At 65.6% G+C, this 48,345-nt stretch carries 31 protein-coding genes (1 of these 31 cut by a window edge); 13 read left to right on the top strand and 18 right to left on the bottom strand.

The window, feature by feature from the left end; translation table 11 throughout:
- The coding region (locus BLQ91_RS35290; protein ID WP_143022987.1) for a helix-turn-helix domain-containing protein at positions 1-221 on the bottom strand (221 nt) is incomplete at its 3' end.
- A 548-nt stretch (positions 222-769) separates the two neighbouring features.
- Positions 770-1,729 carry an alcohol dehydrogenase catalytic domain-containing protein gene (locus BLQ91_RS35285; RefSeq protein ID WP_218130526.1) on the bottom strand — a complete coding sequence of 320 codons (960 nt, stop codon included), beginning with the start codon at positions 1,727-1,729 and terminating at the stop codon, positions 770-772.
- Positions 1,730-1,931: 202 nt separating this feature from the next.
- On the opposite strand from BLQ91_RS35285, the gene BLQ91_RS43915 reads away from it, so the two are divergent.
- The 4 genes from BLQ91_RS43915 (at position 1,932) to BLQ91_RS35270 (ending at position 5,072) form a co-directional block, all read left to right on the top strand.
- Entirely contained in the window at positions 1,932-2,231 is a 300-nt protein-coding gene (locus BLQ91_RS43915) for a LysR family transcriptional regulator (RefSeq protein ID WP_218130525.1), read from the top strand.
- Positions 2,189-2,617 (top strand): LysR substrate-binding domain-containing protein, encoded by a 429-nt coding sequence (locus BLQ91_RS42290; RefSeq protein WP_342670687.1) that lies wholly within the window; start codon positions 2,189-2,191, stop codon positions 2,615-2,617. The genes BLQ91_RS43915 and BLQ91_RS42290 overlap by 43 nt, the downstream gene beginning before the upstream one ends.
- 752 nt (positions 2,618-3,369) lie before the next feature.
- Positions 3,370-4,416 carry a transposase gene (locus BLQ91_RS42285; RefSeq protein ID WP_218130523.1) on the top strand — a complete coding sequence of 349 codons (1,047 nt, stop codon included), beginning with the start codon at positions 3,370-3,372 and terminating at the stop codon, positions 4,414-4,416.
- Positions 4,350-5,072: an IS5 family transposase gene (locus tag BLQ91_RS35270; protein ID WP_245734128.1), complete on the top strand. Its 723-nt coding sequence runs from the start codon at positions 4,350-4,352 to the stop codon at positions 5,070-5,072. Before BLQ91_RS42285 ends, BLQ91_RS35270 begins: the two co-directional genes overlap by 67 nt.
- Before the next feature lie 60 nt (positions 5,073-5,132).
- Here the strand turns inward: BLQ91_RS35270 and BLQ91_RS35265 are convergent, their stop codons facing one another.
- A complete protein-coding gene (locus BLQ91_RS35265; protein ID WP_090104171.1) occupies positions 5,133-5,759 on the bottom strand; it encodes a hypothetical protein in 627 nt (208 codons plus the stop codon).
- Between the two features lie 425 nt (positions 5,760-6,184).
- Between BLQ91_RS35265 and BLQ91_RS35260 the strand changes: the two genes are divergently transcribed.
- Positions 6,185-6,697: a winged helix-turn-helix domain-containing protein gene (locus BLQ91_RS35260; RefSeq protein ID WP_245734123.1), complete on the top strand. Its 513-nt coding sequence runs from the start codon at positions 6,185-6,187 to the stop codon at positions 6,695-6,697.
- A gap of 75 nt (positions 6,698-6,772) precedes the next feature.
- On the opposite strand, the gene BLQ91_RS35255 is transcribed toward BLQ91_RS35260, so the two are convergent.
- The 4 genes from BLQ91_RS35255 to BLQ91_RS35240 form a co-directional block, all read right to left on the bottom strand.
- Positions 6,773-7,810 (bottom strand): class I SAM-dependent methyltransferase, encoded by a 1,038-nt coding sequence (locus tag BLQ91_RS35255; protein ID WP_245734121.1) that lies wholly within the window; start codon positions 7,808-7,810, stop codon positions 6,773-6,775.
- A gap of 1 nt (position 7,811) precedes the next feature.
- The gene (locus BLQ91_RS35250) at positions 7,812-17,129 is read right to left on the bottom strand and encodes a non-ribosomal peptide synthetase (RefSeq protein ID WP_090104167.1); all 9,318 of its coding nucleotides are present in this window, start codon (positions 17,127-17,129) and stop codon (positions 7,812-7,814) included.
- Positions 17,130-17,214: 85 nt separating this feature from the next.
- Positions 17,215-17,436 carry an MbtH family protein gene (locus BLQ91_RS35245; protein WP_090104165.1) on the bottom strand — a complete coding sequence of 74 codons (222 nt, stop codon included), beginning with the start codon at positions 17,434-17,436 and terminating at the stop codon, positions 17,215-17,217.
- A 143-nt stretch (positions 17,437-17,579) separates the two neighbouring features.
- Positions 17,580-18,299, bottom strand: coding sequence for a MerR family DNA-binding transcriptional regulator (locus BLQ91_RS35240; protein WP_090104163.1), 720 nt, complete (start codon positions 18,297-18,299; stop codon positions 17,580-17,582).
- A gap of 118 nt (positions 18,300-18,417) precedes the next feature.
- On the opposite strand from BLQ91_RS35240, the gene BLQ91_RS35235 reads away from it, so the two are divergent.
- Positions 18,418-20,733, top strand: a complete 2,316-nt coding sequence (locus BLQ91_RS35235) for an ATP-binding cassette domain-containing protein (RefSeq protein ID WP_245734119.1) — start codon at positions 18,418-18,420, stop codon at positions 20,731-20,733.
- Positions 20,730-21,119, top strand: a complete 390-nt coding sequence (locus BLQ91_RS35230; protein WP_090104161.1) for a hypothetical protein — start codon at positions 20,730-20,732, stop codon at positions 21,117-21,119. The genes BLQ91_RS35235 and BLQ91_RS35230 overlap by 4 nt, the downstream gene beginning before the upstream one ends.
- A 40-nt stretch (positions 21,120-21,159) precedes the next feature.
- Here the strand turns inward: BLQ91_RS35230 and BLQ91_RS35225 are convergent, their stop codons facing one another.
- Complete coding sequence (locus BLQ91_RS35225; protein ID WP_090104159.1) at positions 21,160-32,061, bottom strand: non-ribosomal peptide synthetase; 10,902 nt, start codon at positions 32,059-32,061, stop codon at positions 21,160-21,162.
- Between the two features lie 116 nt (positions 32,062-32,177).
- On the opposite strand from BLQ91_RS35225, the gene BLQ91_RS35220 reads away from it, so the two are divergent.
- Entirely contained in the window at positions 32,178-32,864 is a 687-nt protein-coding gene (locus tag BLQ91_RS35220) for a response regulator transcription factor (RefSeq protein ID WP_176960125.1), read from the top strand.
- An 8-nt stretch (positions 32,865-32,872) separates the two neighbouring features.
- On the opposite strand, the gene BLQ91_RS35215 is transcribed toward BLQ91_RS35220, so the two are convergent.
- The 3 genes from BLQ91_RS35215 to BLQ91_RS35205 all read right to left on the bottom strand — a co-directional run bounded on the left by BLQ91_RS35215 (position 32,873) and on the right by BLQ91_RS35205 (position 35,637).
- Positions 32,873-33,589 (bottom strand): tryptophan 2,3-dioxygenase family protein, encoded by a 717-nt coding sequence (locus tag BLQ91_RS35215; protein WP_176960124.1) that lies wholly within the window; start codon positions 33,587-33,589, stop codon positions 32,873-32,875.
- Positions 33,586-34,752, bottom strand: coding sequence for a pyridoxal phosphate-dependent aminotransferase (locus BLQ91_RS35210; RefSeq protein ID WP_218130522.1), 1,167 nt, complete (start codon positions 34,750-34,752; stop codon positions 33,586-33,588). The genes BLQ91_RS35215 and BLQ91_RS35210 overlap by 4 nt, the downstream gene beginning before the upstream one ends.
- A 120-nt stretch (positions 34,753-34,872) precedes the next feature.
- Positions 34,873-35,637 (bottom strand): SDR family NAD(P)-dependent oxidoreductase, encoded by a 765-nt coding sequence (locus tag BLQ91_RS35205; RefSeq protein ID WP_176960123.1) that lies wholly within the window; start codon positions 35,635-35,637, stop codon positions 34,873-34,875.
- A gap of 281 nt (positions 35,638-35,918) precedes the next feature.
- Here BLQ91_RS35205 and BLQ91_RS40750 point away from each other — a divergent pair, with 281 nt between their 5' ends.
- Positions 35,919-36,635: an LmbU family transcriptional regulator gene (locus tag BLQ91_RS40750; protein WP_143022986.1), complete on the top strand. Its 717-nt coding sequence runs from the start codon at positions 35,919-35,921 to the stop codon at positions 36,633-36,635.
- Between the two features lie 73 nt (positions 36,636-36,708).
- On the opposite strand, the gene BLQ91_RS35200 is transcribed toward BLQ91_RS40750, so the two are convergent.
- From BLQ91_RS35200 to BLQ91_RS35180, 5 genes are all read right to left on the bottom strand, one after another.
- Positions 36,709-36,957, bottom strand: a complete 249-nt coding sequence (locus tag BLQ91_RS35200) for a helix-turn-helix transcriptional regulator (protein ID WP_090104192.1) — start codon at positions 36,955-36,957, stop codon at positions 36,709-36,711.
- Positions 36,957-37,817, bottom strand: a complete 861-nt coding sequence (locus BLQ91_RS35195) for an ABC transporter permease (RefSeq protein WP_090104153.1) — start codon at positions 37,815-37,817, stop codon at positions 36,957-36,959. Before BLQ91_RS35195 ends, BLQ91_RS35200 begins: the two co-directional genes overlap by 1 nt.
- Positions 37,814-38,725 carry an ABC transporter ATP-binding protein gene (locus BLQ91_RS35190; RefSeq protein WP_090104151.1) on the bottom strand — a complete coding sequence of 304 codons (912 nt, stop codon included), beginning with the start codon at positions 38,723-38,725 and terminating at the stop codon, positions 37,814-37,816. The genes BLQ91_RS35195 and BLQ91_RS35190 overlap by 4 nt, the downstream gene beginning before the upstream one ends.
- Before the next feature lie 138 nt (positions 38,726-38,863).
- Positions 38,864-39,877 carry an ornithine cyclodeaminase family protein gene (locus tag BLQ91_RS35185; protein WP_245734126.1) on the bottom strand — a complete coding sequence of 338 codons (1,014 nt, stop codon included), beginning with the start codon at positions 39,875-39,877 and terminating at the stop codon, positions 38,864-38,866.
- A gap of 197 nt (positions 39,878-40,074) precedes the next feature.
- Complete coding sequence (locus BLQ91_RS35180; protein WP_218130520.1) at positions 40,075-41,727, bottom strand: (2,3-dihydroxybenzoyl)adenylate synthase; 1,653 nt, start codon at positions 41,725-41,727, stop codon at positions 40,075-40,077.
- Positions 41,728-41,868: 141 nt separating this feature from the next.
- Between BLQ91_RS35180 and BLQ91_RS35175 the strand changes: the two genes are divergently transcribed.
- The gene (locus tag BLQ91_RS35175; protein WP_090104186.1) at positions 41,869-43,056 is read left to right on the top strand and encodes a cytochrome P450; all 1,188 of its coding nucleotides are present in this window, start codon (positions 41,869-41,871) and stop codon (positions 43,054-43,056) included.
- A gap of 144 nt (positions 43,057-43,200) precedes the next feature.
- Here the strand turns inward: BLQ91_RS35175 and BLQ91_RS35170 are convergent, their stop codons facing one another.
- Together BLQ91_RS35170 and BLQ91_RS35165 are read right to left on the bottom strand one after the other, a co-directional pair.
- A complete protein-coding gene (locus tag BLQ91_RS35170; protein WP_090104149.1) occupies positions 43,201-44,301 on the bottom strand; it encodes a branched-chain amino acid aminotransferase in 1,101 nt (366 codons plus the stop codon).
- Positions 44,298-45,491 (bottom strand): cytochrome P450, encoded by a 1,194-nt coding sequence (locus BLQ91_RS35165; RefSeq protein ID WP_090104147.1) that lies wholly within the window; start codon positions 45,489-45,491, stop codon positions 44,298-44,300. The genes BLQ91_RS35170 and BLQ91_RS35165 overlap by 4 nt, the downstream gene beginning before the upstream one ends.
- 304 nt (positions 45,492-45,795) lie before the next feature.
- Here BLQ91_RS35165 and BLQ91_RS35160 point away from each other — a divergent pair, with 304 nt between their 5' ends.
- The 3 genes from BLQ91_RS35160 to BLQ91_RS35150 all read left to right on the top strand — a co-directional run.
- On the top strand, positions 45,796-46,986 hold the full coding sequence (locus BLQ91_RS35160; protein ID WP_090104183.1) for a cytochrome P450: 1,191 nt from the start codon (positions 45,796-45,798) through the stop codon (positions 46,984-46,986).
- Positions 46,987-47,072: 86 nt separating this feature from the next.
- Positions 47,073-48,170, top strand: coding sequence for an acyltransferase family protein (locus tag BLQ91_RS35155; RefSeq protein WP_090104145.1), 1,098 nt, complete (start codon positions 47,073-47,075; stop codon positions 48,168-48,170).
- Positions 48,151-48,345, top strand: partial view of an NB-ARC domain-containing protein gene (locus BLQ91_RS35150; RefSeq protein ID WP_143022985.1) — the start only. Its footprint extends 453 nt past the window's final position; the window shows 195 of its 648 coding nt (coding positions 1-195); it begins with the start codon at positions 48,151-48,153; the stop codon falls past the right edge of the window. Before BLQ91_RS35155 ends, BLQ91_RS35150 begins: the two co-directional genes overlap by 20 nt.

Genomic DNA, 48,345 nt, shown 5'->3' with positions numbered 1-48,345 from the left:
AACCCCCGCTCGTTGAACGCGTGGATCACATCACGCACGTAATCAGCGCTGACCTGCATCAACGACGTGATGTCAGGCACCGCCTGTCCCTGGGCGGACATCAACACCACGATCGCCCGACGCAACCGCACCGGATCCTTGGCAGTCCGCCCGATCCGGGCCAGCTTCCGGCCCTCTTCCATCGACAACGGCCGGACGAACACCTCCGGACGACGACCCATGACCACCTCCCGCTCGACATGGGAGGACCAGCCTGGACCGTCAACCCACAGGGCCGATTACCGGGTCGACGTTCTGAGATGCAGCACTAGGATTTTCTGGACTAGTAGGAGATCCCTCGGCTGAAGTCCTGACGGGCCGTCTGCAGCTGACCTCGACGCGAACAAGATCACCGACAGAGTCAAGCTAGTGTCCTGCGCCGGATATCCGTAGTAAAAGTCCAGCCACACTTCTTTTGGTACGCGCGGCACCTTCGCGCGGTCTGATAGTACGAAAGCGCCCCGCGTGCACTTCAGCACGGCGCGTCGCGGCTGGACACGCCGTGCAGAGACGAACGGCTTCGATCGCTAACTTCCGACGCGAGACACTAGATACTTTTATGATCAACCAGAGCGCCGTGCTCGTCCTATGTCCAACGGCGGACACGATTCGCCGGATCCTTGGGGAACCTCACTGCGATCGGAGGAAATAGATATCCTCCGATAGTGGGCTTGATCGGCTAGGGGTGCGGCGGGGCACCGAGACCTCTCCTCCGGCGCCCCGCTGCCGTTCAGTGAGCCGGAGTGAGGATCATGCGGAAGCGACCTTTCCCGGTTTGCTGCGTCTCGAGTGCCTCAGCCACTTGCTCCAGTGGGACAGTTTGGACATGCGGCCGGACGCCGCTCGTCAGGGCGAACCGCATAGCCTGCTCGATGTCGACTGGGCTACCGGTGACGTGACCAGAGACGCTCCGGGCGTGCATGACCAATTTGTCCAGCGGCAGTTCCAGCGGAGTGCCGTCGAAGCCGACGACAGTGAGACTGCCATGGGGTACCAAGCCGTCGACGAGTCCAGCGAGAGCCTTGCTGCTCGACGCAGTGAACAAGATCAGCCTACAGCCGCCGAGCTCGAGCAGCGCTTGTCCGGCATTCACCTGGGATGTGTCGACGTAGTGGTGGGCACCTAGGTCCTTCGCGATTTGCCGTTTGTCCCCGCCCCGGGAGATAGCGATGGTTTCGAAGCCCATAGCTGCGGCGAACTGGACCGCCAAGTGTCCGAGGCCACCAATGCCCAACACTGCAACCCGATCGCCTGGTTCTGCTCCGCTGTGTCGCAACGCGTTGAAGGTGGTCACGCCAGCGCAGCCGAATGGCGCGGCTTCCGCCATGGAAAGCCCGTCCGGGATGCGGACGAGGGCGTTGACGGGGACGGTGATAGTAGACGCCCAACCGCCTGGGTAGGACAGGCCGGGGGTTTGGCGTCGTGGGCAGTGAACGACGTCGCCGGAGCGGCATGCCATGCAGGTACCACAGCTACCGCCGAACCAGCCTACGGCTGCGTGCTCGCCGATCTCCCAGCCACGTACACCTTTTCCAAGCTCAGATATCACGCCAGCTATCTCGTGGCCGGGCGTGATGGGAAAACCGCCAGCGGGCGCGGGGGCAGCTGCCGTGCCGGCGTCAGCGCCGCAGATCCCTGACGCGAGCACGTCCAGACGCACCTCGCCTGGCCCAGGCGTGCGGATCTCCACAGGTGACACGAGTACTGGCCCGCCAGGCTCGGTCACTTGCGCGGCCTGAGGGGATTGAGGGGTGCCCTGGGGCATGAGACCACTCCCTAAGTAATGTCCACTTCACCGGTGAAGCCACTATAAGGTGAAATCGCTCGCGCATGATAGAAGTCAAATTCGAATTGCTGCCATAGCTCATAGTTATGACCAAGACAAGGTTCGCATGAACACCGAAATCCTGCGTTGCGTACAGGCTGTGTTTCAAAGGAAATCTTTCAGCGCTGCCGTCCGAGACTATGGCGTTACCCAGCCTGCGTTGTTGAATGGTGTGGCTAGATTGGAGCATATGCTCAGCATCAAGCTCTTCGACCGCTCACCCAGAGCTGTTGAGCCGACCGTTCACAGGGCCCGCATTCTGCCCATGATCGATCGGGCCTTAGCAACCCTGGACGCCGTCGCGTCCGAGGCGAGGAGGCTGACCTGCCCAGCCACCGCGACATTCGCCTGGGTATTTCACCCTTGATCGGCTCTGACCTGGTGGCTCGCGCGATCTCTGCCGCGCGTGATCTGTCCCGTGCGCGCAACCTGGTGCTGCGGGAGTCTGATCTGGGCGCGCTCCGCATGGCGCTGAAGGCTGGCCAGCAGGATCTCCTGTTGATGCCCGCGATCGAGGCCATGCTCACCTATCACCACCTCACGATTCTCCGCGAGCCTATGGTCGTCGTCGATCCAGCAGCTCCTATCGGCGCCGACCAGCCGTTGAAATTAGCCGCCGCCAAAATCGACTACATCCTTGTCTCCGATACCTGTGGACTGACAAGGTTCACCACGCGGCTCTTCTACGACAACCACATTGCACTGCGCACCTACCCAGGTGAGGCGGCCAACTATCGCGTACTCGACGAATAGGCCGAACTCGGAATCGGAGCCGCCCTCCTACCCCTCTCCAGAGTCTCCCGGCGGCACGCGAGCTGTCGTCCCCTGGTGCAGCACGGAGTCCCGATCGAGATCTCCTACGAGGCCATCTGGGCCCACGAGAACCTCCTCGCCGCTGATATTGAGGAGTTTGCACGGTCCCTCGCCCTCACCCAATCGCCCGAACGGGCGGTATGACTCGCATTGCTACGCAGCCAGGCGGTCGTTCCTCCTGTCAATCGTCCGACAGGAGGAACGACTGCGAAGATTATTGTTGCCTGTTGCATGATTCTCTCATTCTTGACTGGCTGGAGGTGGGCGGTAAGCTCGTTCGTTTGACCCGTCGGCCAGGTTCAGTGCTGCGACCTGCTCGCTTTCCGACCTTCCGCTGGCTTTCGGATAGTCGACCAGTACGTCCAGCGGGAGCGACCTGGTGTGCGATAGAGGAAGTACGCCAGTTCGCGCACCCACGTTGGATGAGGGCAGCGAGGGGCGGATCAGCAGGCGGTGGCGCTCGCCTGCGTCGAATCTTGTTCGGTTTCACATCGCATCGTCGGGCAGGCGTTGCAGGCCGTCAAAGGTGGCACAGTCTGCCTGCTCGGCGAGGGTTCAAGTTGTTCTTGCATCGGCCTAAGGCAGCTGGTCAGGCTCATCTTCGCCTGCTGCTGGTGTGGACTTACACGAACCGGCCCGTGAGCAGGGCGAACAGATCGTCGTACCCAGTGTGCTACGCGTTCAGACTCAAGATGCTGCTGGGACTGGTGCACGCGCTGCCCGATCCCGAGGCCGGGACGGTGGCAGTGCTCGGTGTTGACGACTTCGCGATCGCGCGTGGCCGTAAGTACGCGACGGTGCTGATCGACGCGGTCACCCATCGCCGCGTCGACGTGCTGCCGGACCGCAAGGCTGCCACTCTCGCGGCCTGGCTGCGTGAGCATCCCGGGGTGGAGGTGGTCTGCCGGGACGGCTCGGCCGCCTATGCCGAGGCGATCCGCCAGGCCGCCCCGCACGCGGTGCAGGCCAGTGACCGGTGGCATCTGTGGCACAACCTGGCCGCTGCGGTGGAGAAGACCGTCATCTCCCACTCCGCGTGCTGGAACACCACGTCCAGCCCAGCGGGCTCGGCGCTGGCCGCGCGCACGCGGGAGCGGTTCGCCGCCGTGCACGACCTGCTCGCCGAGGGGGCCGGGCTGCTGGAGTGCGCACGGCGGCTGGGCTGGGCGCTGAACACGGTCAAGCGCTACGCCCGCGCGAAGCGCGTGGAGGAGTTGTTGCGTCCGCCGCGCTACGGCGCCTGTCTGGTTGACTCGCACCGCGACCTGGTCCGGCAGCGGCTGGCGGAGAAGGTCCCGGTCACCCGGATCCTGGCCGAGATCCGCGAGCACGGCTACACCGGCAGCGCGAACCTGCTCGTGCGCTACATCAACCAGGGCCGGGCCGATCCCGAGCGCATCGTCCCCTCGCCACGCCGCCTGGTCTCCTGGCTGATGAGCCGTCCCGCGGACCTTCCCGACCACACCCGCCGCCACCTCGACGACCTGCTCTCCGCCTGCCCCGAGATGACCACTCTCGCCAGTCGGGCGCGCGAATTCGCCGCCATCCTCACCGGCCGCCGCGGCGAGGACCTGCCGCGGGTCCCGCGTGTTGCCGGTTGGCCGGCTCCCACCAACCTGTCCGACGGACGAGCCGCTATCCCACCGATGCCCAGTGGGCCGAGCTCGATGCGCTGCTGCCCGATCCGGCGTGTCTGGCCGATCGGAGCGGGCGGTGGGAGAAGCACTGCCGCCGGGTGATCGTGGACGCGATCCTCTACGTGGTCGACAACGGCATCAAGTGGCGGGCCCTGCCCGCGGACTTCCCGCCCTGGCCCACGGTCTACAAGCGCTTCACGGTTTGGGAACGTGCCGGGGCCACCCAGCGACTGCTGGACGCGCTGCGTGACCGTGCCCGGCTGGCATCCGGCCGAACTGCCGCGCCGTCGGCGGCGATCATCGACTCCCAGTCGGTGCGCGCGGCGCCCACCGTGGCCACCTCGACCCGCGGCTACGACGCGGGCAAGAAAGTGCAGGGACGCAAGCGCCACATCGCCGTGGACACCCTCGGACTGCTGGTCGCGGTACTGATGACCCCGGCATCCGCATCGGACAGGATCGCCGCCCGATCTCTGCTGCGGCGCCTGCGATCCGCCGCCGGGCGGCGAGTCGGGCTGGTCTGCGCCGACGGCGGCTACACAGGCACCCTGCTCGCCTGGGTACGTACGACCCTCGTACTGACCGTCGAGATAGTGAAACGCCCCGACCTGCCGCACTTCACCGTGCTCCCATGGCGGTGGGTGGTGGAACGGACCCTGGCATGGATCACCCACCACCGCCGCTGCGCCCGCGACTACGAACGACTACACCACCACCACGAAGCCATCGTGCGATCGTTGATCCGCATCACCGTCTGACGACCGGCACGACCTCAGTAGCTCGGAAACAGGCACTTACGAGTCATTGTTCCATTCAGCTCAACCCGATCGCTTCATGAGCTCTTCCATACCGTTCAAGTAAGGCATTCCTTCACGCTCAGATCGATACGTGACGGTTTTATAAGTGTGCACAGCGGTCACCAAGTCCACCGAACGCAACTCTTCGAGATCGCGGACCTGCTGCTGGAATTGCGTTGTCAACCGTTCCCACGCAGTCACCTCGCCCGCAGTTTCCTCGACCCACACCATGTCGACCTCCAAGGCGCATATCACGGCACGGAAGCGTTCGTCGACAGACGAGTTCTTCCATCCGTTCAGCACTGCGATCGCAGCATTGACGACCTCCACCGCTACAGTTTCCGGAAGATCAAAGATCACCCGACCATAAATAGTGGCGAAGTCGGCCTCAAGGTATTTCAGAGCCGTTTCGACGATCGTCCTAACCTTCGCGAAGTTCAGATCTAATTCTCCTCGGAATAATCGAGTTGTGGCAACCAGAGCATCGTACGTCGGGCCATATCCTCGGATAGTCTTGTTCGACTCACTGTATACCTGATACACGGGGAGAACGCGGCGCACCGCAGCCGACGAGAACGCAGTAAGCCCAGCTTCGTCGAGTTCGCCGCATCCCTTCCTGATGAGGTCGATCTCACCGGTCGAAAGCACGCGATCATCATCCTTCCACTCACGCTCGGCCAGAAGCGTTGTCAGCGCAGGCAGTGTTCATATGGCGCGAATGTGGTGCGATCGATCAGCCGCCGACGAGCGGCAACATCGGCGATTGACGGCAGCCAGTTGAAGTCCGTCCTGCGCCAACTGGTAGGACCGCGAAGAAGCCGCTGACCTCACCAGAGAGTGACGTCGCGCTTGACATCCCCATACGGGCCTCCACATCGCCGAATTCAGCCATGCAATCGACAGAATGTCCCGCCGACAGGACAATATGCTTGCAACCGGATAGAGTTAAGTGATCCGAATGTCGAGCCGGTCCGACCTTCGTCGATTCAACTTGCACACCCCTGAGAGGCACGGCTGCAATGTCGGGCGTTCACGTTGAGATTAGATTCGTGCGTTGGCCAAACGATGCATACTTGCGCGAAAAATGCCGAGAAGAAGGCGTCGCTCGCTTGCTTGTGGTCGAGCGTGGCGCACCTCCTCCCCTCTGCATCGACCCCATCGAAGACTGGGTCCGCGCCCCCGTGTCCAGGGTAGACATCGACGCGCGGAAAAACTCCCTCCGCGAACGCGCGCTGCGCTATCGCTCCCCCACTGTCGACGACGGAAGATCTCTTTACTACAACTCGTCCGTGATTACGGTGTCGGACGCTCAAGCGGCGCTCTTGCATCTTTTTGTCGACCACTTCACCGAAGTAGTCAGCCGGAAGGATCTGGAAGATCGGGTCGCGGAACGCGTTTCACGCCCCAGCCGCAACTCTCTCGACCTCCTGATCATGCGTCTGCGCAGGCGCGTGCCGGAGGTCGGATTGGCGATCCGAACTGTTCGAGGTCGAGGATACGTGCTGGAACCCACCACACGGCGACAACGGCATGACCTGCCGTCAAATTACAAAGACGATCAAACCAATCGCTCGCTCGATAATTGACACTCGGTCGGCCGATGCACGTTGACGCAAATAGAATGTCGGCCTATCCCAACTGGGACAGGCCGACACGCGATGTCATTTGCGAGCGATGAACAGCCTGCCCGTGGGGAACGCCAACTCGATTGAGTCGACTGAGGAGAACCCCGCAGTCGTCAGACGAGCCTTCCACTCCTCCACAGTCTGCAGTTTCCGCTTCATGAATTGGCGGTGAAAAAACGTGACCGCAGCGCTGAAGCGACGTTCCCGCGGATTGCGCACATACGGTACGGCTTCCGTGAGCGCGAGAAATCCGCCGGGTGCCAGGGCATCACGGCACTGCGCGATGACCTGATCGGCGACGTCTTCTTCCTCCGGGAACATGTCGTGGAATACGAAGCCGCCATGGATGATGTCCGCTCCCTGCAGCGGGCTGGGGTCGGTGGCCACGGACTGGATCGAGCGTTCGACGACCGTGAGCCGGTCGCCGACTCCCGCGTTGTCGCCCGCTTGCACCGCAGCGACGCACGAGTCGTGGTCGAGGTCGAGGCCCACGGCACGCGCCTGCGGCAGACGGGTCAGGATCTCGATCAGGAGCCTGCACGTACCCGATCCGAGGTCGACGACCGTGGACGGATTCGCGTCGAGGATGGCGGCCAGAGCGGCCGGGTAGAAGGCCTTGGAGCCCATCCACTGGGAGCTGACTGCGACCTCGCGACCTTCGCGCAGGTCGATGCCCGTGCCGCGGTCCGGGTCGTTGAAGAACTCGCGCGCATTCTCGATGAAGGGCCGGTTGGCGTTCATGGTCCAGGAGATGAAGCCGACCTGGTGCTGGATGACGTCGAAGTCGGCGACAGCGCGGAAAGTGGTTCCGTCGACGCCGGCGGGTTCGATGATGCCCGCCGATTCAAGTGCCTCGCAGTAGTTGGCGACGCCATCCTTGTCGAGCCCGGTGGCGGTCGCCAGGTCGGTGGTGGTGAACGCTCCGCCGGTCTCGATGATGGTCACCAGGCCGAGGCGGTCCCCCATCTCCAGCAGTGCGGCCGCGGCCGCGAGAGCCGGCGCGGATCCACCTGCGGCGCATTCGGCTGCGAAATCGTGCTCCAGTGCCGGCAGACTGCTTTCGTGCGTAGTCACGTCAACTCCCCATGGAACGGTGGTTGGACAGCAGTTCGTTGAGAACAGCGCTGATGGCTGCGGCGTTGCGCGGCCAATACATCTCCTGGTGGGTGCAGCTCACGTCGAATCGCCGCACACCTCCGGTGACGAGTGGTTTCCACATATCGGCGTACTCCTGCTCCAAGACCCGCTCGCGGCGGGTCTCCGGATCCAGCAGGGCGTTGAAGAACACGGCGTCGCCGCGAAACACTGGTTGGCTGTACCGCTGCATGTGCCGGGTGTGCTCGACGACGATCGACGACGCCGCGTCGATCAGGTGGGGAAATCCGTCGGCGTCGGTCAGATGGCCCATGTAGTTGTCGAGGAACGCGCGTATTCCGGCCTGGTCAGGGGTCTCGTACCTGGCGAACACGTCCCCGGGTACGCAGTCGATCAGCCCGAGCATCGCGACGTCCTTATTCCGCCGCTGCATTTCGACGGCGAGCGCGTGGGCGAGCGTTCCTCCCAGCGACCAACCGAACAGGTAATACGGGCCGTGAGGTTGGATGACGAGGATTTCGTCCGCGTAGTCGGACACCATCTCTTCGACGCTCGCTGGTGTGGGTTCGCCGGGAGTCAATCCTCGTGCCTGGATCCCGTACATCGGGTAGCTCTCGTCGACATAAGGGACGAAGCCCAAGTAGGGCCAGGCGAGGCCGCCTCCGGAGTGGATCCACCACAGAGGAGGTGCCGTCCCCTCCGGACGCAGCGGCAGCACGACGGCGAACGGGTCGTGGGCTGCCGGCTGCGAGATCGCCGACTGTGCGGCGAAGTCGGCGACCGCGTTGCCCGAGGGCAGGTGCTCGGCCAGCGTGGCTATCGTCGAGTGCTGGAACACGATGTGAATCGGGATCTCCACGCCGAGCTCTTCGCGGACGCGGTGGATGAGGCGAATGGCGCGTAGCGAGTGGCCACCTCGATCGAAGAAGTTGTCGTCGATACCGACCCTGTCCAGCCCGAGAACCTCAGCGAAGATCTGGGCAAGCACGTGTTCGGTCGCGGTACGCGGCTGGCGGTACGCCCCGTGTGCGGACGAGTCTGGTTCCGGCAGGGCGTTCCGATCGACCTTGCCGTTCGCGGTCAGCGGCAACCGTTCGACCACGACGACCGAAGTGGGGACCATGAACTCCGGGAGTGCATCGGCCAGCGCTCCCCTCACGGCTGAGGGCAGCTTGGCGACGTGACGGGACAACGCCGGGGTGTTGTGCGGGTGGTCGGTGTCGCCGGGGAGGTAGACGCCGTGCAGCACCGTGCCGGCGTGATGATCGAAGATCACCGCCTCGAAGTCGTCCGGTCCTGCGGGCGACCATGTGCAGCAGACCTGCCGCCCGTGCTCGGCAGCCCACCGGTGCAGGTCTTCCGGGTCCACCGCGTGGGTGATCGGAGCATCGGGCGGTGCTTCGCTGGCCAGCCTGGCGTTCGGGATCGCCCGGACTCGTACCGCGCCGTCGTGCAATCCGCGGGCGAGATCGTCGAGGCTGTGCAGATCGCGCCCCCAGGTCAGCGCGGTCGCGGTGGTGAGGTCCGTGACGTGCGTCGGCTGTTTGTGGAAGACCACCTCGTAGCGGTGTCGAGTGAGCTCGTTGTGAGCAGGTCCTCGCTTGAGCCTGATGTCGACGGCTCCGATGTCCTGATGCTGTTCCGCCCAGGTGGTGAAGAACACCGGGTCCAGCAGGAGTTCCTTCTCTCCGAGCACGGCCTGTTCGACCGCGGCCAGCCGCGAGGCGGGTGTGGCGTCCGGGTTCTGGGCGTGCTGCACGCCGGCGTGGAACCGGCGTAGCGTGGCGAAGTTCCGGACGTCACCGACGATGAGCCGGCCACCCGGTGCGAGCAGGTCGGCTGCGAGATCGAGCACTGCGCGCAGGTAATGGGCGTCCGGGAAGTACATGACCACCGAATTGAGGACGACGGTGTCGAACCGGCCGTGGGGCAGCCCGGTGTCGTCGATCGCTTCTTGGTGGCGCAAAGCCACTTTGGTAGCGTCCGCAGCTGCCGGCAGCGTCGCCTTCAGACGGTCGATGGCGGGAGCGGAGAAGTCCGTTGCCCAGTAGACGTCCGCCTTCTCGGCCAAGGCCCGCGCCAGAAGCCCCGAACCCACTCCGATCTCGAGCACCCGCCCCAGATGGCCCTCGGTGATGCGTTCGAGGGCGGACGCCCGCCACTGCACCATTTCCGGGCGGGGAATCGCATCTCCGGTGTAGGAGCTGTTCCATCCCGTGTAGTCGTCGTCCAGGGCTTGGTAGACCTCGTCGTAGACGTCTCGCCACTCGGTGAGCTGGTGTCCCGGAGCCTCTTCACCGCCGTCCTCGACGTGCTGCACGGCCGTGGTGTCAGGAACGATGTAAGCGGTGATCTGCCGTTCTCCCAGCCGGTCCTGACGCGCGAGAACCACGGCCTGTGCGACACCCTGTTGCCTGCGCAACGCGGCCTCGACTTCACCGAGTTCGACGCGGAACCCGCGCACCTTGACCTGGTTGTCGACCCTGGCAACGAACTCGAGCCGTCCTCTTCCGTCCCACCGCACGAGGTCGCCGGTGCGGTACATGCGTTCGCCGGGCTTGCCGAACGGGTTCGCCACGAACCGCTCGGAGGTCAGGGCCGGCCGGTTCATGTATCCGCGAACCACTCCTGCGCCGGCCACGTGCAGTTCACCGACGACGCCAGGAGGAACCAGACGCATGCGGTCGTCGAGGACAAGCAACGCACTGCCCTGTGTCGGTCGGCCGATGGGCACGGGGGTGCCGCCGAGGTCGGCGGGTTCCACGAGGTGGTGCGCGGAAAAGGCAGTGTTCTCGGTGGGACCGTAGCCGTTGACCAGACGCAGACTCGGGTTCGTGCTGAGGGCTCGATCCGCGGCCGCCGGAGGAAGTACCTCTCCCCCGACCCACATCTCCTCCACGCCGGCCAGGGCCTCCGGTCGGTCAGCCGCCAGCAGCGCGAACAATCCGGTGGCCATGCATATCCCGGTCACCTTCCCGTCGATGATCGTGTCGGCTAGCACGCCGGTGGCGAACCTGCCGACTGGTGCGACGACGGCCGCACCGCCCGAGAGCAGGGGAACCCAGAGTTCCCAGGTCGAGGCGTCGAACGTGTGCGGTGAGTGCAGGAGGACCCGTCGGTAGCCAGTCCCGAGACAAGCGTCCACAGCGAGGTCGACAACATTGCGGTGAGTCGCCTCGGCACCCTTCGGATGTCCCGTGGAGCCAGAGGTGTAGATGACGTACGCACTGTTGAGCGGGCTCATCGGGACGTCGGGGTTGTGGGTTGCGCGACCACTTCTCGAATCGACGAGCCAGTCGTCGTCGACGACAGCGGCGGGCATGGCGTCGGCGACGACGAACTCGACTCGTTCCTGTGGGTAGGCCGGATCGATCGGTACGTACGCCGCGCCAGCTTTGAGCGTGCCCAGCGTGGCGGCGATCAGCGCTGGAGAGCGATCGAGCATGATGGCAACGCGTTGCTCCGGTCCCGCACCTTGGTCGAGCAACCGGTGGGCGATGCGATTCGCCTCGTCGTTGAGCTGGGCGTAGCTCCACGTCAGTTCACCTGCGATGACCGCGGGGGCGTCGGGGGTCTTGCGGACGTGTTCCTCGAAGAGTTCCACGATCGTGCGAGCAGGCGGGTCTTCTCCCCGTTGACGAGCGCCCAGGGCGAGCAGTGCATCGCGCTCGCCGTCACTCACCAGGTCCGGCTCGGTGATCCTGGTGTCCAGGTCGTCGGTCAGAGCCGTCACCAGGTGAACCCAGCGGCTCAGGATCGTTCGCATGCTGGAGCGTTCGAACAGCTCGGTGGAGTACTCGGCGAATCCGCTGATGTCAGCGAGGTTGCCCGTGGTCGTGAACTGCTCGCTCAGGCTGATGGACAGGTCGAATCGAGCAGTCTCGGTCGACACCGGCTCGTAGCGGGCGCTCAGGCCGGGCAGCTCGAATCGGGGCTCGCTGTTGTTCTGCAGGACGAGAGCGACTTGGAAAAGCGGGTTTGCCGAGCTTGACCTGGCCGGGTTGAGCTCTTCGACGAGGCGGTCGAACGGGAGGTCCTGGTTGTCATAGGCGGCGATGCTCGTAGAGCGCACTCGAGCGATCAGTTCGCGGAAGGTCGGGTCGCCGGAGGTGTCCGTGCGCAACACCCAGGTGTTGACGAAGAACCCGACGAGATCCTCGAGGGCGGTGTCCGTCCGGCCGGCGATCGGTGATCCGATAGCGATGTCATGTCCGGCGCCGAGGCGCGTGAACAGGGCGGCAAGCGCCGCCTGAAGCACCATTGCGACCGTGGCGCCGGTCGCCGAGGCCACGCGAGCGACGCATTGGGCGAGTTCCGCCCCGAACGCGACGGGCAGCAACTCGCCGGCGTTCGTGACGGTGGGGGGTCGGTATCGGTCCATCGGCAGTTGCGTGATCTCGGGAAGGTCCGCGAGTTGTGTGCGCCAGTAGCGCAACTGCCGACTGTAGAGACTGGCCGGGTCTCCCGGGTCACCGAGAAGCTCCTGTTGCCAGAGGGAGTAGTCGGCGTACTGCACGGGTAGCGGCGTCCAGCGTGGAGCACGTCCGTCCCGGCGTTCTGCGTAGGCGGTCACCAGATCGCGGGCCAACGGTTCGAGTGACCAGCCGTCACCCGCGATGTGGTGCAGCAGCACAACGAGAACGTGCTCGTGCTCGCTCAGCCGGAACAGGAAAGCTCGAACCGGGATGTCCACCGCCAAGTCGAAGAGGCTGCGGGCCGCGGTGCGCAGCCGGGCGGGCAGGTCGTGCTCGGTGGTCACGACGAAGGACAGCGGGACGTGGCACGCATCCGGCGGGAGCACGCGCTGGAACGGCTGTCCGTCGACATCGGCGATGATGGTACGCAGCGATTCGTGGCGGGTGACGACGTCCTGCAGCGCGGCGGCGAGCGCCTCCGCGTCCAGCGCTCCGTGCAGCCGTAAACCCAGCGGCCAGTTGTAGGTAGCGGCAGGACCTTCCAGACGGTGCAGGAACCACAGCCGCCGCTGCGCGTACGAGGCGGGTACCAAAGCGGAACGAGGGCGCCCTGCGAGCAACGGACGCCGCTGCGTCGCGGTTGCCAGAGCGGCGGCTATTCCCGCGGGCGTCGGGGTGTCGAAGACGACGCGCAGCGGCAACGTGACACCCAGCCTGGCTTGTATCTGGGTGATCAGCTTGCCAGCCAACAGGGAGTGGCCGCCGATCTGAAAGAAGTTGTCGTCCGCTCCGATGTGGTCGGCAACGCCGAGCACATCGGCGAACATGCCGCAGAGCAGTCGCTCGTCGCTGGTCCTCGCAGCTCGGTGGTGTGCGGTGAGGTATGTCGGTTCCGGCAGTGCCGTGCGATCCACTTTGCCGTTGGGCGTTTTCGGCAGGTCGGCGATGGCCACCACCGTGGCGGGGACCATGTACTCGGGCAGATGGGCGCGGGCGTAGTCCCTCAACGCTGTGGTCAGGGCCTCGACGCCGCGTGCGGCGGTGGGATTGTTGCAGTGCGGCCGCGTGTCGACGTCAGCACGTACTGCGTTCCTCACGGCAACGTCAGGTCCCAGAACACTGGGGAAGAGGACGGCGTCGAAGCACTCCGCCGTGCCGGTGGTGCCGTCCGGACGCGAAGGGACGACGACGGCGCCCAGGCCGCGATCGTTCGCCCAGCAGAGGAGTTCCTGCGGGTCAACTGGTTGCGCGGTACGCGCCACCTCGAGGTATGCGGTGCGAGCAGCGTCGGCGTCTGCTGACAACCTGGCATCGGGGATCGCTTCGATGCGAAGCGGCCATCGATCGGCTCGGTCGCCGGAGGTCGGCGCAAGGTCGAGATCGGTGATGTCACGGCCCCATCGCAGCGAGGTGCGTGCGGAGGCGCTCACCGTTTCGGCCGGCGCCTTGTGCAGGGTCACCTCGTAGCGATGTGCCAGGAGCTCGTTGTGCTCGAAGCCCTCCTTGAGACGGATGTCGGCGACAGCGCCGTGTGCACTCGCCCAGGTGAGGAACCACTGCGGGTCCACGAGCAGTTCCTTCTCCAACATCACGGCGCGGTCGACCGCGGCGGCGAGGGCGGCCGCGCTGACGTGATGGCCCTGCGCACTGCGGATCGCCGCGTGCAGCAGGGGCAGCGACGCCAGCCTGCGCACGTCGCCGACGATGATGCGGCCGCCCGCGGCGAGCAGCGCCCAGAGTTGGTCGAGAACGACGGCCAGGTACTCACCTGTCGGGAAGTACTGGATCACCGAGTTGAGAACGACGGTGTCGAAGTGTCGCGCGGGCAGACCTTCTGTGTCATCGGCCGTGCGCCGGTGCAGGGTCACCCGATCCTCACGGCCTGCGGCCCGCAGGCCGTCGGCGAGTCGCGTCAACGCGGTAGGCGAGAAGTCGGTACCCCAGTACTCGTCGACGTGCTCGATCACTTCGAGGAGCACCAAGCCGGTTCCCACGCCGACTTCGAGCACGTGTCGGGGGTTCCACCTGAGGATGTTTTTCACCGCGCTACGGCGCCACTCGCGCATGTGTTCAAGTGGAATGGGCTCACCGGTGTGGCTCGACTTCCAGATCCCGAAGTCATCGGCGAGATCGGCGGCGACAGGTTCCGCGTACGCCTGGTCGTAGACGTCCCGCCACTCCCGCACCTGCGCGGCGGCCGAGTGCGAGGTGACATCCAGCCGTGGTACGACGTGGGCGACGAGGCGGGCCCGTTCGGTGCCGGTGTCGGTGACCGTGACGATGGCCCGGCGCACATCGGGGTGCTCGGTCAGGACGTGCTCGATCTCGCGCGGCTCCACGCGGTAGCCGCGGATCTTGACCTGGTCGTCCTGACGGCCTGCGAAGTGCAGCCTGCCGTGGTTGTCCCACCGGGCCCTGTCGCCGGTGCGGTACATGCGGGTGGAGTGAGTCCCGAACGGGTTGGCGATGAATCGGGTGGCGGTGAGTGCCAGACGCCCGTGGTAGCCGCGAGCGAGGCCTTCTCCAGCGAGGTAGAGGTCCCCGACGACGCCCACGGGCACGGGTGCCAGATGTTCGTCCAGGACGTACGCCTGGGTGTTGGCCAGCGGAACGCCGATGGACGGCACCGGATCCTCGGCGACCACCAGTCCTGCAGTGGACCAGATGGTGGTCTCCGTCGGCCCGTACACGTTGATCGGGGTGGTGGTGCGAGCGCGTAGTTCGCTCGCCAGCGGCGCAGGCAGGGCCTCACCTCCGACCAGGGCTCGTACGCCCGGCAGAGAAGCGCTGTCGAGGGAGAGAACGGACTGCCACAGCGACGGCGTGGCTTGCATGGCGGTGATGCCCGCCTTGCGAACCAATGCCAGCAGTTCGTGCGGGTTGATCACCGTGGCTCGATCGGCGATGTGCACCGTGGCACCGGAGAGCAGCGGATGGAAGATCTCCAACGCCGCGATGTCGAATGCGAGCGTCGTCACGGCGAGGAAGCGGTCTTCTGATCCGAGCGGAAGGATCTCGGCCATCGAGTGCAAGAGGTTGAGCAGTGCTCGGTGTGGAACCACCACGCCCTTCGGCACGCCGGTCGAGCCCGACGTGTGGATCATGTAGGCGGCCGAGTCGGGGTGCACCCGGACACCGGGGTCGGTTGTGGGAGCCGTCGAGTCCAAGATCACGTCGTGCTCTCGCAGCACGACGTGGGCCCCGGAATCCTCGATGATGGCGTTCTGGCGTGCGGTGGGCTGGTCCGGGTCGACCGGGACGTACGCGGCTCCGGTTCGCAACACAGCGAGCAGGGCAACGACCAAGCCGGCGTTGCGCGGCAGCACGAGAGCAACCCGGGTTTCCGGGCGAGCCCCCTGCGCGATGAGGTGATGTGCCAGACGATTGGCGAGGGAATCCAACTCGGCGTAGGTGTAACTAGTGGTCCCGTCCGTGACCGCGATGGCGTAAGGCGTCCGAGCTGCTCGAAGTGCCAGCAGTTGCGGGAGCGAGTCGACCGGATGGGTACGTGCACTGGCGTTGAACTCGACCAGCAGCTCATCCCGCTCGGCTGGCTCAAGCACGTTGACCGAGCGCACGGGAGCATCGGGCTCGGTCAGCACCGCGGACAACACGCGGACGAACCGCCGGGCCAGGTGCTCGACCGTGGTGCGGTCGAACAAGTCGGTCGCGTACTCGAGCAGCAGCTTCACTCCGCTGCCGTCGGGAGTCGGCGTCAGGTTGAAGAAGAGGTCGAACTTCGACGTGGTCGTGGTGGTCGGTTCGATCGCAACCTCGAGCCCGGCCAGTTCCAGGTCGGGCAGAGCATTGTTCTGCCAGGCGAACATGACTTGGAAGAGCGGGTGGTATGCGGTGCTGCGCTCGGGGCGGAGAAGCTCGACCAGGCGCTCAAAAGGAAGATCTTGGTTGTCATAGGCGCCGGTCGAGGCGGCACGAACCTGGGCGATCAGATCCGAGAACGTCGGGGCACGTTCGAGATCGACGCGCAGGACCCAGGTATTGGCGAAGAAGCCGACGAGGTCGAGCAGTGCCGGGTCGGTGCGTCCCGCGATCGGTGAGCCGAGAGCGATGTCGGTGCCGGCCCCGTGCCGGTGCAGCAGCACGGCCACCGCGGCCTGAAGCACCATCGCAACCGTCGCACCGCGGGCCACGGCACTGGAGTGGACAAGGCTCGACAACGCGTCCGGCAGAACGTGCTCCACCACGTCGCCCCGATACGTGGCGACCGCTGGGCGAGGCCGGTCGAGAGGGAGCGGCATCGGATGAGGCAGATCAGCGAGAACGCCGCGCCAGTAAGCACTCTGTTCGGTGAGCAGGCTCGTCGGATCGTCCTCGTCACCGAGCAGCTCTCGCTGCCACAGCGTGTAGTCCCGGTACTGCACGGGCAGCTCTGTCCACAGCGGAGCCACGCCTGCTCGTCGTGCTTCGTACGCCGCCTGAAGATCACGCGCCAACGGCGCGGCCGAACCACCGTCGCAGGCAATGTGGTGCGCCACCATCGCCAAGACGTGCTCCTGGGCGTTCACACGCAACAGGCACGCGTGCAGCGGGATCTCCGAGGCCAACTCGAAGGTGTGAGCCATTTCCGCATCGACACGCCGACGTACGTCATGTGCCGCCACGTCGTGGACCGGCAGGGCGAGCTCGACATCGGACATCGCGAGCACGTGCTGGTACGGAGTCCCTTCAGCGTCTTCCGGGAACACCGTGCGTAGGCTCTCGTGCCTCTCCACCACGTCACGCAAGGCCTGCGAGAGCGCGGAAGAGTCCAGTTCGCCGCGCAGCCGCAATGCCAGTGGCAGGTTGTACGTGGCGTTTGCACCACCGAACCGCTGGATGAACCAGAGCCGGTGCTGTGCCGGCGACAGCGGAATCACAGCCATGCCCCCCGAGTTGTCATCGCCTGATCTGATCGTCAACGCAGTGTTTGCCTTCAGGTGCGGAAATCGTGCTTGCGCCAGCAGAGATTCAGTCGCTGTCGCCCGCCATGGCCCGTTGCAGGCTCAACGGGCGCATGTCGGTCCAGTTCTGTTCGATCCAGTCCAGACACTCGGATCGGCCCGCCGGACCGTGCACTGTGGACCAGCCGGCCGGGATCGCGATGAACACGGGCCAAAGGCTGTGCTGTCCCTCGTCATTGACGAGGACACGGAACCGGGCGTTCTCATCATCGAACGGATTCGTGGCCATGTCACCCTCTTCGCGCACATGCGGAATCACGGGCTAATCGGCGCCCGAGAGACAAAATGGATGACCTATTCTTTCCACGGGAACAATAGATCCGTCAATGCTTTCCGCTCGACCGATCGGATCGGCGCCTGACCATCGCCGATTCAGAGCGACTGTCCTGCCGACAGGACACCGGAGGCCTCCAGGAGCCGGTGCAGCGCTACGGCGCCTTCCAGCAGGAGCCGCGAGCACCGGTCGTGCTCATGTCGTCGTTGGCGCAGGGCCACACTCAGCGCGGCCGTGCTACCGGTGACCCGGAGCTCGTCGATCAGCGGTCGTATCTGGTCGTGCCCGCGCCCGGCCTTGCGCAACAGGTTGATCACGCTCGCGTGGTAGACCTCTTCTGCCGAATAGCAGCGGGTGCCGGTGTGCGGATCCCGCGACGCGGTGAGCAGCCCGGCGGCTTCCCACACGCGGAGTGCGGACGGCCGCACACCCAGGCGGCTGGCGAGTTCGCCGATACGAGCGCCGCCCGGCTTGCCACCTGGATCCGGCTCCTGAGTCAGCGTCTCCATGGCGGCGATGAGCTGTTCCGTGCTGTGCCGCTCCTGGTGAAGACCAGCGTGCGCGGCATCGAGCAGGCGACACACCGACACCGCATCACCTGCGTTGGCGGCGTGCAGTATCGCGGTACCGGAGGCAGTCCCGAGCGCCTTTGAAAGCGAGCGATACGCGAGAAGTGCCCAACGGTGCGACTCGCAGTACTCGCGGTATCCGCTACGAGTGCGAGCAGCCGCCGGAAGTATGCCCGCCGCCTCATAGTTGCGGACCTGCTGAGTGGAAATTCCGCCTACTCTTGCGAGGTCGACAGGACGCAGGCTCACCGTGTCCCCTTTCTTCTCACCCGAACACGATTTGAACCTTAACAGGGTGCACTAGCAGGTCACGCGATCCGCAGCGCCCAGAAGGTTCAACAGGAACTTTAATGCTACGGTTAAATGCGTGCTATCAGCCAATCCGGCAGCGAACCTGCCTCCCGTAACCGAGTGGATCAGGGTGCTCGGCGCTCATGAGCGCAACCTCGCCGACGTGGACGTCGAGATACCGAAGCGACGGGTGACCGCAGTAACAGGGGTGTCCGGATCCGGGAAGTCCTCGCTCGTGTTCGACACCATCGCGGTAGAAGGGCAACGCCAGCTCAACGAGACCTTGCCGGCATTCGTGCGCAGTTTTATGCCGAGCTCGGCACGACCGGCGGTGGACGTGATCGAGCACCTGCCCGCCACGATCGCGGTGGATCAGCGCCCGTTGACCGGCGGAGCGCGGTCCACCGTGGGAACGGTTACCGACATCGCCCCGCTGCTGCGCCTGCTGTTCTCGCGAGCGGGTGATCCGTTCGTCGGCTACGCCGACGCGTTCTCATTCAACATGCCGGCGGGCATGTGCCCCGTGTGCGAAGGGACGGGCGAGGTCGTCGAGGTTGATATGGCCGTGTTCCTCGACACCAGCAAATCGTTGAGCGAGGGTGCGTTGCAGGCTCCCACCTTCAAGGTCGGCAGCCGCGACTACCACCTGCTCGCCGGGTCGGGTCGGCTCGACCCCGACAAGCCGGTCGCGCACTACACCGAAAAAGAGCTCGACGACTTGTTGCACGCCACCGACGGCACGGTGGTCGCCGACATAGCGGGCAGCGAAGTGAAAATGTCCTATGAAGGTGCACTGGTGAAGTTCAGGCGCCGCTATCTCGACGCCGACGCCGAGCCCGGCAAGCGAACCAAGGAGATGCTCGAGCAGTTCACCTCGTCGGTCCCCTGTTCGACCTGCGGAGGAAGCCGGCTCTCCCCGCTGGCGCTGGACAGCAAGATCGACGGGTACAACATCGCCGATCTGTCCTCTATGGAGTGTGTGGACCTCGTGGAGGTGTTGCGAGCCTTCGACCTCCCCAAGGTTGCTCCCGTCCTCGGTGCTCTGACCCGGCAGATTGGGCATCTGGTCGACATCGGGTTGGGTTACCTGAGTCTTGACCGCCGCACCGCAACGCTGTCCGGTGGCGAGTCCCAGCGCGTGAAGATCGTGCGCCACCTCTCCAGCAGCCTGAACGACATGCTGTACGTCTTCGACGAACCCAGTATCGGTTTGCACCCGCGAGACGTCCACCGACTCACCCGACTGCTGCATGCCCTGAGAGATAAAGGAAATACTGTGCTCGTGGTGGAGCACGACCGCGATGTGATCGCCGCCGCGGATCACGTGATCGACATCGGCCCGGGAGCAGGTACCCGCGGCGGCAAAGTGATGTATTCAGGCCCTGCCACCGGCTTGGCGGCCTCCGGCACGCTGACCGGGCAGCACATGACCGCGGGAACGTCACTCAAGACCTCGGTCAGGACTCGCACAGGCGCTCTGCGAGTGGTCGGCGCCCGAACGCACAACCTCCGCGACGTCACGGTGGAGCTGCCGACCGGGGTTCTCACGGCGATCGCCGGCGTCGCAGGCGCGGGAAAGTCCAGCCTTGTCAACGGCGCTCTGCGAACCCAGCATCCGGAAGCGGTCCTTATCGACCAGTCGTCGCCGCACACCAACCGGCGATCCACGATCATCACTGCGACCGGTGCGGCCAACGCGATCCGGTCCGAGTTCGCCAAGGCCAACCGGGTCAGCAGCGCGCTGTTCTCGCCCAACTCCTCAGGTGCATGCCCCACCTGCTCCGGACTGGGCGAGGTGTTCACCGACCTCTCGTCGCTGGCAGAGATTTCCCAGATCTGCCAGACCTGTGACGGCAGGAGGTTCAGTGACGAGGTGCTTGAGTACCGGTTGCGCGGCCGGACCATCTCCGAAGTCCTGGAAATGCCGGTGGAAGAGGGGCAGGGGTTTTTCGCCGCGAACTCGCAGGTGTCCTCGGTGCTGACATCGCTGGCCGACGTAGGCCTGGGTTACCTGCGGCTCGGCCAGTCGACGACGAGCCTGTCCGGAGGTGAGTGCCAGCGGATGAAGCTCGCAGCCCGGCTGCACACGCCTAGTGCGGTGTACGTGCTCGACGAGCCGACCACCGGGTTGCACATGGCTGATGTGAGCAGGCTGCTCGTAGTCCTCGATCGACTGGTCGACGACTACGGCGCGACAGTCGTGGTCATCGAGCACAACCTCGACGTGATCGCGCATTGCGACTGGGTGATCGAACTCGGCCCCGAGGGTGGCAGCCGCGGTGGCCGGTTGTTGTTCGAAGGCCCGCCTTCCCGATTGATGTCGGTCACGAATTCACCGACGGGTAAGCACTTGTCGCAGGCTTTGGCGAATACAGGAGGACAGAGGCGATGACGCGCACTGAATCGGAGCAGCTCTTCAGCCGCGCGGTCGCGGATGCCGCCGAGGCGATCGCCGAGACGCTGGGAGCACACCCGCCGCGCGGCAACCAGCCATACCCCATCAGCGAGGTGCTGCCAGTACTTGTGCGCTCGCACCTCGCGCTGCAGCAGGCACTCGAGCAGCACCCAGGCTCGGTCGCCGTGACCGCTGAGGGCAAGGAGAACCCGCTGGGTGGTGAGTTGGCCGGGCTGATGAGCTACCTGCAGCTGCTCAGCGTCCTGTATCGGGGACTCGACGAGTTCCCCGACTGGATGAAGGTCAACGCGAGTCGCAACCTTTCCGCTGTGAGTCTGGCCGCGCGGAGAGTGCGGGACCGGGCGCGTCGGCTGATGCGCTGAAGTCGTGGCGAGGGGAGAAGCCGCAGCTTCTCCCCTCGCGTCACGCCATACGGCGCAGCGGTGCGCGCCTTCGTGCTGTCAGCTGGTCCCATTGGCGTGTAAGAGAGCCTACGGTCGGGCACTCAAAGATCCGTCGTACCTCCAACTCCACTGCCAGCTCGTCACGAACCCGCGCGACCAACAAGGTCGCTGCCAAGGAGTGCCCTCCGAGAGCGAAGAAGTCGTCGTCGAGCCCCACCTCCGGCAGGTCGAGCACCTCGGCGAACAGGGCGCACAGGCGACGTTCGAGCTCCGACTGCGGTCGCCGGTGCGGCGCGACCGGTGGAGGGCCCGCTGCCGGGAGCGCTGCCCGATCGAGCTTGCCGTTCGGAGTGAGCGGAAGCTCACGCAGGGGAACGAGACGCGTCGGGACCATGTGCCCTGGTAGGCGTTGTCGCAGATGTTCCACGATCTCGTCGTGCAGGGTGGGAGTCGCATCGCACTCCAGGTAGGCGGTGAGCACGGTGGTGCCTGAAGCGTCTTCGCCGGCCAGGACCGCAGCAGCGCGAACAGCCGGATGCCGGACTATCACCGTCTCGATCTCCCCCGGTTCCACCCGATGACCGCGGATCTTCACCTGCCGGTCGGCGCGGCCGAGGAAGATCAGCCCGTCTCGGGTGCGGACGACGCGATCGCCGGTGCGATACATGCGCTGTCCGCGGTCACCATAGGGATCTGCGACGAACGCCGAGGCGGTGAGAGAGGGCCGGCCGTGGTAGCCGATCGCGAGCCCGTCTCCGGACAGGTAGAGGTCGCCGGGCGCACCGGGCACGACAGGGTTCAGGTACTCGTCGAGCACGTACAAGCCGGTGTTGGCGATGGGACTCCCCAGATGTGGTGCGCCGCCAGGTACGACGGTGGCCCAGGTCGACCAGATCGTCGTCTCGGTCGGGCCGTAGACGTTGATGACCTGCGCTGCGCGCGCGGTCAGGGCGTCGGCGAGAGAGGGTGTCAGGGCCTCCCCGCCCGTCAGCACGCGCAGACGACTCAACCCGTTCGACGTCGTCGCCACCAGCCCCCTCCACAGCGCCGGGGTGCCCTGGACGATGGTGGCCTGTTGTTCCTCGGACACGGAGAGCAGGCGGACCGGGTCGGCGACCTCGTCGCGGTCGGCGATGATCACCTGCGCACCGACGACGAGTGGTAGGTACAGCTCGAGCGCGGCAATGTCGAACGCCGCTGTGGTTACAGCGAGCCAACGGTCATCACCATCGAGTTTCAGCAGGTCTCGCATCGACAGGAGGAAGTTGGTCAGCGCGCCGTGGGAGATTTCGACACCCTTCGGGGTCCCGGTCGATCCAGAGGTGTAGATGATGTACGCAGGTCGGCCGGGATGAACGGCCGACGGCCCGGATTCCGTGACGTCGGGCTCGTTCTCCAGTGAGGGCAGTGCGCGGAGCACCAACGCGGGCGCGCAGTCCTTCAGGATCAGTTCGATTCGTTCCCTCGGGTGGGAAGGATCGATCGGTACGTAGGAAGCTCCACTGCGCAGCACACCGAGCAAGGCCACGACGAGATCGGTCGACCGGTCCAGGGCTACCGCCACCGTATCGCCTTCTCCCGTGCCTTTCCGGCGCAGCCAGCCCGCCAGCCTCCCTGCTGCCTGGTCCAGTTCCGCGTAGGTCAGCGTTCGACCTGAGGCCGGGTGGCTGACCGCCGTCGCGTCCGGCGAGGCCTGGGACTGGCGCCGGACGAGTTCGGTGACCTCGACCGGCGGCCACGAGACCGCGGTGGCGGAAGCCGGTTGAATCAGGGCACGACGTTCCTCGGCAGAGAGCACCGCCACGGCACCGGTGCGGATGGCAGGGTCATCGCACACCTGCCGCAGGACTCGCTCGAGTCTTTCGACGAACGTGGCGACTGTGGAGAAGTCGAACAGGTCGGTGGCGTATTCGACCACACCACCGATGGCCTTTCCGGCGCTGGGGAACAGGCTGATGAACAGGTCGAACTTGGCGGCCGCTGTGTCGGCCCGCTCGACGGTACCGTGCAGCCCGGGCAGATCGAGGGTCGGCCATGGATCGGACTGCCAGGCGACCATCACCTGGAACAACGGGTGCTGAGCGGTGCTGCGGGTCGGTTTGAGCACCTCGACCAATCGTTCGAACGGGATCTCCTGGTGGTCGTAGGCGGCCAATGCCTGGCGTCGGACGCGGTCGAGAACGTCGTTGAAGGTGGGGTTGTCGTTCAACCCGACCCTCAGCACCCACGTGTTGGCCAACAAGCCCACCATCGAGCTGAGAGCCTCGTCGGTTCTCCCGGCGACAGGCGCGCCCGTGACGATGTCGGAACCTGCTCCGTGACGGTGCAGTAACAACGAAACCGCAGCCTGCACGAGCATCGACAACGTGGTGCCGCTCCGCCGGGACAGGTCGTGCATCGCGGACACCAGATCAGCGGGCAAGGTGAACTCGTGAGAGGCGCCCCGGTGGGACGCCACGGGAGGACGTGGCCGGTCGGCAGGCAGCGAGACCAGTTGCGGCGCGCCGGCCAGCGTCTCTCGCCAGTACTCGGACTGGCGGAACATCATGCTGTCCGGGTCATCCGCTCGTCCGAGCAGATCTCGTTGCCACATCGTGTAGTCGCGGTAGGTCACGGACGGCGGAGTCCAGGCAGGGCTCCGCCCACACAGGCGAGCTCGATAGGCGGTGGACAGGTCCGCCCCCAAAACCGGCATGGATCCGCCATCCGCGGCACTGTGGTGGACAACCACCACCAAGGTGTGGTCGTCGGCGTCGCACCGCACCAGAACAGCGCGTATCGGCACCTCATGGGCGATGTCGAACGGCGAGCGTGCCAGCTCGTCGACCGCCTTCTCTCGTTCGGCCAGGTCGGCCTCTCGCACCGGCAGGTCGAAGGAGACTTCCGAGGCCGGGACGACGTGCTGCAAGGGCGTGCCCGCCTCGTCCTCCACCAGGATTGTGCGCAGGGCCTCATGGCGGGCGATGAGATCGCTCAGCGCTTGGCGCAGGGCGACGGGATCCAGTTCCCCGCGCAGTCGCACGACGAGCGGGAGGTTGTAGGTGGCGGAAGGGCCGTCCAGTCGGTCGAGGAACCACAGCCTGCGCTGGGCAAAGGACAGGGGAACCGGTTCGGTGTGAGATCGCGCGACCAGCGCGGGCCTGGTGACTCCCGCGGTGGGCAAGCGGCTGGCGAGCTTCGCGACGGTTGGCGCGTCGAACACCTCGCGGATGGGAAGCTGTACGCCGAGTACCGTGTGTACACGGCTTGCCAAGCGTGTGGCGAGCAAAGAATGTCCGCCCGCCTCGAAGAAGTCGTCGTCGATCCCGACGGACGCGGCTCCCAGGACCTCCGCGAACAAGATCGCCAAAGTGTGTTCCAGGCGGGTGCGAGGTGGACGATACGCGCTGCTCTGAGAGTCAGGGGCGGGCAACGCGTCACGGTCGAGTTTTCCGTTGGGAGTCAGCGGGAGACGGCTGATGGGCACGACGGCGGACGGCACCATGTGTCGCGGAAGGTGCTCGCCGGCGAACGAGATGAGATCGTCCGCGGGCTCCCTGGTCACCACGTAGGCGACCAGGCGCGGCCCGCCGGCACTCGAGCGCGGGACCACGACCGCGCGCTGGACTCGGGGATGGCGGGTGAGAGCGGATTCGATCTCGCCGGTCTCGATGCGGAAGCCGCGGATTTTCACCTGATTGTCTGCGCGGGCGATGAAGTCGAGCCGGTCGCCGCTCCTGCGCACCAGATCTCCGGTGCGGTAAAGCCTGGCTCCGGGAGGGCCGAACGGATCGGCGACGAAACGGCTCGAGGTGAGCGCAGGCTGGTGGTGGTAACCACGTGCGGTGGTGTCGCCGCCCGCGTACAGCTCGCCCACACACCCGTCAGGTACCGGTCGCAAGGCTCGGTCCAGGACGTAGAGGCGCACGTTCGGTAAGGGAGAGCCCAGCGGCAACGGGGCCTCGGATTCGGGTTCGTGTTCATGTTCGAGCACGAAAGCCGTGGTGTAGAAGGTTTCGCTGGGACCATAGGTGTTGACCACTCGGGCACCGGGCATCGCCTCGCGCAGCGACCGGATCAACGCCGCGGTGACCGGCTCGCCTCCCAGCACCACGGTGTGGGCATGGACTTTGCCCTGGATCAGTGGCAGCAGTTCGGCGAGCACCGATGGCACGGTGCTCAGGACTATGCCGTGCTGGGCTTGGATCTCGGCGAGTGAGAGCGTGTCCGGTAGTAGCTGCAACGTCCCGCCTGCGCACAGGGTCGCGAACAACTCGAACACGGAGATGTCGAAACTGATCGATGTCCCGGCAGCAAGCCGGGAGCCAGGTGCGACACCGGACCAACCCGCCATCGCTTCGACTGCCGTGACCAGGCTCCGGTGGGTGGCGGCCACACCCTTCGGGGTTCCGGTGGTTCCCGACGTGCTCATGACGTAAGCGAGGTTGTCCAGCAGTGGAGTCGCAGCGCGGGTGGAGAGCGGCTCTGCTGCCGTCGAGTACCTGTCGAGGTCGGTGAGTGTGAAGGTAGGGCGTCCCTGTGCAGTCTCGGCGAAGCCGGGATCGCAGATGATCAGGTCGGGCTGAGCGGAGTCGATGATGGAGCGGATGCGGGTCGCCGGGTAGGTGACATCGATCGGCAGGTATGCGGCGCCGGCGGAGAGAACACCGAGAACTGCGGCAACGAGGTCCGCAGTGCGTGGGAGAGCGATCCCGACCACGCTCTCAGGTCCCGCTCCAGCCGCTCGAAGCGCCATCGCCAGGTGCTGCGCACGTTTCCACAGTTCGAGGTAGCTGACTTCACGGAATCCGTCCGCCACGGCGACCGCTGCCGGATTCTCGTGCACGCGGTTTCGGATGTGGTCTACGACGGTCGTACCTGTCGTCGGCTGAGCCGTGTCGCTGTACGCCTGCAGGAGAGCACGACGCTCACCGCGGTCGTACGGGCTGATGTCATCCGTACTGCCTTCGGTTCCCACCAAGGCCAAATCATGCAGAACGTGTGCGAGTTGCGTTGCCAGCCGTTGCGCGTTGGCACTGTCGAATCGTTCGCGCCGGTACTGCAGAGTCATGCGGGGAAGGGGGTCGGCCGTGACCAGCAGACTGGCCTGGTAGTGGGTACCGACGATCGGGGTCACCCCTGTCGCGCAGATGCCTGCCTGCCGGGCGGCCTCGTCGAGGGCAAGGCGGTCGACGGGGTAAGACTCGAAGACGACAAGCGTGTCGAACAGGGTGCCGAGCCCGGCGGCGCGCTGGATGTCGGCGAGAGGGTGGTGATGGTGGTCGAGCAGAGCGGCGTGGCGTGTGTGCAGGTAGGTCAGGAGCTCGGTGACGCGGGCGTCGGCCTGGCAGACGAGCCGGACGGGGATCGTGTTGATGAAAGATCCGACGACGCTCGCGGCACCAGGTAGGTCAGCGGGTCGACCAGCCACAGTGGTGCCGAACACGACGTCGTCGCTGTCGGTCAGACGGCTGAGCAGCAGTCCCCAAGCGAGCTGGATGACGGAGTTGAGCGTGACCTGGGAGTCTGAAGCCAGTCGGACCAGCTTGTGCGCGCGATCGTGCTCGATCGGGATGTCGATGTGACCGAGCCCGACCTGCCGTGAGGAGGACGTTGCCGGAGGTGGAACTGCGTCACCGAGCATCGTGGGGCTCTGGAGCCCCGCCAGTGCGGTACTCCACGCTCGTGCGGCCGCAGCCTGATCACGCTCGGCAAGCCACTCCAGATAGCGTTTGAAGGACTCAGCCGGGGGGAGCCGCATCCCCGCGTAGAGCTGGAGCAGGTCTACCAGCAGCAGCGGTAGCGACCAGCCGTCGAAGACGGCGTGGTGAGCTGTGATGAGCAGGTCGGCGGTGTTCGGACCCGTTGTGAAGAGCGTCATGCGCAGCAACGGTGCCGAGGCTGGATCGAAATGCTCCGCATGGTCCGCTTCGAGCCACGGAGTGATCTGATCCGTTCTGACGGCGTGGTGCCGCCACGGAAGCTCCACGCGGGCCTGAACGAGCTGCATGAGCAACCCGGTCTCGTCCGGAACGAATGCAACCCGGAGTGCGTCGTGGCGGTTGATCAGTGCCTGGCCCGCGTTCCGGAGGCGTTCGGCGTCGACCGGTCCGGTGAGGTGCAGGACGAACTGTTGCTGATAAGCGTCGAACCCGTCCGCCGCGAGCCCGGAGTGGAAGAGGAGTCCGGACTGGACAGAGGTGAGCGGCCATACGTCGGCGAGTTCGGGGAAGCGTTTCTCCCACAGCTCCAGCTGATGCCGGTCGACGAGCGCTGAGGTCACCTCTGCAGCAGAGCGGATGCCCGTGCGCGGATCGGGCCGATGGTGCGCCACCGCGTTTGCGGCGCGCACGAATTCATCGGCGAACTCGGCCAAGGCAGGGGCGTCGAGCACACCCTCCGGAGCGGCGAAGGTGACAGCGAGTTCTGCGTCCTCCGGCGTACCCCCGATGGTGACGGCCCGCACGTCCAGAGCGGCGATGACAGGCGTGTCGGGGTCGGGTGTGGCGATCAGGGGCGATTCCTCGGCGGCGAGGTTCCAACCGGCCGCGCCGGAGCTGGGATCGAAGTGGCCCAGGTAGTTGAAGTTGATCTGAACAGCGCTCTCGTCCGGCCACTCTTCCGCAGCCGCAGAAAGATGACGCAGCACGCCGTAGCCGATCCCGTTGTCCGGTGATGCCGCGATCGCTTCTACTGCCGCGGACATGGCGGTCGCCGCGGCAGGGCCTGATGCGAACGCGTCGTCGAGGTCGACAGCGGTGATGTCGACGAGAATCGGGAAGAAGCTGGTGAACCAGCCCACCGTCGCGGAAAGGTCCGCACCGGGGACCAGGTGTTCCTCGCGACCGTGCCCCTCGACGCGGATCAGCGTCGGCTCGCCACCTCCGCGCTCCGCGCCACGGAACCGCGCGACGGCCATGGTGAGCGCGGCGAGTACCGCGTCCTGCGCGGAGCCGCCGTAAGCGTGCGGCAACGTCAGCAAAGTGCGTGTGGTGGACGGTGGCAACAGGACCCGCCGCTCGTGAACGGTGGTGGCGACGTCGATGGCCGGGTCGACGTATCGGCGGCCGAGAGGGCTCTGCGCCGTGGCGAGAACGTTGCGCCAATGATCGGCATGCGCTTCGAACCTCGTGATGCCGCCGGCCAGTCCGCTGAGCCACTGCCGCACGGAGGTCGTCTGAGGTCGGTGAGCCGGCGCACCGGACGCAACGGCCGCGAGCTGCGCCACCAGGACCTGCCACGAGACCCCGTCAACCACGAGGTGGTGGGCCACGAGCAGGATCCTGGGCCGGTCGCGATCCACCACGTCAAGCAGCACAGCCTGAAGGGGGATTCCGTCCACGAGGCTGATGCGTGCACGGGCGGCAACGAGTTCAGCTCGCTGCGACCTCTCCCGGTCCGCGCCGGTGGTTCGGACCCATCGGAAGATCTTGCCCACGTCCGCGTCTGCTGGTGATGGTACGAGCAACGCTCGACCGTCCTCGGCCAGCCTGGCACGGAGAATGTCATGGTCGCGCAGGAGGTGTTCGACAGCACCACGGACTTGTGCGGCGGTCGTTTCCGCTGGAGCGTCGAGAACGATGTACTGCGTGAGCCGGGAAAATCCGCGTGCGCGGTCGTGATGGAAACGCGCAGCAGGTTGCAGTGGCATTCGGTACGGGGCGGAGTCCGTGCGTGATGCCGCCGGCGCTGACTCCCGCACATCAGCACCGTCCGCGATGCGGGCAACGGTCCGCGCCTCGAAGATCGCACGGGGAGTCGTGTGCACGCCGCGGTCTCGCGCCCGGGACGCGACCGAGATCGAGTCGATGCTGTCTCCACCCAATGCGAAGAAGTCATCGTCGACGCCGACTTCCGCGGTGCCGAGCACCTCGGCGACCACCTCGCACAGAACGCGCTCAACGTGGGTCCGAGGAGGGGCACTTCTCGTGACCGGAAGCGCCGGCGCGGGAAGCGACTCACGATCCAGCTTTCCGTTCGGCGTCAGAGGAAGGGAGTGCAGCACGGTGATCGTCGACGGCACCATGTATGAGGGCAACAGTTTCTCCGCCGCCTTGCGCACCTCCGCGATCTGCAGCCCGGACCGCAGGTCGATCGGGCGGACCCCGTGAATGGCGCTGCGCACCGCGCCTTCGAAACCCGAGGGCACCACATATGCCGCAAGCCGCGGACTCGTGGCGTCTCCGGTGAGGATGATCGCCGCCTGGGCGACGCCGGGGTGAGAAGTCAAAGCGGCTTCAATTTCGCCCGGTTCCACCCGGTAGCCGCGGATCTTCACCTGCCGGTCGACGCGTCCCAGGTACTCCAGGGTCCCAGTGTCCGTCCAACGAGCAAGGTCGCCCGTGCGGTAGAGGCGTTCGCCCGGTTTTCCGGCGAGGCTCGCGACGAAGCGACTCGCGGTAAGACCAGGACGCCCAGCGTAGCCGCGGGCGAGCTGCACGCCGGAGAGGTAGAGCTCACCGACCACTCCGACCGGTGTGGGGAGAAGGGCGGAGTCGAGCACATGCGCACCCGTGTTCCACACCGGCGTGCCGATGGGCACCGTCCTGTCTCCGGGCCGGCAGCGCCAGTGGGTCACGTCGACGGCGGCTTCGGTAGGCCCGTAGAGGTTGTGCACAGAAGCGTCGAGGACGGCAGCCGCCTTGGTCACGAGCTCGGCCGGCAGCGCTTCCCCACTGCACACCAGGAGCCTGAGGCTGGAGCAGCCGGCGGCGTTCTCGTCGTTGAGGAACTGGGCGAACATGCTGGGCACGAAATGGGCGATGGTCACCTGCTCGCGCCGGATCACATCGGCGAGGTAGCGAGGATCGCCCTGGCCGCCTGGTTCGGCCAGCACCAGCGTCGCGCCGTGGGTCAGCGGCCAGAAGAACTCCCATACCGACACGTCGAAACTGGCTGAGGTCTTCTGCAGGACGCGGTCGACAGGTCGCAGGTCGTATTCGTCCTGCATCCAGAGCAGGCGGTTGACGATCGCCCTGTGTTCGACGACGACACCCTTGGGCGCGCCGGTGGAGCCGGAGGTGTAGATCACGTATGCCGGATGACGGTCGTCGATGGCCGGCGGGTTCTCCGCTTCCCCCGGAGTGCTCTCTCCGCGGTGGACCGCCTCGGAGCGGTCGCCGGGCTCGTCGACGTTCAAGCGGCGGATGCCGTCGGCCGGGATCTCGGCGTTCGCCGTGGTGAGCACCAGAACCGGCTCGGAGTCCGCGAGGAGGTATGCCACCCGGTCAGGCGGGTAGTTCGGGTCGACGGGGAGGTAGGTTCCGCCGGCCTTCATCACCGCGAGCAGCGCGACCACGAGATCGAGGGACCGCGGCAGGACGACGGCCACCACGGACTCCGGCCGCACGCCCTGTTCGCGGACGCGCTGCGAGAGCTTCTCGACCATCGCGTCGAGTTCGGCGTACGTGACGGTCGTTCCGGTCGCGTCGGCCACGATCGCCACCGCGCCAGGCGTTGCGGCGACCTGATCACGGAACAGCGCCGGGATGGTGGTGGCCGGCACCTCGGCACGGGTCGAGTTGCGTTCGGCCAGCCATGTCAGGTCCCGGAGAGTGGAGCTCGAATGGGTACCGATGGCGCTTCCGGGCGCCGAAGCCAGCGTGAAGAGGTGTCTGCGGACCCCGGTGACCAGGTGATCCAGTTCAGACTGCCCGTGTAGTCGAGCGGGCGCGTCCAGTCGCACGTGGAGTGCGCCGGCGCCGGTCCGGAAGAGTGAGATCATCAGTTCGTCGATGTCACCGAAAGAACCCCCGTCGAACCGGGCGATCCCGCCGTCCAGATCCAGATCTTCGACGGGTGGCATGATGTTGACGATCGTGCCGAAGGGTCCCCGGAGGTTGCCGTGCACACCGGCGGCCCTTTGGATGTCGGTGATCTGGTGCTTGCTGTGACGGAAAACCTCGCGAGAAGCGGTCGCCACGTCTCGCGCCAGCTCGCTGAGGGACTGACCGGCACCGATGGAGAGATTGACCGGGACGATGTTCGACATCAGGCCCGGGGTGCCGCGCGCCGCGCCCGCGCGGTTGCCAACGCTGAGGCCGATGCGCAGGTCGTCGACGCCGCACACGCCCCGGAGGAACGCGGCGATCCCGGCGGCCAGCAAGGCCTGCTCGCTGACACCTGCTTCCTCAGCCGCGGCGGTGATCACCTGGGCCTGGTGAGGTGGCAGTTCGCATTCGCTTGACAGCATGCCTGCCGGAACCACCTGACGGGCGCGGTGGCGGAGCTGTTGCTCCACGTGTGACGCCGACGCGACGGCAGGGCGGGCGGGTTCGTGCTCGGTGGTCAGGTAGCGGCGCCAGAAGTCGCCGTCGAGGACGAACCGGGAGGAGGTGCGGTACTCGGCGTCGAGTCGCAGGAAGTCCGGCAGGGGCAAGAACCCGCTCGGGGAAAGCGGTTCCGCACCGCATGCGGCTCGATACCGCTCGCCGACCCGCTGGGAGAAGATCCGCATCAACCCGTAGGCATCGGTCAGCAGGTGAGGACACGCGAACACGAGCAGATGCGCGGTGTGTGACAGCGTGATCAGCTCGGCGCGCAACAACGGCCCGCGCGTCAGATCGAACCGAGTGTCCACAATGGATCTCATCCGCTCGCGCGCGGTGCGCGCGGGGTCGCCGGCATCCGACAGGTCGACAGCCGACGCCTCCCACTCCCCCAGGTCGCCTTCCTGGCACAGCGCACCGTGCGCGCCCTCGTGAAAAGTGGCTCGCAGCGTCGGTGTCTCCTTCAAGGCCTCGCGGACCTGCGCCGTGAGAACACCGGCATCCACGGTTCCCTCGATCCGCCACACGACCGACACGACGTTCGGCAGCTCGGGACTGAGTTCCTGTGCCAGCCGAAACCGGTTCTGGGCAGCCGACAACCCGTGTGACGTCATGAATTCCCCTTCGACGCGAAGGCATGAGTGAGCCTGAAGCACACGCACTTCCACCTTCATACGTGATCCGCCACCACGTCAATCGAAGGTCTGGCAACTGTCCTGTCACCAGGACAGGGCAGGACACGACGCTTCTTGACGACGCCGCGCAGTGCCCGGTTGTCTCGGAAGCAGGTATGGCCGTGGTGGCGTTGTCGTCAATGGAGGTCGTCGTGGCAGGTGTCGGATCCGTGCTCTGTCAACCGGTGTCGGTGATCGTTGCGCACCAGCACGACATCGTTCGGCGAGGCATGGAAGAAGTTCTGCTCGAACTCGACTGGGTACACCATGTGCGGTCGTTCGCGACATGTGAGGCCGCGCTGGCGGAACTTCACGCCGGAGCCCCGGCCGACGTTCTGTTGATCACAGGTGCGTTGTTCGACCTCGCGCGGGAGTCGTTGGCCCGGCTCGACACGCGTGTGGTTCTCCTGCAGCCGGTTGCGGCGGACTTGGCGCCCCAGGACACCCGTCACGTGGACGGGGTGTTGTTCGAGGACACGTTGAGTGCCGCGCTGCTCGTCGACGCTCTGCGCCAGGTGAGTGTGGGACGGGTGTTCATGCCCTGGTCCGCCGCACGGGCGTTGCTGGAGGCCACGGACCGGGAAACGGTGTCGGCGGTGAGGCTGTTGCTGACTCCGCGGGAGATGGAAGCTCTGCGATTCGTCACGACGGGGTTGAGCAACAAGCAGATCGCCAGCCGGATGGGAATCGGGATCAACGGTGTCAAGCGGCTCGTGAGCAACGTTCTCGCCAAGACCAACTGTCCGACTCGGATCCACGCGGCGACCTACGCGGTGCGTTCCGGCCTCGTGGATTCGGCATGAAGCCGGCCTCACGACACGTACGGTGCCACCGTCGAGCGGCTCTGATCCGCGGCGCTCACAGCTCCGCCGCGCGCCTCCCACAGCAGGGGGAAGGGTAGCTCGACGCGGTCTGCCAGGTAGCTGTGACCGGCCGTTCGGCCTGTTCCCGGCGCCCCTCCGATCGCCGCCACGACTATCTCGAGATGCCTCAGCTGCCAACGGTGGAATGCTTGTGCCAGCCGAGTCATCTCCTCGGCGAGTTGGTAGAGCAGCCCGTCCGAGGGGCCGTGTTCGTAGAGCTCGTGCACCGAGGTGTGATGGCGAGCCAGAGCACCTTGGAACCCTGACCACACCTCGCCAGGGCGTTGACGAAAGCCCATGAGCTTGCCGAGCCGCCGGAACTGCGAGGACTGAGCGCCGCTGGCGTTGCCCAGCAGATCCCGGAACTTCAAGAAGTGTGCGGTCGGAAGATCTCGCAGAGCCGCGCTGGCTTCGACGACCCGATCCAAGCCCCGGGCACTCCGGCCCAGGTGGTGTACGGCACTGCCGAGGTCGTGTGAGTCCGGCCGCAGGTTCTCGAGCACACGCTCCAGGTCGAGCAGGACTTGGCGCAGCCACAGCTCACTGGTTTGATGCGCCACGATGAACAGGTGTTCGGCGGTGTGGGTCGTGGAGTCGGCCGGATCGCTCAACGGCCGGATGTTGGCCAGCAGAGGCGCAATCCCGATGTAGGAGTCGTAGTTCACCGGCACTGCCTTCTGGTGAACCGGACCAGCCGCGCGAGGCCCTCCAGCAAAGCGTTCCGGTCTCCGCAGAACGCCAGACGCAGGAGATGGCGGGCACTCGGGTCGATCGCGTTCAGGTCGGAGTCCGCACTGAACGGCGGACGGAGCGCGAAGCCGGTCGCCGACGCGAGCGCCACGCCTTCTTCGGCGAGAAGCCGGGCCGCGAACGTGTCGGCGTCCAGGCCGGTGGCCGCGCAGTCCAGCAACGCGTACCAGCCTCCCTCGGGGACGGTGGCCATGAGACCAGTTCCCCTGAGCGCGCGTGCCATCAAGTCGCGGTTCGCCCGCACGAAGCTCGAGTTCCGCGAGATGGCGTCGTCGTCCGCGAGGGCAGCGACACCGGCGAGTTGGATCGGTTGTGGCGGGCACACGATCGTCGCTTCCTGCACGACCTGCAGGAGCGAGGCCTGGCGTGGCGTCGGCGCGGTGACATAGCCGAGGCGCCAGCCTGTCATGCCGTAGCTTTTGGAGAAGGTGAAGGCACTGAACACACGCCGTTCACCGACATCGCGTTCCGCCTCCAGCGCGGCCAGGGACAGGACCTCGCCGTCGTAGTTGAAGTGCTCGTACGCCTCATCACTGATGATCCACCAGCCGCGCCGGTGAGCCAGTTCGAGCAACTCGCTCAACAGTCGGCGGTCGCAGATCGCACCGGACGGGTTGTTGGGGCTGTTCACCACGAGGATCTTCGGCCCGGCGGGAAGGCCGGCGAGTGCGGCGAGATCCGGTCGCAGATGATCGTCCAGCGGATACGTGGCCGGCAGGAGGCCGGCAAGCAACGCCTGCTGCAGGTAGATCGGCCAGTGCAGAGCCGGAAGCAGGATCTCGGTGCCAGGCGCGGCCAGAGACTGCATGATGGCCTGCAGACCCTGGGTGGAGCCCGGCGTCACGAACACCCGATCGACGTCGGTGTCATGGCCGTTGTGTTCGCGGAGCTTGCGCACCAGAGCGGTGCGCAACTCGCCGAGCCCTTCCGCGGTGGTGTAGCCGGTCCGACCGGCTGCCGCGGCTGTGGCGATCGCGATAGCGACCGAGGGCGGCGGCCGGAACGCCGGTTCGCCGACATGCAGCCGGATCGCTGGGGATTTCTGGTGCGCGTCGTAGGCATCGACCGCGCGGAACACCTCGTGCACGCTGGAGGGCGGCACAGAGGCCGCGGGTGCCTCAGTTCCCAAAGTTGTCATCGGCGTTCTCCTGTGCAGGACGGTGGAGGGCGTACGGCGGTCGAAGCGGGTGGGTGTTCGTCAGGCACAGCGGCCACCGTCGATCGGCAGCAGCGTGCCGGTGATCCATGCCCCCGCCGGGCTGAGCAGTTGACACACCCACGCCGCCACCTCGTCCGGAGTGCCGAACCGACCGAGAGGGGTGGCCGAGATCAGCTGGTTGCGAAGAGCGTCGGTGCCGGCCTGATCCATACCGAGGTCGTCGTAGATGGGTGTGTCGACCGGGCCGGGGAGGATGGCGTTGACCCGGACCTCCGGCGCCAACTCGATGGCCAGGGACCTGGTCAGGTGGTTGATGGCTGCCTTGGTCGCGCCGTAGAACGACCTGTTCGGGGTCGCGAGCGACCCGCCGACCGAGGTGACGTTGACAACCGAGCCGCGCTGCTGCCGCAAGGACGGCAACAGACCCCGGATGAGCTGCGCGGGCCCGCTGACGTGTACCCGGAACATGAGGGCCAGGTCCGCGAGATCCGCGTTCTCCAGTGAGGCGAACCGGGCGATTCCGGCGTTGTTGACCAGACCGTCGACGTGCCCCAGTTCGGCCAACGCGGTGTCCACGAGCTCGGCTGTCGAGTCCTCGTCACCTATGTCGGCGGGACAGACGACGAGGTTCGCGCGATGTGCGCGATCAACCTGCTCCACGCAGGACCGGAGTGCATCGGCCCGACGCCCCACGAGGACTGCGTGCGCGCCGGCTTCCACGGCCAGACGTGCGACCGCAGCGCCGATTCCCGTACCCGCGCCCGTGATGACCAGATTCTTGCCGGCCAGGGCGTGAACCATCATGACATGACGGTAAGCGCCATCCCGTCAGACGAGGGTACCCATTCGGGGTACCCGGCCGGGTAGTGCCTGTTTCAATTTTTGCGCAATCAGCCGACACAAGTGCGCATGAACGGCTGATTGCATCCGAATGCACTCGATACCCAAGACAATGACAAGACCGCCTATAACGCATAGTGACGACGACACACACCCAATCGGTGGTATGGCCACATACAATCACGTGATTTGCTAACCATTGCCCAGACAAGTTGGGCAGAGGATGGGTATTGCCTGGGGGGATCGTGAACGGGGAGAAGCTGAACAACACCGCGAGCCCACGGCAGGCGCTTGTCACACCGATCAGACCGGCATACCGAAGCGATGTGACCGCGCAGGGGAAAGTGCTGCTCAGCCGCGTTGGCCTGCGGATACCCGAGCAGTTGAGCTTCGCGGACTGGGAAAAGGCAGGACGTCAGCTGGCGGGTATCGTCGACTCGTCGTCGTGGAGCCTGGGCGACTGGCTAATTTATGGCGCAGCTCACTATTCAGACCGGTATCAGCGGGTCATTCGCGCCGTGGGACTCAGCTACAAGACGCTTCGAAACTACTCGTGGGTGTCACGCCGATTCCCTATAGAACGTCGGCGGGAAGATCTTAGTTTCCAGCACCACGCCGAGGTGGCATCACTGCCGGCGGACCTCCAGGATCGTTTGCTGGATGCCTGCACCGCAGGGGGCTGGACCACCAAGAAGTTGCGTGACAAAGTGCGCACCGTGAATGCCGTGAACTCTTCGGCAGCGCCTTCCAGAGAGCTCGTATCCCGGGTGGACGTGCCTGCACCGAGATTGCGTTTGTGGCAGGCTGCGGCTCGGCGCTCGGGAACCGATCTCAGCGATTGGCTGCTCTCGAGCTTGGATCAAGCCGCCGCCGCGGTGCTGGGTGACAACACGGTCGCCGAGTCGGCAACGTCCACCGACGAGGTGGTGACAGCGATCCACGTGGCCAGCAAGGACGAATGAGGTTGCCCTGCTTCGCTCGCCCTGCGTCTGGATCAGGGCGAGCGAAGCAGCGTGTCCGCATCGCGGCTGAAAGCTAGCCGGCCTGAGCGCCACCGATCCGCGGGAACTCGCTGATGGAGAACACGACCTCGACCGGAACCTCGAAGAACGCTGCGATGCGCAGCGCAAGGTGCAAGCTGGGGCTGTACTCGCCGCGCTCGAGGTATCCGACTGTCTGGTAGTGCACTTCCAAAGCCTCGGCGAGTTCACGCCTGGACACGCGACGCTCGGCACGCAACATCGCTATGCGGTTGTAGACGACCTCGGACTTCGCGGCCTTCATCACGCGGCGCCTGCACGTGCGGCGGGCACTCTCGGGTCCTCGGGGGTCACGCTGGCACCTGTGGCCTGGCGGGTCATCCTGCGCAGCACCAACGGTGCGAGCACAAGACCGATCACCGCCCAGACCCCCAGAGCGGCAGCGGTCTCCAGAGTGCGCCACGAGCCGCTGATCTCCGCGGCGAGCGCGCTGTCGGGCAACAGGGCAGAACGCATGCCCAAGCCTAGCCAGTACAGCGGGAACAACTGGCCGATCACCTGCAACCAACCGGGAAACGACGTGATCGGGTAGAAGATCCCGGAGATCGCGACGAGGCCCATGATGATCAAGGTGAGCAGCCCGAGTCCCTGCAGAGAGCCGAACAACGACCCGATGATGGCCCCCAGCGGCAGGACCGCGAGCAGGCCGAGCAGGTAGAACACGCCCAACCGGGCCCAAGCAGAGGCATCCCCCAGACGCAAGCCGTCGATGAGGAACGCGGCCGGAATGGAAACCAGCAGCAGACTGACAGCCGTCATCATCGTCCGCCCGACGAACTTGCCGGTCAGGTAGCCCACGATGCCGTTGGGGATGGCCTTCATCCGCAGCAGAGTGCCGTCGGACTTGTCGGTGACCAGCTCCAGTGACAGCCCCATCATGCCCGTGTACAGCACAGCCATCCCGAGGATGCCCGGCGCCGCCAGCAGTCCCACGGAAACTCCCGTATCACCGAAAGTGTTACCCCGCAGGAAGTACATCACCACCACTCCGAGTACCCACGGCCAGATCTCACCCCAGATCTCACCGAAGTTCGTGATTTTGTGCTTCGCCTCGATCAGGCCTCGCTGTAGACCGTTCGAGACGCCATGCGCCACAGTGCTCATGACGGCACCACCGTCAGGTCAGGGGTCTGGTCGGCGTCGAATTCGCGCACCATCTCCAGGTAGACGTCCTCCAGGCTGGCACGCCGGACTTCCAAGATCTCGACCTCGGGTTCTTGTCGAAGCAGGTCGCGCAGGTACGCGGTCACATCGTCGGTCGAGTGGACCAGCTGCTGGTCTCCGCACCGGTACCGCACTTCAGCGCGTCCTGCCACCTGCGTGGTCAGCTGAGCGGCGCTGCCGTCGGCGACGATCCGGCCACCGAGGAGCACCACTGTCCGATCGGACAACTTCTCCGCCTCGTCCAGATCGTGCGTGGTGAGCAGGATGCTGGTGTTGTCCAGGTCAGCCAGTCTGTGCACCACGTCGTGGAACTCCTGCCGGGCCTCGGGGTCGAAGCCCACCGTGGGCTCGTCGAGGAACAGCAGTTCCGGCCGGCCGACCAGGCTCAGCGCGACGTCGAGTCTCCTGCGCTGACCGCCGGACAGCCGCTGCGCCGTCCTGTTCGCGACCTTGGAGAGACCGACGAGTTCCAGGAGTTCGCCTGTGTCGTAGGGACGAGGACGTTCAGGGCTCGAGAACGGCGAGTAGTAGCGGCCCAGATGGTCGAGCAGTTCGCCGACGCGCCACTTGCCGTGGTCACGCCAGGACTGCAGAACGATCCCGATGCGCGCCCGCCAGTCCTCGTCGGCCCGCTCCGGGTCCCGGCCGAGGACGTGGACGTCTCCAGCCGATCTTTTGCGGAACCCCTCGAGGATCTCCAAGGTCGTGGTCTTCCCGGCGCCGTTGGGTCCCAGCAGCGTGAGGACTTCCCCTCGCGCGATCCGCAGGGTCACCCCGCGCAGAACATCGGTGTCGCCATAGCGCATCCGCAGGTCGTGGACGTCGACCACAAGGTCAGCAGAGCTCATCGAATTCACCCCCGTCGCGCGCGATCCCCGACGCATCCAGCTTCATTTCACGCCTCACCTCTGTCGCAGTCCCGCTACTAATGTAGCAGTTCTACTACATAGGGACGCATCTCTTGTACGTGACCCCTGAAGATCGAGTCACACCGAACTCGAGGCGTCCGCCGATCGCGGCCCGTCGCCGCTCGTCCTCCGGAACGCCGCGATCGAGTACGGGTCGAGCAGGTCCTCCGGCTGTCCCTCCAGAGCCAGTTTCGTTCCCACGCCCAGCTCGTCCGCAAGGCCCATCAGCACGTCGAAGGCAACGTGGTCCTCGAACGCGAAGCCCGTCGAGTCGAACACGGTCAGCCGGCCGCGGTGCTTCAGTGCTCGGGAAGGGTGGGCGCAGAGCTCTGCCAGGCTCGGACCGACCTCGTGCTCGGACAGCTGCTGGCATTCGCCTTCCTTGAGAGCCTGTTCGCGGTGGTCCACGCAGACAAGGGCTCGGCGGAGCAGCGGCACCGGCAACTCCGTCTTGCCGGTCTCGTCGGCTCCCACGGAGTTCACGTGCAGGTGGGGTTGGTGCACGCCATCCGGGAGCACCGGCCCCTCTCCCGGTTTCACCGAGGTGGCTGTGCAGATCACCTCTGCCCGAGCCAGTACTTCCCGCGGTTCCGCCATCTTCACGTCGAGGTTCAGGAACGCGACCCGGCGAGCGAAGTCAGCTGCCGTACCCAGGTTGATGTCGTGGACGAGAACCTCACGCACATCGAGCACCTGGGTAATGCCGTGCAGTTGGGTGACAGCCTGGGCACCGGCCCCCACGATGCCTACGACGTGGGCGTCAGGGTGTGCGAGCAGCCGAGTCGCGATCGCCGAGGCGGCACCTGTGCGCAGTGCGGTCAGCAGACCGGCATCGGCGAGCGCCAGCAGGCGACCCGTTTTGTCCTCCACCCTGGCGATGGTGCCCATGATCGTGGGCAACCGGTGCCTCGCGACGTTGTCCGGGCTGTACGACACCGTCTTGATCGTCACTCCGCCGCCCGGTTCCCGGTGAGGCATCGTCTCGATCACGCCACGAAGCGCGCCGCCGCGCTGGAATCCGCTGCGCGGCGGCGAGTCCTGGAGCAGGCCGGCGCCGAGAGCCCGGAGCGCCTCACCGAGCGCGGAGATCATCCGCTGCATCAGGCCGTCTCGTCCGACCAGGTGCACCATGCGCGCCATGTCATCGTGGTCAAGCACCCTCGTCTGCACTAGGCTCTCCCACCTCGTAGCGCCGACGTGCGAAAGTTCTTCCTCATCACAGGTTGGCCTCTCCTCGATCGACCTTTCAAGATCAGCAACACCAACTCGGTCCCGTCGACAGGACGGCGTCACTTCGCTCTGGCTCCGGCCGACTCGGCCGCGAGTGCCCGGCGGTCCAGCTTTCCGACCGGAGTTCTCGGCAGTTGCGCGGCGAACACCACTCGGTCGGGGATCTTGTAGGTGGCCAGCCCTCGCGCGCGCAGATGACGCTTGATCGCTCCAGGTTCGGGCCGCTCGGTGTTCATCACCACGTGAGCGTGTGTGCGCTCGCCGAGCACAGCATCCGGTACACCGAACACTGCGGCGTCGATCACCCCTGGGTACGTCAACAGGTAGTGCTCGACCTCCTCTACGGGGACCTTGTTGCCACCGCGGTTGACGATGTCCTTGATCCGCCCGAGGACGTCCAGCTCGCCGTCGGCGTTGATCCGCGCGAGATCACCGGTGCGGAAGAATCCGCTCGACGTGAACGAGTCGGCGTTGATTTCAGGTGCCCTGAAGTAGGCGCGGATGGTGTACGGGCCGCGAACGAGCAGCGCACCTTCACGTCCCGGCGGCAACGGGTTGTCGTGCTCGTCCACCACGACGATCTCGTCGGCGCTCAGCAGCGGACGACCTTCCCCCCCGGTGTCCCCGGAGTCGTTCTCCACCCGGTGCCAGGTCATCATCCCTTCACCCACACCGAACCAGTTGCTCATCGAGCAGCCCAGCAACTTGCGGGCTTCGCGGGCTTCCGTCATACCGAATTTGGCACTGCCGACCTGGAGCATCAGGCGCGGCAAGCTCACCGTCTGCTTGCGCGCGGCGTCGACCCAGGTGCGGACGAGCGGTGGCACCAAGGTGGTCAGCGAGACGCGTTCGCGTTCGATCAACTCGAACAGCTCCGCGGGGCGACGAGTGGTGGCCAGCACCGCCGTGCCACCCGCCAGCAGCGTGCCCAGCACTCCTGGGCATCCCAGTGCTGCGGTGTGCGCTACCGGGTTCACCGCCAGGTAGACGGGATCAAGATGGTCGAGCAACGCGGCCGACGAGGCACGGATACCGCACAGGTAGTCCTGATGGGTCCGCGGGATCAGCTTGGGCACCCCGGTCGTGCCACCGGACAGCAGGAACAGGGCGGGGTCGGTCGGATCGATCTCGACGGGCGCAGGATCAGGTCCGAAGTCCGGTTCGAGCTGCGTCGAGCCCGCCGGCTCGCCGTCGACGAACACGTGGCGGACCGAATTCACCTCTGCGAGCACCGATCGAGCCAACTCACCGTGATCGAAGCCTTCATGGCGATCGGGCACGACACACGCAACGGCGCCTGACCGGTCCGCGAGCTGCGTGAGCTCGTTGTGGCGATGTCCTGGCAGAGCCAGGACCGGAATGGCGCCGATCCGCAGCAACGCCAGCAATGTCGTCACGAAACGAGGCGTGTTGGGCAGTTGGAGCACCACTCTGTCCAGCGGACGGATCCGGTGGCGCTGGAACAACACCGCCAGCCCAGCCGACTCGCGCTCCAGCTCGGCGTAGGTGATGCGGTCATCCCCTCTCACCAACGCGGTTCGTGAGCTGTTCTGCGCACACGCCGCCAGCAGGACGTCGGGAAGCGTCCTGTCTTCCCAATGTCCACTTCGGATGTAGTTCACAACGACCTCGAGCGGCCAAGGTACGAAACCATCGAGCACGAGCACGCCTCCGTTCCTCCGGGTGCGGTTGGTTCCGAGGATGCCGATCACAGGATCCGGCAGACCACACCGCGACAGACGGCAGAAAGATTCGTTGCCACACAGGAAGGTTGTGATCCAGAACCTGGACCCGCACGGAAAGATGCTTGTACCGTCCAGACGATCCGTTCTCCCGTGTCGATTAGGACGGCCATGACGACATCTCCGCAATGGAATCTGAACTCCCGCCAACGCTGGCTGCACGGGGAGTTCCCCGACCGTCCCGTGGACTTCGACGAGCAGACTGGACTGTGGCGAGTGTTCGGCCACCGCGAAGCCACGAAGGTGTTCGCGGACACCACGACGTACTCCTCCAACACGAGCCTCGCGCTCGGGGTCGAGAGTGAGTTCTCAGAAGGAAATCTCGTCGAGATGGATCCGCCTGCCCACGGGAAGCTGCGGCGCCTGGCGAGCCACGCCTTCACTCCGAAGGTCGTGGCCGGCCTGGAGCCTCGGATCCGTCAGATCACTCGGCAGTTGCTCGACGAGATGGACTGCCGCACCACCGCTGACCTCGTGACGGATCTGGCCTATCCCTTGCCCGTGACGGTCATCGCGGAGCTACTGGGAATCCCGGCGTCCGACCAGACCCTCTTCAAGAAGTGGGTCGACGCGATGACGGCCAGCACACACGAGTTCTCCGTGGCCGAGGTCTCGGGGACGCAAGACGAGGTCATGGAACATGCGCTCGAACAAATGCGATACCTGCAGGAATACATCTTGCAGCATGTCGTCGAACGCCGTACCAGTCCGCGTGACGACCTGATCACCGGCTTGGTGCAAGCGGAGGTCGACGGTCAGCGGCTGAGCGATCGAGAAGTCGCGACGTTCGCGAACGTGCTGCTGGGCAACGGTCACATCACGACGACTTTGTTGCTGTCCAACACCGTGCTCCTCCTGGACAATCATCCTGATGCACTGCACAGGGTGCTCGCGGACCCTGCTGCCGGTTTTCCGGCGGCGATCGAGGAGGCACTGCGATATCTGACGCCCGCTCCGGTTCAGGGACGAGCGACGACCTCGGAAGCCTCGCTCGGTGACCTGCGAATCCCGGCCGGCCAGCTGGTGCAGATCTGGGTCGGGGCGGCGAACCGCGACCCATCGGTTTTCCCCGATCCCCACACGTTCGACATCACCAGGGATCCGAATCCTCACCTGGCGTTCGGCAGGGGCATCCACTTCTGTCTCGGCGCACCGCTCGCCCGCTTGGAGGCGAAGGTGGCGATGACCGAGCTATACCAGCGATTTCCCGGCATCCGCACGACACCGGAGGCGCCTCCGGTGTTCCAGTCGAGCCCCTACGTGACCGGGCTCAGCGCTTTGCCGGTACTGCTGAACTGACCAGCACGTCCGGACTCCTGCGGAGTCTTCGCTCGAACGGTGAACCGGCCTGCTCGACGTGCCGGCGTTTCGGCTGACAGGCCAGTTCACCGTTCGGCTCGCGGTGGCTGGGCGGCCGCGCATCGCCGCGGCGCCGCATTCCGCTTACAGCAACGTGGTCATCCACCGTTCCGGTCGGCCCGATGTCCCGTGGTGGATCGCCGTCAGGTCCGACCTCAGCAGGTGCGTGATCGGACCGGCGAGTCCGCCACCGAGGTCGCAACTACCGATGTCTGATGCCACCTTGCGGATCGGCGTGATCGCGGCGGCGGTACCGCAGGCGAACGCCTCCGTGATTCGACCGGCCGTCACGTCGGCGAGGAAGTCGGCGAGTCCCACCCGTTTCTCACGCACGGAGATACCCCGGCGGCGGGCGAGAACCATGATGCTGTCGCGCGTGACTCCTTCCAGCACCGTCCCGGTGAGCGGCGGCGTGACCAGGCTTCCATCGGCGCACACCCAGAACACGTTCATGCCACCCATCTCCTCTATCCACTGCCGCTCCACGGCGTCGAGCCAGAGGACCTGGTGGCAGCCGCGTTCCCTCGCCTCCTGCTGCGCCAGGAACGACGCGGCGTAGTTGCCCGCACACTTGGCCGCTCCTGTACCTCCTGGTGCCGCCCTGCTGTACCGGTGTGTGGCCCACACCGACACTGACTCGGCAACTGAGCCGAAGAACGAACCCGTGGGAAAGGCGAGCAACAGATAGCTGTAGGTCGCAGATGGGCGCAACGCCAGCGTTGTCTCGGTGCCCAGTAGGGTTGGCCGAAGGTAGAGTGCGCGTCCGCAGATCGAAGGCAGCCAACGCGAGTCCGCTCGTACGAGCTCCGTGATCGACTCCAGAAACAGGTCTTCCGGAAACTCGGGAATGGCGAACCTGGAAGCGGATCTCGCGAGACGCCGGCAGTGCTCGGCCAGACGGAATCCCGCAGCGCCCCCCTCCGGGGTGCGGTACACCTTCAAGCCCTCGAACACGACTTGTCCGTAGTGCAGGCCGACCATCGCAGGATCGACGGTCATCGGCCGCCGTGGCAGGACTCTGGGATCGTGCCAGCCGTCGTCGGCACTCCAGCGCGCGGTCACCATGTGGTCGGTGAACGTCTCCCCGAACCCAGCGGTATCCGCCAGCTCCCGCACCTGCACGTCGGACAAACGCGATGTCGCTGCGAACTCTCGAATCCAGTCGGTGCCCGCATGTATGGTCATCGGACTCGCAACGGGAGGGACTGGACGCCGCAGATTTCCGCGGAGTGTGAGAACGTCGGTGGCTTGTCGGGCAGGGTTGCGAGCTTCGGGAAGCGATCGAGCAGGATGTTCAGGGTGACCTGCCCCTCCAGTCGTGCCAGAAGCGCCCCGATGCAGAAGTGGACGCCGCGGCCGAACGCGATGTGCGACGCGGTGTTGCGGAGAAGCTCGAACTCGTCCGGGTTGGCGAACTGGTGCGGGTCGCGGTTGGCCGCCGCGATCCACACGCGGACCATCGAATCCTTGGGGATGGCGACGCCGCCCAGTTCGACATCACTGGTCGTCGCACGGTAGGCCAGTGAGAAAGGGCTGAAGAATCGCAGCGATTCTTCCATGGCGGGTGTCAGCAGACCGCGGTCCGCCCGCACGTGTTCGGCGAGACCAGGCACCACGTCGAGGCACAGCACGGTGTTGCCGAGCAGCATCGTGCTGGTGAGGTGACCCGCGAACAGGACGATGTTGGCGAAGTTGACGATCTGGTTGTCGGTCAGCTTCTCGCCGTCGACCTCGGCCAGCACGAGCTGGGACAAGAGGTCCTCGCTCGGCTTGCGTCGTCTCTGAGCAATGTGGTCGTTGAGGTAGTCGTAGAGCGGCCGGATGGCGTCGAGCTGCTCGCGGAACTCCTGGGCTTGTTCCTCCTGCCGGTCCACCAACGAGAACTGGCCACTGCTCTCGAGCATCTTGTCGACCCAGCCCTTGAAGAGGTCACGGTCGGTCGCCGGCACGCCCAGCAGTTCCGCGATCACGATGACCGGCAGCGGGTAGGCGAGGTCGGAGACCAGCTCCATCTCCGGACCGTCGACAGCGTCGAGGAGGTCGTGCGCGAGCTTCTCGACCCTGGGCTCGAGTGCCCGCACGGTCTTGGTGCTGAAGGCGCTCGACACGAGACGACGCAGGCTGGTGTGGCGCGGCGGGTCCATCTGCATGAGATTCCCGTCGCTGTAGGGGTTCTCTCCTGCGTCGAGCTCCACCAGCCGCGAGGTGTTGGACGAGAAAGTCTCGTGGTCGTTGAGAATGCGCGTTGCATCCTCGTATCCGGACACGTTCCACAGCCCGATCGATGCATCGAAGTCGACGGACTTCTCCCGGTGGATGTTGCGCAACCAGAAGTGTTCCGGATGCAGCTTCCAGGAGGCGGGCAGGTCAGTCATGCATCCACTCCTCAAAGGTCATCACGATGAGCGCGCGACACCGCATGGTCGCAGCGTGATCAGTTCATCCGCGTTGTCCTGTCAACAGGACAGCGAAGAACCACATTCCGGCGTTGCGTCCGCCACCAACGGTGCGGCCATCATGCCCACGACAGTTGATCCACCGCAATGACGCTGATGGACTTCCAGGCGTTGCCCTGCAACGACTTCGGCAACCATGATCGGAGCCGAGGGCCGCGCCGGTGAGGTATGCAGGCGTCCGTCAGCGAGTCCGCACCGCGTCCCGGGTGCAAAAGGAGAGATGATGTCGCAGATCCCTGTGTCCGCACAGTGGAATTTCGATGAAAGGCATTTCTGGCTCCACGGGAAGCAGCCGGAGTCGACTGTGGAGTTCACGAGCCGTACCGGTGTGTGGCGGATCTACGGCTACCAGGAGTGTGTGCAGGTCCTGGCGGACCCGACTACCTACTCGTCGCACACCGGCCGCATGGCGGGGATCGAGATGGACTTCTACGAGGGCAACCTGCTGGAGATGGATCCTCCGGACCACGGCAGGCTGCGCAAGCTGGTGAACCACGCGTTCACTCCGAAGGTCGTCGCGGATCTCGAACCGCGGGTCGCCGAGTTGACGCACGAGCTGCTCGACTCGGTTGACCCCGCCGGTGGCTTGGAGCTGGTCGACCAGCTCGCCTACCCGCTACCGGTGATCGTGATCGCCGAGATGCTGGGAGTCCCGTCGAGCGACCGGAACCTGTTCAAGCAGTGGGTGGACGCGATGACCGAGGAGTCCCACGAGTTCTCGCATCTCGAAGCCGACGAACGACAGGATCGGATTCTGCAGCGGGCTATGCAACAGATGCAGCACCTGCGTGACTACATCGGCGAGCACGCCGCCGAACGACGTAAGCGTCCGCGAAACGACCTCTTGAGCACGTTGGTGTCGGCGGAGGTCGACGGCGTGCGCTTGTCCGACACCGAAGTCGCGAACTTCGCGAACGTACTCCTGGTGAACGGCCACATCACGACGACCATGGTGCTCGGGAACGCGGTGTTCTGCCTGCTCGCACATTCAGGCGTGCTGCAGGAGGTTCGTGACGACCGATCACTGGTCCGCGGTGCCATCGAGGAGTCCATGCGCTACCTCACGCCCTTTCCCGAGATGGGACGGGTCACCAACGTCGAGACGACCGTGGGTGGAATCACCATTCCAGCCGACCAGATGGTCGCCGTCTGCATCGGCGCGGCCAACCGCGATCCACTGCAGTTCACCAGCCCGGATACGTTCGATGTCCGACGTGACCCCAATCCGCACCTCACTTTCGGACGGGGTATCCACTTCTGCGTGGGAGCGCCACTCGCAAGGCTGGAGAGCCAGGTAGCACTCAACATCCTGCTCGACCGCTTTCCGGAAATGTCCATCGACCCGATGGCCGGACCGATCTTCCAGGCCAGCCCGTACGTGACCGCCCTAGAGCGGCTTCCACTTCGAGTCTGAACCGGTCACGGCGCAACCAGCCGTCCGCCCTCTCCTACTCGGGAGCCCCTGTGACTTCACCGACTCCGCCGAGCAGATTGCCGTCGATGACAGCCTTGCGCTTCGTTGCGGCACTCTGCGTGCTTCTGGAACACATGAACCTGTTGCCACGGTTCATCCCCGCGATCGCAGCGCTGTCCTTCTTCTTCGTCCTCAGCGGATTCGTGTTGATGTGGTCGGCTCACGCGGACGAGACCAGGTCGAGCTTCTGGCGCCGGAGAGCGTGGAAGATCCTGCCGAACCACGTGGTCACGTGGGTGCTGATGCTGGCACTGCTGTTGTTCGCCGGCCTCGTCGCGGTCCCCGGAGCGGACGTCGGCACGATCGCCGCCAACTCCCCGTTCAACCTGCTGTTGCTGCACGTGTGGGCGCCCATCCCGGAGCTCATGTACAGCATCAACCCGGTAAGCTGGTCGTTGAGCAGCGAGGTCCTGTTCTACCTGCTCTTTCCCCTCGTCATTCCGCTGGTGCGGCGCATCCCCGCGCGAGGACTGCTGCCAGCCGCAGCCGGCATGGTGGCGCTCACCTTCGCCGTACCGCTCGTGGCGATGACCTTGACCGGGCCCCCCATCGCCCCCGGCGTGGTCGAGATGCCACTCGTGCAGTACTGGTTCACCTACTTCTTCCCGCCGTGCCGGTTGCCGGAATTCGTGCTCGGGATGATCCTCGCCCGCATGATCAAGGAAGGGTTCACTCCCCGGCTCGGCGTGGCCATCCCGGCCGTCCTCATCGTGGCCTTCTACAACGCGGCCTTCCTCCTGCTGCCCGGGTTGTTCGTGTTCGTCGCCAGCACGGTGATCCCGGTGGCCCTGTTGATCCTGGGGGCGGCATCGATGGACGTCCGCGGGGCTCGTTCGTTCTGGCGCAAGCCCGTCATGGTGTTCCTCGGTGAGATCACCTTCGCCCTCTACCTAATCCACCCTACGGTGATGATGGTGGTGGAGGCCGTCGGAGGCAGGGACCTGAGAAGTGCAGGCGGCGGTGCGCTCACGGATGCCGTAATCATTCTCGTGTGCCTGCTGGCCGCAACCGGACTGTACCTCGGTGTGGAAAGGCCTCTGATGCGCCGATTCGGGACGATTCGCCGATCGGCCGATTCCGAGGCCTTGGCACAGGAGACCACGGATGGCCGCGGAGCCAACTGACGATCTTCATCCGCATCGCTGTGCGGTGAGGATCAAACCCCTCCGAGTTATCGGGGGAACCTCACCGCTGCTGGCGGCGGCGTTTCAGTCTCGTGAAGGGACGACACGTCTGCTGGCGCAGGCGTTGGATCGCGGGGACGCGGCGGTGCTGACCGGTCAGCCGGCGGTGCACACG

Origin of the sequence: Lentzea jiangxiensis, from assembly GCF_900104175.1 — a bacterium.
Classification (GTDB): Bacteria; Actinomycetota; Actinomycetes; order Mycobacteriales; family Pseudonocardiaceae; genus Lentzea; species Lentzea jiangxiensis.
Note: the sequence above shows the minus strand (reverse complement) of the source record. Positions and strands in the feature narration are given on the sequence as shown.

Coding starts and splice junctions, on each gene's coding strand:
- BLQ91_RS35190 (WP_090104151.1), bottom strand. CDS start 38,725: ATGAGCTCTGCTGACCTTGTGGTCGACGTCCACGACCTGCGGATGCGC.
- BLQ91_RS35165 (WP_090104147.1), bottom strand. CDS start 45,491: ATGACTGACCTGCCCGCCTCCTGGAAGCTGCATCCGGAACACTTCTGG.
- BLQ91_RS42285 (WP_218130523.1), top strand. CDS start 3,370: ATGCTGCTGGGACTGGTGCACGCGCTGCCCGATCCCGAGGCCGGGACG.
- BLQ91_RS35220 (WP_176960125.1), top strand. CDS start 32,178: ATGGCCGTGGTGGCGTTGTCGTCAATGGAGGTCGTCGTGGCAGGTGTC.
- BLQ91_RS35200 (WP_090104192.1), bottom strand. CDS start 36,957: ATGAAGGCCGCGAAGTCCGAGGTCGTCTACAACCGCATAGCGATGTTG.
- BLQ91_RS35155 (WP_090104145.1), top strand. CDS start 47,073: ATGACAGCCTTGCGCTTCGTTGCGGCACTCTGCGTGCTTCTGGAACAC.
- BLQ91_RS35250 (WP_090104167.1), bottom strand. CDS start 17,129: ATGGCTGTGATTCCGCTGTCGCCGGCACAGCACCGGCTCTGGTTCATC.
- BLQ91_RS35245 (WP_090104165.1), bottom strand. CDS start 17,436: ATGGCCACGAATCCGTTCGATGATGAGAACGCCCGGTTCCGTGTCCTC.
- BLQ91_RS43915 (WP_218130525.1), top strand. CDS start 1,932: ATGAACACCGAAATCCTGCGTTGCGTACAGGCTGTGTTTCAAAGGAAA.
- BLQ91_RS35185 (WP_245734126.1), bottom strand. CDS start 39,877: ATGATCTCCGCGCTCGGTGAGGCGCTCCGGGCTCTCGGCGCCGGCCTG.
- BLQ91_RS35205 (WP_176960123.1), bottom strand. CDS start 35,637: ATGATGGTTCACGCCCTGGCCGGCAAGAATCTGGTCATCACGGGCGCG.
- BLQ91_RS35175 (WP_090104186.1), top strand. CDS start 41,869: ATGACGACATCTCCGCAATGGAATCTGAACTCCCGCCAACGCTGGCTG.
- BLQ91_RS35170 (WP_090104149.1), bottom strand. CDS start 44,301: ATGACCATACATGCGGGCACCGACTGGATTCGAGAGTTCGCAGCGACA.
- BLQ91_RS35160 (WP_090104183.1), top strand. CDS start 45,796: ATGTCGCAGATCCCTGTGTCCGCACAGTGGAATTTCGATGAAAGGCAT.
- BLQ91_RS35195 (WP_090104153.1), bottom strand. CDS start 37,817: ATGAGCACTGTGGCGCATGGCGTCTCGAACGGTCTACAGCGAGGCCTG.
- BLQ91_RS35225 (WP_090104159.1), bottom strand. CDS start 32,061: ATGAAGGTGGAAGTGCGTGTGCTTCAGGCTCACTCATGCCTTCGCGTC.
- BLQ91_RS35230 (WP_090104161.1), top strand. CDS start 20,730: ATGACGCGCACTGAATCGGAGCAGCTCTTCAGCCGCGCGGTCGCGGAT.